At 70.5% G+C, this 49,348-nt stretch carries 54 protein-coding genes and 3 tRNA genes (1 of these 57 running past the window's edge); 31 read left to right on the top strand and 26 right to left on the bottom strand.

The genetic code is table 11. From position 1 onward, the window contains the following. Window positions 1-105 precede the first annotated feature (105 nt). The 3 genes from DZA62_RS28575 to DZA62_RS28565 are packed head-to-tail and all read right to left on the bottom strand — an operon-like array spanning window position 106 to window position 3,160. Window positions 106-936: a carbohydrate ABC transporter permease gene (locus tag DZA62_RS28575; protein WP_116952348.1), complete on the bottom strand. Its 831-nt coding sequence runs from the start codon at window positions 934-936 to the stop codon at window positions 106-108. Continuing rightward, entirely contained in the window at window positions 933-1,865 is a 933-nt protein-coding gene (locus DZA62_RS28570; RefSeq protein WP_116952347.1) for a carbohydrate ABC transporter permease, read from the bottom strand. Before DZA62_RS28570 ends, DZA62_RS28575 begins: the two co-directional genes overlap by 4 nt. Continuing rightward, a complete protein-coding gene (locus DZA62_RS28565; protein ID WP_116952346.1) occupies window positions 1,862-3,160 on the bottom strand; it encodes an ABC transporter substrate-binding protein in 1,299 nt (432 codons plus the stop codon). The genes DZA62_RS28570 and DZA62_RS28565 overlap by 4 nt, the downstream gene beginning before the upstream one ends. A 560-nt stretch (window positions 3,161-3,720) precedes the next feature. Between DZA62_RS28565 and DZA62_RS28560 the strand changes: the two genes are divergently transcribed. Then, window positions 3,721-4,416 carry a class I SAM-dependent methyltransferase gene (locus DZA62_RS28560; protein WP_116952345.1) on the top strand — a complete coding sequence of 232 codons (696 nt, stop codon included), beginning with the start codon at window positions 3,721-3,723 and terminating at the stop codon, window positions 4,414-4,416. 225 nt (window positions 4,417-4,641) lie between these two features. Here DZA62_RS28560 and DZA62_RS28555 read toward each other — a convergent pair whose 3' ends face one another. Both DZA62_RS28555 and DZA62_RS28550 read right to left on the bottom strand, forming a co-directional pair. After that, complete coding sequence (locus tag DZA62_RS28555) at window positions 4,642-5,196, bottom strand: DUF1697 domain-containing protein (protein ID WP_157987967.1); 555 nt, start codon at window positions 5,194-5,196, stop codon at window positions 4,642-4,644. A 302-nt stretch (window positions 5,197-5,498) separates the two neighbouring features. Next, window positions 5,499-6,374, bottom strand: a complete 876-nt coding sequence (locus DZA62_RS28550) for a polysaccharide deacetylase family protein (protein ID WP_116952343.1) — start codon at window positions 6,372-6,374, stop codon at window positions 5,499-5,501. On the opposite strand from DZA62_RS28550, the gene DZA62_RS28545 reads away from it, so the two are divergent. From DZA62_RS28545 to DZA62_RS28510, 8 genes are all read left to right on the top strand, one after another. Beyond that, window positions 6,373-7,353, top strand: coding sequence for a helix-turn-helix transcriptional regulator (locus DZA62_RS28545; protein ID WP_116952364.1), 981 nt, complete (start codon window positions 6,373-6,375; stop codon window positions 7,351-7,353). The two genes, DZA62_RS28550 and DZA62_RS28545, sit on opposite strands and share 2 nt — an antisense overlap. A gap of 246 nt (window positions 7,354-7,599) precedes the next feature. Continuing rightward, a complete protein-coding gene (locus tag DZA62_RS28540; RefSeq protein ID WP_198664296.1) occupies window positions 7,600-8,619 on the top strand; it encodes a LacI family DNA-binding transcriptional regulator in 1,020 nt (339 codons plus the stop codon). A gap of 148 nt (window positions 8,620-8,767) precedes the next feature. After that, window positions 8,768-10,084: a polysaccharide pyruvyl transferase family protein gene (locus tag DZA62_RS28535; protein WP_116952341.1), complete on the top strand. Its 1,317-nt coding sequence runs from the start codon at window positions 8,768-8,770 to the stop codon at window positions 10,082-10,084. Window positions 10,085-10,103: 19 nt separating this feature from the next. Further along, on the top strand, window positions 10,104-11,063 hold the full coding sequence (locus tag DZA62_RS28530; RefSeq protein WP_198664295.1) for an ABC transporter permease: 960 nt from the start codon (window positions 10,104-10,106) through the stop codon (window positions 11,061-11,063). A gap of 77 nt (window positions 11,064-11,140) precedes the next feature. Continuing rightward, window positions 11,141-12,010, top strand: coding sequence for a carbohydrate ABC transporter permease (locus DZA62_RS28525; RefSeq protein WP_116952339.1), 870 nt, complete (start codon window positions 11,141-11,143; stop codon window positions 12,008-12,010). A 293-nt stretch (window positions 12,011-12,303) separates the two neighbouring features. Further along, the gene (locus DZA62_RS28520) at window positions 12,304-13,695 is read left to right on the top strand and encodes an extracellular solute-binding protein (RefSeq protein WP_198664293.1); all 1,392 of its coding nucleotides are present in this window, start codon (window positions 12,304-12,306) and stop codon (window positions 13,693-13,695) included. A 228-nt stretch (window positions 13,696-13,923) separates the two neighbouring features. After that, window positions 13,924-17,262 (top strand): alginate lyase family protein, encoded by a 3,339-nt coding sequence (locus DZA62_RS28515; protein WP_198664292.1) that lies wholly within the window; start codon window positions 13,924-13,926, stop codon window positions 17,260-17,262. Window positions 17,263-17,403: 141 nt separating this feature from the next. Continuing rightward, the gene (locus DZA62_RS28510) at window positions 17,404-19,386 is read left to right on the top strand and encodes a DUF4962 domain-containing protein (protein ID WP_116952336.1); all 1,983 of its coding nucleotides are present in this window, start codon (window positions 17,404-17,406) and stop codon (window positions 19,384-19,386) included. A gap of 102 nt (window positions 19,387-19,488) precedes the next feature. Here DZA62_RS28510 and DZA62_RS28505 read toward each other — a convergent pair whose 3' ends face one another. After that, on the bottom strand, window positions 19,489-19,950 hold the full coding sequence (locus DZA62_RS28505) for a VOC family protein (protein WP_116952335.1): 462 nt from the start codon (window positions 19,948-19,950) through the stop codon (window positions 19,489-19,491). A 95-nt stretch (window positions 19,951-20,045) separates the two neighbouring features. Here DZA62_RS28505 and DZA62_RS28500 point away from each other — a divergent pair, with 95 nt between their 5' ends. Then, entirely contained in the window at window positions 20,046-21,026 is a 981-nt protein-coding gene (locus DZA62_RS28500; protein WP_116952334.1) for a helix-turn-helix transcriptional regulator, read from the top strand. Between the two features lie 146 nt (window positions 21,027-21,172). On the opposite strand, the gene DZA62_RS28495 is transcribed toward DZA62_RS28500, so the two are convergent. The 7 genes from DZA62_RS28495 to DZA62_RS28465 all read right to left on the bottom strand — a co-directional run bounded on the left by DZA62_RS28495 (window position 21,173) and on the right by DZA62_RS28465 (window position 25,714). Continuing rightward, window positions 21,173-21,664, bottom strand: coding sequence for a hypothetical protein (locus tag DZA62_RS28495; protein WP_116952333.1), 492 nt, complete (start codon window positions 21,662-21,664; stop codon window positions 21,173-21,175). Between the two features lie 65 nt (window positions 21,665-21,729). Continuing rightward, window positions 21,730-22,218 (bottom strand): DUF1269 domain-containing protein, encoded by a 489-nt coding sequence (locus tag DZA62_RS28490; protein WP_116952332.1) that lies wholly within the window; start codon window positions 22,216-22,218, stop codon window positions 21,730-21,732. Window positions 22,219-22,295: 77 nt separating this feature from the next. Then, on the bottom strand, window positions 22,296-22,649 hold the full coding sequence (locus DZA62_RS28485; protein ID WP_157987965.1) for a SpoIIAA family protein: 354 nt from the start codon (window positions 22,647-22,649) through the stop codon (window positions 22,296-22,298). 518 nt (window positions 22,650-23,167) lie between these two features. After that, window positions 23,168-23,602, bottom strand: coding sequence for an SRPBCC family protein (locus DZA62_RS28480; protein WP_116952330.1), 435 nt, complete (start codon window positions 23,600-23,602; stop codon window positions 23,168-23,170). 72 nt (window positions 23,603-23,674) lie between these two features. Then, window positions 23,675-23,989 (bottom strand): ArsR/SmtB family transcription factor, encoded by a 315-nt coding sequence (locus DZA62_RS28475; RefSeq protein ID WP_116952329.1) that lies wholly within the window; start codon window positions 23,987-23,989, stop codon window positions 23,675-23,677. Beyond that, a complete protein-coding gene (locus DZA62_RS28470) occupies window positions 23,986-24,459 on the bottom strand; it encodes an SRPBCC family protein (RefSeq protein WP_116952328.1) in 474 nt (157 codons plus the stop codon). The genes DZA62_RS28475 and DZA62_RS28470 overlap by 4 nt, the downstream gene beginning before the upstream one ends. A gap of 37 nt (window positions 24,460-24,496) precedes the next feature. Next, window positions 24,497-25,714, bottom strand: a complete 1,218-nt coding sequence (locus tag DZA62_RS28465) for an MFS transporter (RefSeq protein ID WP_116952363.1) — start codon at window positions 25,712-25,714, stop codon at window positions 24,497-24,499. Between the two features lie 437 nt (window positions 25,715-26,151). On the opposite strand from DZA62_RS28465, the gene DZA62_RS28460 reads away from it, so the two are divergent. Then, window positions 26,152-26,760, top strand: a complete 609-nt coding sequence (locus DZA62_RS28460) for a hypothetical protein (protein WP_157987964.1) — start codon at window positions 26,152-26,154, stop codon at window positions 26,758-26,760. Between the two features lie 481 nt (window positions 26,761-27,241). After that, window positions 27,242-27,430: a hypothetical protein gene (locus DZA62_RS28455; RefSeq protein WP_198664291.1), complete on the top strand. Its 189-nt coding sequence runs from the start codon at window positions 27,242-27,244 to the stop codon at window positions 27,428-27,430. Window positions 27,431-27,644: 214 nt separating this feature from the next. On the opposite strand, the gene DZA62_RS28450 is transcribed toward DZA62_RS28455, so the two are convergent. Beyond that, window positions 27,645-27,717: transfer RNA gene (locus DZA62_RS28450), tRNA-Lys, on the bottom strand. 52 nt (window positions 27,718-27,769) lie between these two features. On the opposite strand from DZA62_RS28450, the gene DZA62_RS28445 reads away from it, so the two are divergent. The 7 genes from DZA62_RS28445 to DZA62_RS28415 are packed head-to-tail and all read left to right on the top strand — an operon-like array spanning window position 27,770 to window position 32,570. After that, entirely contained in the window at window positions 27,770-28,345 is a 576-nt protein-coding gene (locus tag DZA62_RS28445; RefSeq protein WP_116952326.1) for an RNA polymerase sigma factor, read from the top strand. Beyond that, window positions 28,342-29,133 (top strand): zf-HC2 domain-containing protein, encoded by a 792-nt coding sequence (locus DZA62_RS28440; RefSeq protein WP_116952325.1) that lies wholly within the window; start codon window positions 28,342-28,344, stop codon window positions 29,131-29,133. The genes DZA62_RS28445 and DZA62_RS28440 overlap by 4 nt, the downstream gene beginning before the upstream one ends. 1 nt (window position 29,134) lies before the next feature. Then, complete coding sequence (locus tag DZA62_RS28435; RefSeq protein WP_116952324.1) at window positions 29,135-29,893, top strand: ABC transporter ATP-binding protein; 759 nt, start codon at window positions 29,135-29,137, stop codon at window positions 29,891-29,893. Beyond that, the gene (locus DZA62_RS28430) at window positions 29,893-31,236 is read left to right on the top strand and encodes a hypothetical protein (RefSeq protein ID WP_116952323.1); all 1,344 of its coding nucleotides are present in this window, start codon (window positions 29,893-29,895) and stop codon (window positions 31,234-31,236) included. Before DZA62_RS28435 ends, DZA62_RS28430 begins: the two co-directional genes overlap by 1 nt. After that, window positions 31,233-31,841, top strand: a complete 609-nt coding sequence (locus tag DZA62_RS28425; protein WP_116952322.1) for a hypothetical protein — start codon at window positions 31,233-31,235, stop codon at window positions 31,839-31,841. The genes DZA62_RS28430 and DZA62_RS28425 overlap by 4 nt, the downstream gene beginning before the upstream one ends. A gap of 33 nt (window positions 31,842-31,874) precedes the next feature. Continuing rightward, entirely contained in the window at window positions 31,875-32,189 is a 315-nt protein-coding gene (locus tag DZA62_RS28420; RefSeq protein ID WP_116952321.1) for a DUF3467 domain-containing protein, read from the top strand. 3 nt (window positions 32,190-32,192) lie between these two features. Continuing rightward, the gene (locus DZA62_RS28415) at window positions 32,193-32,570 is read left to right on the top strand and encodes a DUF3592 domain-containing protein (protein WP_116952320.1); all 378 of its coding nucleotides are present in this window, start codon (window positions 32,193-32,195) and stop codon (window positions 32,568-32,570) included. A gap of 56 nt (window positions 32,571-32,626) precedes the next feature. On the opposite strand, the gene DZA62_RS28410 is transcribed toward DZA62_RS28415, so the two are convergent. After that, the gene (locus tag DZA62_RS28410) at window positions 32,627-32,800 is read right to left on the bottom strand and encodes a CsbD family protein (RefSeq protein ID WP_116952319.1); all 174 of its coding nucleotides are present in this window, start codon (window positions 32,798-32,800) and stop codon (window positions 32,627-32,629) included. A gap of 53 nt (window positions 32,801-32,853) precedes the next feature. After that, on the bottom strand, window positions 32,854-33,330 hold the full coding sequence (locus DZA62_RS28405; RefSeq protein ID WP_116952318.1) for a MarR family winged helix-turn-helix transcriptional regulator: 477 nt from the start codon (window positions 33,328-33,330) through the stop codon (window positions 32,854-32,856). A gap of 102 nt (window positions 33,331-33,432) precedes the next feature. On the opposite strand from DZA62_RS28405, the gene DZA62_RS28400 reads away from it, so the two are divergent. Both DZA62_RS28400 and DZA62_RS28395 read left to right on the top strand, forming a co-directional pair. Further along, complete coding sequence (locus DZA62_RS28400; RefSeq protein ID WP_116952317.1) at window positions 33,433-33,990, top strand: YceI family protein; 558 nt, start codon at window positions 33,433-33,435, stop codon at window positions 33,988-33,990. 172 nt (window positions 33,991-34,162) lie between these two features. Continuing rightward, window positions 34,163-35,755: a sialidase family protein gene (locus tag DZA62_RS28395; protein ID WP_157987963.1), complete on the top strand. Its 1,593-nt coding sequence runs from the start codon at window positions 34,163-34,165 to the stop codon at window positions 35,753-35,755. Window positions 35,756-35,849: 94 nt separating this feature from the next. Here the strand turns inward: DZA62_RS28395 and DZA62_RS28390 are convergent, their stop codons facing one another. The 4 genes from DZA62_RS28390 to DZA62_RS28375 form a co-directional block, all read right to left on the bottom strand. After that, window positions 35,850-36,479 (bottom strand): hypothetical protein, encoded by a 630-nt coding sequence (locus tag DZA62_RS28390; protein ID WP_116952315.1) that lies wholly within the window; start codon window positions 36,477-36,479, stop codon window positions 35,850-35,852. A 93-nt stretch (window positions 36,480-36,572) separates the two neighbouring features. After that, window positions 36,573-36,648 (bottom strand) — tRNA-His (locus tag DZA62_RS28385). A 66-nt stretch (window positions 36,649-36,714) separates the two neighbouring features. Then, window positions 36,715-37,335, bottom strand: a complete 621-nt coding sequence (gene orn / locus DZA62_RS28380; protein ID WP_116952314.1) for an oligoribonuclease — start codon at window positions 37,333-37,335, stop codon at window positions 36,715-36,717. Window positions 37,336-37,375: 40 nt separating this feature from the next. Then, window positions 37,376-38,665, bottom strand: coding sequence for a hypothetical protein (locus DZA62_RS28375; protein ID WP_116952313.1), 1,290 nt, complete (start codon window positions 38,663-38,665; stop codon window positions 37,376-37,378). A gap of 121 nt (window positions 38,666-38,786) precedes the next feature. Between DZA62_RS28375 and aztD the strand changes: the two genes are divergently transcribed. From aztD to DZA62_RS28360, 3 genes are all read left to right on the top strand, one after another. After that, complete coding sequence (gene aztD / locus DZA62_RS28370) at window positions 38,787-40,019, top strand: zinc metallochaperone AztD (RefSeq protein ID WP_198664290.1); 1,233 nt, start codon at window positions 38,787-38,789, stop codon at window positions 40,017-40,019. Between the two features lie 12 nt (window positions 40,020-40,031). Continuing rightward, entirely contained in the window at window positions 40,032-40,712 is a 681-nt protein-coding gene (locus tag DZA62_RS28365; protein WP_157987962.1) for an FxLYD domain-containing protein, read from the top strand. 75 nt (window positions 40,713-40,787) lie between these two features. Next, a complete protein-coding gene (locus DZA62_RS28360) occupies window positions 40,788-41,633 on the top strand; it encodes a phosphatidylinositol-specific phospholipase C/glycerophosphodiester phosphodiesterase family protein (protein WP_116952310.1) in 846 nt (281 codons plus the stop codon). Here the strand turns inward: DZA62_RS28360 and DZA62_RS28355 are convergent. Beyond that, on the bottom strand, window positions 41,630-42,163 hold the full coding sequence (locus DZA62_RS28355; RefSeq protein WP_116952309.1) for a class I SAM-dependent methyltransferase: 534 nt from the start codon (window positions 42,161-42,163) through the stop codon (window positions 41,630-41,632). The genes DZA62_RS28360 and DZA62_RS28355 overlap by 4 nt on opposite strands. Window positions 42,164-42,334: 171 nt before the next feature. On the opposite strand from DZA62_RS28355, the gene DZA62_RS28350 reads away from it, so the two are divergent. The 3 genes from DZA62_RS28350 (at window position 42,335) to DZA62_RS28340 (ending at window position 44,459) form a co-directional block, all read left to right on the top strand. Continuing rightward, window positions 42,335-42,874: a hypothetical protein gene (locus DZA62_RS28350; protein WP_116952308.1), complete on the top strand. Its 540-nt coding sequence runs from the start codon at window positions 42,335-42,337 to the stop codon at window positions 42,872-42,874. Window positions 42,875-43,065: 191 nt separating this feature from the next. After that, window positions 43,066-43,638 carry a hypothetical protein gene (locus tag DZA62_RS28345; protein ID WP_116952307.1) on the top strand — a complete coding sequence of 191 codons (573 nt, stop codon included), beginning with the start codon at window positions 43,066-43,068 and terminating at the stop codon, window positions 43,636-43,638. Then, entirely contained in the window at window positions 43,635-44,459 is an 825-nt protein-coding gene (locus DZA62_RS28340) for an SDR family oxidoreductase (protein WP_116952306.1), read from the top strand. The genes DZA62_RS28345 and DZA62_RS28340 overlap by 4 nt, the downstream gene beginning before the upstream one ends. A gap of 208 nt (window positions 44,460-44,667) precedes the next feature. Here DZA62_RS28340 and DZA62_RS28335 read toward each other — a convergent pair whose 3' ends face one another. Continuing rightward, the gene (locus tag DZA62_RS28335; protein WP_116952305.1) at window positions 44,668-45,057 is read right to left on the bottom strand and encodes a VOC family protein; all 390 of its coding nucleotides are present in this window, start codon (window positions 45,055-45,057) and stop codon (window positions 44,668-44,670) included. A gap of 124 nt (window positions 45,058-45,181) precedes the next feature. On the opposite strand from DZA62_RS28335, the gene DZA62_RS28330 reads away from it, so the two are divergent. Together DZA62_RS28330 and DZA62_RS36000 are read left to right on the top strand one after the other, a co-directional pair. Then, window positions 45,182-45,763, top strand: coding sequence for a DinB family protein (locus DZA62_RS28330; protein WP_116952304.1), 582 nt, complete (start codon window positions 45,182-45,184; stop codon window positions 45,761-45,763). A 63-nt stretch (window positions 45,764-45,826) separates the two neighbouring features. After that, window positions 45,827-45,970, top strand: a complete 144-nt coding sequence (locus DZA62_RS36000) for a hypothetical protein (protein ID WP_157987961.1) — start codon at window positions 45,827-45,829, stop codon at window positions 45,968-45,970. Between the two features lie 66 nt (window positions 45,971-46,036). Here DZA62_RS36000 and DZA62_RS28325 read toward each other — a convergent pair. Beyond that, a tRNA-Arg gene (locus DZA62_RS28325) sits at window positions 46,037-46,110 on the bottom strand. A gap of 31 nt (window positions 46,111-46,141) precedes the next feature. Continuing rightward, window positions 46,142-46,687 (bottom strand): YbaK/EbsC family protein, encoded by a 546-nt coding sequence (locus DZA62_RS28320; protein ID WP_198664300.1) that lies wholly within the window; start codon window positions 46,685-46,687, stop codon window positions 46,142-46,144. A gap of 37 nt (window positions 46,688-46,724) precedes the next feature. On the opposite strand from DZA62_RS28320, the gene DZA62_RS28315 reads away from it, so the two are divergent. Further along, window positions 46,725-47,444: an NUDIX hydrolase gene (locus DZA62_RS28315; RefSeq protein ID WP_198664289.1), complete on the top strand. Its 720-nt coding sequence runs from the start codon at window positions 46,725-46,727 to the stop codon at window positions 47,442-47,444. Here DZA62_RS28315 and DZA62_RS28310 read toward each other — a convergent pair. Beyond that, window positions 47,429-48,343 carry a class I SAM-dependent methyltransferase gene (locus tag DZA62_RS28310; protein ID WP_116952302.1) on the bottom strand — a complete coding sequence of 305 codons (915 nt, stop codon included), beginning with the start codon at window positions 48,341-48,343 and terminating at the stop codon, window positions 47,429-47,431. The two genes, DZA62_RS28315 and DZA62_RS28310, sit on opposite strands and share 16 nt — an antisense overlap. A 7-nt stretch (window positions 48,344-48,350) precedes the next feature. Next, window positions 48,351-48,872: a YbhB/YbcL family Raf kinase inhibitor-like protein gene (locus tag DZA62_RS28305; RefSeq protein WP_116952361.1), complete on the bottom strand. Its 522-nt coding sequence runs from the start codon at window positions 48,870-48,872 to the stop codon at window positions 48,351-48,353. A gap of 153 nt (window positions 48,873-49,025) precedes the next feature. Here DZA62_RS28305 and DZA62_RS28300 point away from each other — a divergent pair, with 153 nt between their 5' ends. After that, window positions 49,026-49,348: the beginning of a GTPase domain-containing protein gene (locus tag DZA62_RS28300; protein ID WP_198664288.1), read on the top strand. It continues 1,363 nt past the right edge of the window; only the first 323 of its 1,686 coding nucleotides appear in the window; it begins with the start codon at window positions 49,026-49,028; its stop codon lies beyond the right edge, outside the window.

Here is a 49,348-nt window from a genome sequence, read left to right as displayed (position 1 = left end):
CCTCTATCGGAGCTCGGAACCAGAGCTGCAGTCCACCTACGACGCCGTGCAGACCCATCGCCTCGACACGGGCCGGTCGCGGACCACCCGGTGATAGCGTCGCCCTCATTTCACGCTGCCCGTCGTGATGCCCTTGACCAGCGGTCGCTGCAGGGCCAGGACGAAGAGCACGATCGGGGCGAAGATGAGTACCGCGGTCGCGCACAGCGGCCCCCAGTTGATCTCCTGGTACGTGATGAACTGCGACGCGTAGACCGTCAGCGTCTGCGCCTCGGACTGGCCGAGCACGAGCGGGACGAGGAACGCGTTCCACACCTCGATCGCGGTGAAGATCGCCGCGGTCGCCATCCCCGGCGCCACGATGGGGATCAGCACCTGCCGGAACAGCTGGAACCGGCTCGCGCCGTCGATGGCGGCGGCCTCCTCGATCTCCACGGGTGACGACCGGAAGAACGCCAGCATCAGCCAGGTCGCGAACGGGATGTTCAGGCCGGTCATGATGAGGACGAGTGGCAGAGAACGGTCGTAGAGACCGACCTCGCTCACGATCCGGAACAGCGGGATGACCAGCACGATGATCGGGATCACCTGCACGATCACCATCAGCGACGCCAGCGTCCGCCGTCCGGGCAGCCGCAATCGGGCGAAGGCGTACCCGCCGAGCGTCGCGATCACCACGACCAGCGCGGTGGCGGCGACGGTGACGATGAACGAGGTGAGTGCCGCCGACAGGAACGCCGGGTTGTCGAAGAGGCCCGAGTAGTTGCTCCACGTCGGGGTGAAGTCGAACGCCCGGTCGGCGCTCGCGATCGCGTCCCGGTTGTTCTTGAGCGAGGTGAGCACGACCCACAGCAGGGGAAAGATCGCGTAGGCCGCCGCGATGCCGAGGACCAGATAGGTCAGGCCGTGTCTGAGGGTTCTCGACCGCCGGTTCATATCTTCGTCAGCCGTACGTAGAGGAAGTAGACGGGGAACATGATCAAGGCCAGGGCCAGCGCGATCGCCGCTCCGTGCCCGAACTGGAAGAACTGGAACGTCGAGTTGTACGCCTCGAGGGTGACGCTCTGGGTCGCGGTCCCGGGTCCGCCCTGCGTCGTCGTGAAGATGTGGTCGAAGATCCGTGCGATGTCCACGCAGCGCACGAGCAACGTGATGACGAGCACGGGACGCAGCATCGGCAGCACGACGTAGCGGGTGGTCTTCCACCAGCCCGCGCCGTCGATCGCCGCCGCCTCGATCGGCTCCTCCGGGAGGCTCGTCATGCCCGCGGCGACCAGGAGCATGACGAACGGGACGTTCATCCAGGAGTCCACCATCACGACCAGCAGCCGGGCGAGGGTGGGATCGGCCAGCCAGTTCGCGTGGATCCCGAACACGCCCTGGATGGCCTGCACCACGCCGAGATCGGGGTTGAACATGAAGTTCCACGTCAGCCCCACCACGGCCGGCGTCAGCAGCATCGGGATCAGCAGGATCGTGCGGGCGATCCTGAATCCGCGCAGCTGCTGGTGCAGGCACACCGCCAGGAGATAGCCCACGACGAACTGCGTGATCAGGCCGGCCAGGACGAAGATCAGCGTGACGCCGAGGGCTCCGGCGAACTGCGCTGTGAACACGGCCTGGACGTAGTTGTCCAGGCCGACGAACGCCGGGTACGGGGCGGTGAGGGTCTGTTCGGTCAGCGACATCCAGACCGCGTAGCCGGTCGGGACGATGCCGACCGCGAGCACGAAGACCCAGATCGGACTGACGTAGCCGAGCGCGCGCAGCGACGCGACCAGCCGCGGCCTCCTGGCGGGAGGGGTCGTGTCCGCCCGGCCCGGCCGGTGGACGTCGACGGCCCCGGCGGGTGGGGCGGCGCTCATCCGCCGTACCGTCCGGCCTGCACGAGGATGTTGGTGAGATCGTCCTGGATCTTCGCCATGCCCTCGTCGAGCGAGAGCTGACCGGTGGCCATGCTGTTGATCGTCTGGCTGATCACCGAGATGATCTGCGCGGTCTCGGGGATCCGCTCGATGGGCGCTCCGGTCTCGGCCGCCGTCCCGACCGCCGTCAGGTACGGCAGCTGGGTGGTGTAGTCGTCGTTCGTGGTGGTCGACGTCCGCGCCGGCGGCGGCGCGCCCGCGTCGATGAAGGCCTTCACGTTGTCCTTGCCCAGCGCCCAGGCGGCGAAGTCCCAGGCCGCCTGCTGGTGCGGCGACGACGGGGAGATCCCCAGCAGCCAGCCGTTGAGGACGTTGATCGAGTCGTACGGTCCGCCCGACTCCATCGGCAGGTCGGCGACGCCGAAGGTCTCCGCGACCGCCGACTGGCTCGGGTCCGCCACGGTGCTGTACCAGCCCGACGCCGCGGTGAGCTGGCCGACCTGCAGTTGCGAGAAGGCGTTGATCATGTCGGCCGACGCGCCGGTGCGTGAGCTCTCCGGCGTGTACTCGACGAGCGACAGGAACCGCTCCATGACCTGCCGGTTGATGTCGGTGTCGAACTGCGGCTCGTAGCTCTCGGGATCGAGCAGGCGGCCGCCGGAGCTGTAGAGCATCTGGTTGTAGTAGTGGGCCGAGACCGCCGGACCGTACGCCGAGGCCCAGCCGTAGTGGCCAGCGGCGCTCAGCGCGTCGGCGTTGCCCACGACCTCGTCCCAGGTGGTGGCCGGCTGCAGGCCGAGCTGCTGGTAGAGGTCGGTCCGGTAGAGCTGCACGACCGGTTCGGTCGACAGCGGCAGCCCGTACGTCGTGCCGTCCTGCTTGGCGTACTCCTGCAGGCCCTCGGGGAAATCGGCGTAGTCGTACTCGTCGTCCTCGCCGAGGAAGTCGTCGAGCGGGAGCAACGCGCTCGCGGCTGCGATCTGGGGCATGGTGAACCCGTCGAACTGCGCGAGGTCGAACGTCTGCTGGCCGGACTGCACGGCCAAGATGATCTTCGTCGGGAGCTGGGCGGTCGGCACCTCGACGAACTCGATCGTGACGCCGGTCTCCGCGGTGTACTCGGTCGCCAGCTCGCGCAGGCCGGTCGCGCTCGGGCTGGCGGAGACGAGCACCGTCAGCTCGTCGGCCGGCTCGTCATCCTGAGGCGTGTCGTCCTGCGCGCCCGGGCTGCCGCAGGCGACGAGAACCGTTGTCGTCAGCGCGGCTGCCGCGGCGAGTAGAAGCCTGACCCTCATCGTCCGTGCCGCCTCTCGTGTCGTCGGTGCGCCACCTGATGTCGGTCCGGCGTGGCGCACATCACGAGAGTGTCAAAAGTTTTCCGAACACGCAAGCACCTCGAAAATAATTTACACCTCGGCAACTCCGGCCGGCGGCGGTCGGGCAGGGCGCGCACCACCGGTCGGCCCGCTGCCCAGAATCGCCCTGCTCGTTCCTGCGTTCCCGGGTCCCGCCTACGCGCCGCTGCAAAGCGACAGGCATCACGGCATCAGCGTGGCGTCGCGTTCCGGATCGGGTCCCGGCTGACAGGTCATGCCACAGGACGTCGACCGGCCTCCTCGCACCGATCGTCCTGGGCGCCTCCAACATCCAGGACGACCCCGACGTCGTCGGAAGCAACCACGACCAGGTCTCAACGCCGGGAGGTCAACGGCACGGCTCTTCGCGCGGATCCGTTGGCGTAGCGGGAGGATTCGACGGAGTCGAATGCGTCGTTGCCGGTAGTGGCCCCGGCCGGGCGGTCCTTCGCGAACTACGCGTTCTGAACCCGGTGGTCTCGTCGTGTGAGGATGGCCGGGTGAGAGCGGAGACCGCGTACCACGATGCCCTGGGCGAGCACTTCGCCGCTCGCGCGACAGGCGGCACCTATAACGCCTATACCGATCGACCGGCCATGCTCGAGCTCGCCGGCGACGTGCGCGGCCTCGACGTTCTAGATCTTGGATGTGGAGCGGGCCATTACGCCGCTGAACTGGTGAAACTGGGTGCCGTGCGAGTCGTGGGCGTCGACGGAAGCGAGACCCTCTTGCGCGCCGCGCAACAGCGGCTCGGCGGCCGAGCCGCCCTGCATCACCACAACCTGGAGGAACCACTGGCCTTCTTGGCGGACCAGTCGTTCGACCTGGCCGTGATGGCCCTGGTCTACCACCACATCGACGCACGAGCACAGCTGCTTGACGAGCTTCGCCGCGTTCTGCGACCTGACGGCACACTGCTGGTCTCCACCACCCACCCCACCAGTGACTGGACCTACTTCGGCGGTTCCTACTTCGCCGACGACCGAGTCGAGTTCCCTGTCGGTGACGGCCTCACCATCAACTACTGGCGGATGACACTTCAGAAGTTCCTCGGCGAGTTCCTCGGCGCCGGCTTCGTGCTGGAAGAGTTGGTTGAACCTCGGGCGACGGAGGAAGCTCGGCTGGTGGATCCTCGTCGATACGACAGGACCCATACCGCACCGACCTTCCTCGCCCTCAGGCTCCGCCGCCCGTGACCGAGCAAGCATCCACGAACTGACCCGTACCAGGAACATCGACGTGGGCCACATCCGGGCCACGCGACCCAGGCGCGCCCCACATCCAAGACACTCTGAACCGCCGCGGGGTTCCGGACACCCCCGGTCGGTTCAGGGCGTTGCGCCACGCTCGGGACTACCCAAATACGTCTGGACGCCCTGAGCCGGCCAGGCGTTTGGCGGACCAGACGCGACCGCGTCGTCTCATGTTGTATCGGGGGTATCCAGCATCCCGGCGATGGCCAGCGTCGTTCGCCAGTTCCGGACCGTCAGCGACTCGTAGACGGGAGTCCCGAGGAGATGTCTGGCGAGACGGCTTCGCGTGGCATGAGCGGTCAATCGGCGGTGGTAGAGGGCCGATTCTCCGGCGTGGACGTCGTCCACGCCGGGGTTGAGGGACACGTGGGGTTCGACGTCGCGTCGCGTAGTTCCCAGGTAGAACCAGACGTCGTATCGGTACGTGTCCGGCTGGTCCCCGAATCTCGGTGGGGCATCCGCGAGTATCGTCCGAAACGCCGCAGCATCACACACCAGGACCCGGATGAGCTCGGCATCCACGGTGAATGCCTGGGGCAGTTCGCGTTCGATGTGTGCGGCAACGTCTTTCGCGCTCGCTTCGGTGTCGAGCACGATGTTGCCCGTCTGGATGTAGGTCCGGACATTCGCGAAGGACGCGGCGAGGTGAACTCGCAAGTCGGCCATCGATACCGTGTTGCGGCCGCCGACGTTGATGCCGCGGAGCAGGACGACATAGCGCATTGGGTCTACCTCCAGTCTGGTTCGCGCCTTCGACGCAGCGTGCCGGAATCCAGGCGTCAGCGTTCGTCCACTTGACGACATCGATGATCTCGGCGCCGGCGGGCCGTGAGGCAGATGGCCAGGTTGGCGAGCGCTCGGCGGGTCTGCTCGGCGACACATGGGCCGACCACCCGGCCGTCGGGTCCCACACCGTTTCTACCCCCCGGATGTAGGTCAGGTCTGCGCCGGCGGGCACCCGGACCGCGCACGTCAATCCCGGACTCGAGTGACGGGACTGCGGATTCATGTGCGTCGGTGGCGGTTCATGACGTGCCGTCCTGCGGGCAGGTGGCGGCGAAGTGTGCGGCGATCTCGTCGCTGGTGGTGAGCCAAATTCCGCTTCGCCCGGCGATATGGGCCAACGCTCGGTCGAGGTATTTCGCTCGGAACGGATGGCCGATGACGAAAGGGTGCAGCGCCAAGGCCATCACGCGGCCGGTCGCGGTCTCCTCGAGCATCTGGTCGACCTGGTCGCGGACCATCACCTCGAAGTCGGGGCCGCTGAGGCCTTTCATCGTGAAGATGCCCAGATCGTTGAGTTCGACCGAGTAGGGCACGCTCATGACTGGAACGTCGGTGAACCAGTAGGGCTGCTCGTCGTTGGTCCAGTCGAGGGAGTAGGTCAGGCCGTGGTGGGCCAGGAGCCGTGGAGTTGCAGACGTCTCCGTCAGCGCTGGGCCCAGCCACCCGCGGGGCCGGGCACCGGTCGCGGTTTCCATCGTGTCGAGGATCGCGGCCAGCTCGGCCTGTTCGGAGTCGACGTCCATGCCGGTGTGGAGTACGGAGTTGGTGCGGCCGTGTGCGACCAAGGCCCAGTCACGAGACAGGCTGGCCTCGATGACCTGCGGATAGTGGTGGACCGCCTCGGAGTTGAGCAAGGCGGTGGCACGCAGCCCGTACGTGTCCAGGAGTTCTGCGACCCGCCAGAACCCCACCCGGAGGCCGTAGTCTCGCCAGCCATAGTTGAGCGGATCTGGGACAAGCTGGGCGGTGGCGTCGTTCAATGCCGTGGACGGCTTGTCGACGTGGAAGTGCTCGATGTTGAGACCGACGTAGAACGCGAGCTTGCTGCGGCCGGGCCACATGACCGGCGGACGGTCGACGATCGGGCTGTATTCGAACAGGTCAAACGTGCTCATGGCTGGATTCTTCAGCCTTCCACGCAATGAAGGGGAGCGATGGTTGGTGCCGCACTCATGGTTCCCCCAAGGCTCGGCAGCGACCGTATGCTGGACGCCGCACGGCGACAGTAGGGAGCGACCGGTGAGTGAGGATCGCGAGACCCTTGCAGACTTCCTGAGGACCCGACGAGCGAAGGTTTCTCCGGCCGATGTCGGCCTTCCGCCCGGGCTGCGGCGTCGCACGCCTGGCCTTCGACGCGACGAGGTCGCTGTCCTCGCCGGGATCAGCGTCACCTGGTACCGGTACCTGGAGCAGGGTCGCAGCGTCCAACCCTCCGACCAAGTCCTCGACGCGCTCGCCCGGGTGCTGCTGTTGTCCGAGGACGAGCGCCGTTATCTGCACCTACTGGCTTCGCGGACGCCCGACCGTCAACGGCCGCTGACGGCCGAGATCTCCGGCGCGGACATCATCCGGCAACTGGTCGTTCTCAACGAGGACAACCCCTACCCGGTCTACGCAGCCGACATCAGCTGCGACCTGCTCGCCTGGAACCCGTCCGCGGACCGCTACTACGACGGCTTCGGTGCGACCGCGTCCGCGGCCCCCAACATGCTGCGCTGGTTGTTGTTCGACGACGAGGCCCGGCGGCGGCTTCCTCAGTGGTCCGCCGACGCATGCGACGTGGTGCACCGCTGGCGGCCACTGGTGGCGGCTCATGGCGACGATCCGCGGGTGCGGGCGAGAATGGAGGAGTTCCGGAACTCGGGAGAGTTCCGCGAATGGTGGGATCAACACGACGTGCAGCTCCACCGCAGCCGGACCAGATTCTTCGAACTTCCCGGACGCCCTACGGAGGCCTTGCGACTTGTCGTCGTGCAAGCGCCGGAGTTCGTCCCCTCTTTCGTGGTGTTCCACGTCCCGACCGACCCGACGCGCAAGGAGCAGCACCACGACACCCGCCGCATGGTGGGCGACGTCGCTGCCGGCCAGCTGTGAGTCTCGGGGTCGGGGCTCGGTCTCCACACCGCCAGTTCGTCGCCGCCAGCGGCCTCTCCGCGCGGAGGCGTCGAGGTCGGTGCAGGAGGTGGCCGAGGCGCTGACCGACTCGAACTGCATTCCAGGAGCCGGGCGGGCTCGCCGCTCAGGTCGAGCGGAGCCCGGGGGTCGCTCCGGCGTCGCGCTGACGTCTGCGTGATCGAGGGTCCGCGCCGGACGTGACGTTACGTCGATACCATGACGCGTATGGGTACCCAGAAGGAGATCGCACGCCGCGCCGGGGTCTCGGTCTCCGTCGTGTCCGCCGTCATCAACGGCACCACGCACACCCGGATGAGCGACGAGACGCGTGCCCGCGTCGAGGCCGTCATCGAGGAACTGGGGTACGTCCCGAACGACGCCGCACGGGCCCTGCGCCGGCAACGCTCGGGGACGATCGCCGTCGTCGTCGAGAAGATCGAGAACCCGATCTACCGCGACATGTTCCACGGTATCTACGACGCCGCGGAGGCGCGCGGGTGGGCGGTCGTGCTGGGCGACGCGCGCTGGATGCGCTCCGGCAGCCACTTCCTCGCGCGCCTGCTGGGGCAGGGTTCGATCGACGGCATCATCCTGCGGAGCGAGGGCCTCATCGACGACGAGGTGCTCGCCCACCTGCGCGCCCGCCCCGCCCCGGTGATCGTCGTCGAGGGGCGTCACGCCCCGGACGGCCGCTGGCTGGCGATCGACGACGCCGCGGCCGGCCGCGTGGCGACGCAGCACCTGCTCGACCTCGGCCACCGGGATATCGAGTTCGTGGGCGGCGAGCGGTGGGTCCCGACGATGGAACGGCACCGGGGTTACGCCGGCGCGATGCTCGACGCCGGCCTCGAGGCGCGTGATGCGATCCCGACCGGCCACGGGTCCGAGGCAGGCGCCGCGGCCCTCCAGGAGGTCATCGACTCCGGCCGCCGGCCGACGGCGCTCGTAGTCAACAACGTGCTCGCGGGCATCGGCATCTACGCGGCGGCTCACGATGCCGGCATCTCCATCCCGGACGACCTCTCCGTGATCGCGATCCACGACGCGGACGTCGCCGGTGACGTCCGCCCCGCGCTCGCGACCGTGCGCATGCCGATGGCCGAGCTCGGGGCACGCGCCGTCGACGCGATCGCGGCGATCCTGGAGGACTCGCCGACGCGGTTCGGCCTGGTCGACGAGCCCGCACCCGTGCTGATCCCGCGCGCTAGCACCGCGCCGCCTCCGGTGTTGCCGCGCCTCTGGTGAGTGGCTGACGCATCGTCGCGTCACGAATTGAGTCACAGCCTTGACGTGACGATGTGTCCTCGGTTACGTTGACGCGACGATACGTCAGCGTCCTCCGTCAAGGGGCGACGCCGGACCGTACGCGGACGCCGCACTCGGAAGGACACTGTTGACCTCCACCACCGCCACGCCCCGCTCCGTGCTCCTGCGCTCGTCGTGGGCGAACGTGAACATCGGCGACGTCGCACACTCGCCCGGCCTCATCGCCGCCCTGCTCGACGCCGAGCCCGATGCCCGCATCACGCTGTGGCCGATGCGCCTCGGCGAGCGCGAGGAGGCGATGCTCCGCCGGGTGATCCCGACCGTCACGATCGTGCGGGGCGACCTCGACGAGGCCGGGGTGCCGACGACGCCGGAGCTCGCCGAGGCGTGGGACTCCGCGGACCTCTTCGTGCACGGCTCGGCGGCGAGCGCCTCGCTGGTGCCGGAGCTGGCCGTGTGGCGTGAGCGGTCCGACCGCCCGTACGGCTATGGCGGCGTGACGGTCGACCCGTTCTCCCCGCCTGCCTGGGGCTCGCTCGAGCGGTTGCGCGTCATGACGCAGGACCTGCCGGCGACGTTCCTCGAGGACGACGCCCGCGCGATCATCGACGGCGCCGAGTTCCTGTTCGCGCGGGACTCGATCAGCCTCGAGTACCTGCGCTCCCAGGGGGCTCGACCCGGGGTGCTCGAGTTCGGACCGGACGGCACGTTCGCCTATCGCTACCGCGACGACGCTGCCGCTGACGCCTTCCTGGCCGCGCTGGGTCTCACGGCCGGGGAGTTCGGGTGCTTCGTGCCCCGGCTGCGCTACACGCCGTACCCGGACATCTACGGAACGGAGCGCACCCGGGAGTTCGACCGCCGGTACGCGATCAACGCCGGCACCGTCGGCCTCGACCTCGACACTCTCGCCGCCGCGATCGCCACCTGGGTCCGTTCCACGGGCCAGCGGGCCGTCGTCGTGCCCGAGATGAGCTACGCGGTGGAGTTGGCACAGGACGAGCTGTTGCCACGCGTCCCGGACGACGTCGTCGACCAGGTCACCGTCCTCGACCGGTACTGGCCGCTCGAGGAGGCGAGCGCCGTCTACGCCCGCGCCCGCGCCGTCGTCAGCATGGAGTGCCACTCGCCGATCCTCGCGTCCGTCCATGGCACGCCTACGCTCTACGTGCGTCAGCCCACCGACACCGTCAAGGGTGAGATGTTCGCCGACCTCGGCGGGACGGACGTCGTCGTCGAGATCGAGCCGGACGGCCCGGAGGGCGCGGCCGCGGCCGTCGAGGCGCTCCTCGAGGACGAGGCGGCATCCCGGGCGACGTCGTCGGCCATGAACGCCGCGGCCGTCGGTCGCCTGCGGGAGGTCGCCCGCACCATCCTGTTCGGCGAGGGGGCAACCGAGTTCACCCGAGGGGACCGGGAGGCAGACCTTGTCCCAACTCGCTGAACGACCGCCTCGGAAGTCCGTGCGGAAGGGCTCGTCGCCGGCGGCGACCACCCGCCCGGCGCGACGCCCCGGCCAGACCCTCGCCCGCTGGCGGCGGGACCGGCTTCTCCTGCTGCTGGCCACCCCGGGCGTGCTGGTGGTGCTGTTGTTCCACTACCTCCCCTTGCTGGGGAACGTGATCGCGTTCAAGGGGTATCTGCCGTTCTTGACGATCTCGGAGAGTCCCTGGGTCGGCTGGGACAACTTCGAGGTGATCTTCTCGGGTGACCCACTGTTCCTGAACGCGTTGACGAACACGTTGATCATCACGCTGATCCAGGTTCTGTTCGTGTTCCCGCTGCCGCTCGCGCTCGCGCTTCTTCTCAACGAAGTCATCTCCGAGCGGCTCAAGCGGATCGTGCAGTCCGTCCTCTACATGCCGCACTTCCTGTCCTGGGTGATCGTCGTCGCGTTGTTCCAGCAGATCCTCGGGAACGCGGGCATGGTGAACACGCTCCTGCGAGAGCACGACATGACGACGTTCTCCATCATCGGCGTGCCGGAGCTGTTCGAGGTCCTGATCACCAGCCAGGTGATCTGGAAGGACACCGGGTGGGGCACGATCATCTTCCTGGCTGCCATCTCGCGGGTCGACACCTCGCTATACGAGGCGGCGGCGATGGACGGCGCCGGCGCGCTGCGGCGCATGTGGCATGTCACGCTGCCGGCGATCCGGTCGGTGTTCATCCTGCTGCTGATCCTGCGGCTCGGGGACGCCCTCACGGTCGGCTTCGAGCAGATCATCCTGCAGCAGGGCGCGGTCGGCGCGACGGCGAGCGAGGTCCTCGACACCTACGTCTACAACCACGGAATCGTCGGCGGCAACTGGGGCCAGGCGGCCGCCGTCGGCCTCACGAAGGGTGTCATCTCAGTGCTCTTGGTGCTGGGTGCGAACAAGCTCGCGCACAAGTTCGGTGAGCGGGGGGTGTACCACAAGTGACCACGACCTCTCCCCTGGGGCTCGGGACCAAGCCACGAAAGGCGAGGCCGTCGACGTCCACCGGGCGCCCGGTCTGGATGGGGCCTCCGAACCGGGTGCTGACAGCCATGCGCGGCCTCATCCTGACGATCGGTTGTGCCGCCGTCATCCTCCCTTTCCTCGCCGTGGTCTCGACCTCGCTCGCCACGCAGGCGGAGGTGACCGAGAACGGCGGTTTCGTGCTGCTCGTCCGTGAACCGAGCCTCGCCTCCTACCAGGCGATCCTGTCCGGCGGCGTGGTCACCCGGGCACTGGTCATCAGCATCCTCGTGACCGTCGTCGGCACGCTGCTGTCGTTGGCATGCACGATTGGGCTCGCCTACGCGCTGTCACGGCCCGGATCCCTCGGCTCACGCCCGATCTTGCTGGCAGTGCTCTTCACGATGCTGTTCAGCCCCGGCATGATCCCGATGTATCTCGTGGTCAAACAGCTCGGCCTGCTCGACAACCTGTTCGCGTTGATCCTTCCGGTGCTCATCAACGCCTTCAACGTCATCGTCATGAGGGAGTTCTTCCTCGACATCCCGGACGAGCTCATGGAGAGCGCCCGCATCGACGGTGCGAACGACCTCACGATCCTCGCGCGCATCGTGTTGCCGCTGTCCAAGGCCGTGATCTCCGTCATCGGGCTGTTCTACGCCGTCGGCTACTGGAACGCGTTCTTCAACGCCCTGCTGTACATCAGCTCGCCCGAGAAGTGGCCCCTGCAGCTGGTCCTGCGGACCTACGTCGTCAACGAGACCCCGATGGGTGTCGACCAGGTCTCCGCCGGCTCCGACAGCCTGCCCCCGCAGCTGTCCATCCAGATGGCGATCCTCGTCATCTCCGTCGTCCCCATCCTCCTCGTCTACCCGTTCCTCCAGAAGCACTTCACCAAGGGGCTCATGATCGGCGCCGTCAAGGGCTGACCACCTGTTCTTCATCCCGTCCTCGATGTAGCGGAAGGAATCCCATGTCCGGCACTATCTCTCGTCGTAGGTTCCTGGGCGCCACCGGCGCTTTCGCGGCGATCGGCCTGTTGGGGGCCTGCTCAGGCTCGCCGAGTAGTCAGTCGCCGAATGGAGGATCCACCGGTGGCGGTGGTGCCGGCGACGGACTGCTGCCGACGTTCCGGCCATTCGACAAGTTCCCGCCCGACCTTGCCTCGAGCAACCCGGATGTGTCCCCCGGCTACTTCTCGTACCCGGCTCCACCCACGGCGGTGACCAGTGGGGTTCCGGCATCCGGTGATCCGATTCGGGCGCTGACCTTCACCTATGATCCGGTCGCTCCGGAGCTTTCCCACAACGCGCTGTGGCAGAGCCTCAACGAGGCGCTCGGCACCGAACTGGACCTGGAGTACACCCCCGCGGCGGAGTACAACGCCCGGTTCGCGACCACGATCGCCGGCAACGACCTGCCCGACCTCATGGCGATCAAGGGTCAGCAGCAGCAGATGCCGGCCATGCTGGCCGCGAAGTTCACCGACCTCACCGAGTACCTCTCCGGTGACGCCGTGCTGGATTACCCGAACCTCGCGGCGCTGCCGACGCCGGCCTGGCTGAGCACCGTCTACGACGGCAAGCTCTGGGGCGTGCCGGTGCCGCGCTCGCTGATCGGCAACGTGCTGTACACACGTGCGGACATGCTCGAGCGGGCGGGCCTGTCCTTGCAGCCGGAGTCGCTCGAGGAGTTCACCGAGATGGCGCAGGCTCTCACCAACGATCGGGAGGGCCGCTGGGCCTTCGGACAGACGCCCCTGACGGTGCTGCTCGAGACGAACGGCATCGCGAATCTCTGGTCGGTCGACGGCAGCGGCGCCTTCACCTTCAACGCCACGCTGCCGGGGTACGAGCAGGCCCTGGCCGACGCGGTCGCCCTCAACGACCTGGGGGTCGTGCACCCGGACGGCAATGCCGTTCAGAACACCCAGCGCAACGAATGGATGATCGCGGGCACGACCGCGTTCCAGATCGGTCTTTACGCAGGATGGCCCAAGTTCTACGTGCAGGGAGCCGACATCGAGGGATTCCGCCTCACGGGCATGCTCTCACCCGCACGCGAGGCCGGCGGGGAGATGGTGCGCACGGCCGGCCCCTCGATCTCGCACTTCTCGGCGGTCGCCAAGCAGGACGACCCGGAGCGCCTCGCCGAGATCCTGCGGGTGCTCGACTGGCTCGCCGCGCCTTTCGGCAGCACCGAGTACATCACCCGGCGGTTCGGCAAGGAGGGTGAGACCTTCACCTTCGACGGTCCGGATCCGGTGCTCACCTCGCAGGGCATCAACCAGGCGACGCTGCCGGTGCGGTACATCACGGAGAACTCGCCGGTCATCTTCGAGTCGCGCAACGAGCAAGCCGTCCGGGATCAGTTCGACCACCAGGAAGCGGGTCTGCAGTACACCGTGCCCAACCCGACGGAGGGGCTCTACTCCGAGACCGCCGTCAGCGAGGGTGCCAGCGCGCAGCAGGCGCTGACCGCCACCGAGGTCGAGATCGTCCTGGGAAACCGGCCGGTCTCCGATTGGGGCGCCGCGGTCGAGAGCTACATGTCCGCCGTCGGCAACACGATCAAGTCCGAGTACGAGGAGGCGTGGGCTCAGCTCAACGGCTGACGCCACGGATGGTCCGGCGGCGAGTGCGTGCTGGTCGGCCACATGTGGTGGCCGACCAGCGCGCCGTCAGGTGTGACCGCCGCCGGTTGCTCGGTCGCGCGGGGTGCTGGTGAAGCACCGGGTGGACACCTTCACAGCAAAGGAGTCACGGAGATGCAACGAAGCACTTCTCGGCGGAGGCGCGGTCGTGTCCATGCGATCGCCGGCGCGACAGTCACGCTGGCCGTGGTGGCGACGGGACTGTCGTCGGTGCCGGCCGCTGCGTCCGACATGTCGGATCTCGGCGAGCTGCTCGACCTGACCCGTCCGGAACTCGCCGGCGTCGCGGCAGAGCTCGCGGCCGGCGATGAGGCGGGCGCCGCCGACGAGCTCAAGGCGTATTACGCGGGCCGCACGGGCATCGGGTACCCGACACCGGGAGCGGCGGGAGTCGGCGACGCGACTGCCGACGAGCTCGCAGCTGGGATCTTCCGGTTCGGCACCGAGACCCGCGACTTCTACGACGACGCCGAGCAGAGGATCGACGTCGACTGGCAGGACACCTGGGGCGGGACGGAGACCGCCCCCGGCAGCGCACAGGTCCTGATGAGCGACTTCGCATTCATGCCCACACTGGCGAGCGCCTACGTGAAAGAGGACGACCCGGAGAAGCGCGCGGCGTATGCGAAGGCGTGGATAGAGATCTCACTGGACTTCTTCGCGGACAACCCGAGCTGGCCGCAGGCCCGCAATCTGTCGGCCGGCAAGCGGATGAGCCAGCTCATCAGCGCGTTCTCCGTATTCCGGACGGAGCCGACCACCGACGCGGGCGACCTGGTGACGTATCTGTCCGGCGTGCACGAGACGACCGACATCCTCACGCAGGTTCTGCAGCGACATGTCGGAAACAACTGGTACATGTCGATGGCCCGCTCGATCTACTCCGCGGGGGTGTACCTGCCCGAGTTCACGGCATCCCTCGGCTGGGAGTCGTTCGCGGTGCGCTCCGTCGAGCGGTTTCTGCGCGCGTACATGCAGAGCGACGGCGTGTATCGCGAGCCGACGTTCAACTATCAGGCCTACGTGGCAGACCTGATCAACACCATGATCGTCGTCGCGGATGCCAATGGGCGGACACTTCCCGACGCGATCATCCAGGCGGCGGACTGGATCGCGGACGTGCTGTTCGCGACCCGGAAGCCGGATCTCGAGGCCGCGCTGATCGGCGACACACCGAACACCGACGCGGGCAGGAGCGCCATTCGGGCGACCGGTGCACGCAACTCGTGGTCCGATTTCACCTGGGTCGCCTCCGGTCGAACCGCGGGGACGACCCCGACACTGGGGTCCACGCTGTATCCGATCAGCTACGCCGTTCAGCGCTCGGGGTGGGACGCCGATGCGCAGTACATGCTGATCAACAACCACAACTCCAGTTACACCGCCTCGCACCGGCATCCGGACGACCTCAGCCTGGAGATGTCGGCGTACGGACGTGCGCTGATCGTCGACTCCGGAGTGGGCGACTACAGCGCGACCCCGACGAACGACTGGATGCGCAGAACGACTGAGGCGCACAACACGATCGAGGTCGACGGAAAGCCGCAGGCCGCCGGCGTCGCCCGCACGATGTCGCTCTGGCGATCGAGCGCGGGTCTCGACGTCTACCGCGGTCAGGCGATGGGCTACCAGCCGATCGCGCACGATCGGGTCGTCTACTTCGTCAAGCCCGGCTTCTGGGTCGTCTCCGACGACCTCACCGGTGACACCGCCGCGCACGACTATCGGCAGCTCTGGCACTTCCCTGGTGACCCGGTCACCGTCGACTCGGCCACGAACGTCGCCACGGTCGGGTTCGACACCGTGCCCGGCACCACACCGGGTGCCGGGGTGCAACTCGTTCCCGTGGCCCCGGCCGGCGTCGAGGTCGCGCCGAGAGTCCACGAGGACGGTGCCGTGCGCGTGGGCGAGGACGTGCTCACGGACGTCGACTACCTGTCCTACGACTGGTCCGCCACCGGCGCCACCGGACTGGACACCATCGTGTTTCCCGGCAAGGCCGGCACGGCGCCCTCCGTGACGGCGGCCCGCATCGAGCTGCCTGGGGTGGATCACTCCGTGGCGACCGCGATGGAGATCGACCTGCCGCACTCGACCGGCCGCTTCTACCTCTCGCGCGAGGCGACGCCCTCGTCGCGGGAGTTCGGGACCGCCGCGACCGACGCCGAGACCGCGTATCTCGAACGTGCCGGGCACGACAGGCTCACGCGGTACGCGCTGACCCGAGGCTCGTCGCTGGTCGACGGCGGGGACACCGTGATCGATGCGTCGGGAGTGGTGTCCGACGTGAGTGTGGAGCTGCGGGGCGCGACCGCCCAGGCCTCGCTCGGGGACCCGTTCACCGGCACACTCACGATCAACGCGCCGCAGGCGAGAGTGGTGAAGGTGAACGGCACCCCGACCGCGTTCACTCGGGCCGGTGACCTCGTCACCGTGACGGTCGGGCCGGCCTTCGCACCGACGCCGGTGCTCGACGAGGAGTTCGAGGACGCGAGCCTGGACCGCACCGTCTACGCCTTCGACAGCGGATTCGAGGGCTGGACGCCGGTGCAGGGCACCTGGGAGCTGGGCGGCGATCCGTCGAACACCACGCTGGCACAGACCTCGAGCGCGGACATGCAGGCGTTCGCGATGCTGCAGGACGTGCCGGATGACGTGATCGTGTCCGCGGACATCGTTCCCGGGACCCGCACCCAGACGACCGCCCGGACCGGCCTGGCGTTCCGCTACCAGGATTCACGCAACTACTACCGAGCCAACGTTCTCAAGACGTCGACCGGCGCGACGCTGCAGCTCGTGAAGGTCTACGACGGGACGTCCACGCTCCTTGCGGAGACCGACGTGGACCTGAACGCCGACGCCGCGCACACGCTGACCGTCTCCGCGGCCGGGCGTCATCTGGTCGCCACCGTCGGCGAGACGTCGATCTCCGCAACCGACGGCCAACTGCCGACCGGCGGGGCCGCGGCCTACACGCATCGGCGGGCCGCGACCTTCGACGACATCACGATCACCGAGGCACTCGATCAGGCGAACTGGCGTGGAATCGGGGGCCAGGTGTCCGTCGGCTCTGGTCAGCTGACCCTTACGCCAGCCGATGGCCGAGCGCACGTGCTCGCCGAATCGACGCTTCCGGAGCGGTTCTCCCAACAGTGCGACTATGTCGCGGAGACCACGGTCACGATCAACGGCGTCGGCACTGCCGGCATCTCGCTGCGCGACACCTCGGACTCCTACGGCTACCGGATCCACATCGGCAGGACGAGCAGCGGTAGCCGATACGCGAGCATCATCCGCGAGGCCCACAGGTCAGGCCCGGTCACGGTGGACACGGTCTCCCTCAGTGACCCGCTCAACGGTCCGGTTCGGCTCGGCGCCGCCGTTCAGGGCGACCGCATCACCGCGACGTTGAACGGCGTACAGATCCTGGAGGGTCGCGACACCGTGGTGCGAAGCGGTGGCGTCGGGCTCTACGCAACCACGCAGAGCACGTTCGACGACCTCACCGTCGCCCAGTCCTGCGAGTAAGCGCGCGCCCATCCACGAGGTCCGGCAGACGACGCTGCACGTGGGTGGTTCGGCGGCAAGACCTGCCGCCGAACCACCCTGCTGTGCCCTCACGACCCAGACGCCCATCGATCCAGAACCGTCAACTCAACCGGAGGACGGATGATCTCGCGTGACCGTGATGGTTCCCGTGCCCATCACACCCGCAGTCGCAACGCCCCGCTCGCCGGTGCCCCCGACACCCGCGCCACCGCCGTCGACCTGCCCGTTCCGACACCGCCCGCGGACATCGCGGCGCTCATCACGCCGGGCCACCCGCGCCTGATGGTCGACGACGCGGCGCTCGCCGGGATCGCTGAGCGCATCGCGCGCGACGACCTCACCGCGCAGTTGTACGACGAGCTGATCGCGCAGGCGGACGCGCTGCTCACCACGCCGGCATCCGAGTATGAGTTCCCCGACGGGCGCACGCTGCTCATCGTCACCCGCGAGGTCCAGTGCCGCCTCTACGCACTGGCGATGGCGTACCGGCTCACGCAGGCCGAGCGGTACGCGGCGCGTGCCTACGAGGAGATGGCGGCCGTCGCCGCGTTCCCGGACTGGAATCCGGAGAGTTTCCTGTCCGTCGCGGAACTCATGAACGCGTTCGCGGTGGGCTACGACTGGCTGTACGGGTACCTCGACCAGGCGCAGCGCCAGGTCGTGCGCGACGCGATCGTCACCTTGGGGCTGAAGCCCGCGATCGCACAGCACGAGTCCGGGGCGACGTGGACCACGAGGACGAACAACTGGAACATCGTGTGCAACGGCGGGACGATCATGGCCGCGCTCGCCATCGGCGTCGAGGTGCCGGAGCTCGCGAACGAGGCGATGCACCTCGCGTTCGACTCGCTGCCGGTGGCGCTCGCGCAGTACGGGCCGGACGGCGGGTACCCCGAGGGCGCCACGTACTGGGGCTACGCCACGCGGTTCCTCGTGCCGGTCATGGCGTCGCTCGAGACGGCGGTCGGTGACGACTTCGGTATCACGGAGATCGCGGGGCTCGACCGCACGGTCGACTTCGGGATCCACATGACCGGTCCGGCGGGCCAGCCGTTCAACTACTACGACGCACCCAGCAACGGCCGCCCCGGGCGGACTGCCGCACACTGGCTCGCCGCGCACTACGGCGAGCCCGCCTACGCGTGGTGGGCCGAGCAAGGTGCCGCGCGGCCCACCACGCGTCCGCTCCCCCCGCTGCACCTGATGTGGCAGGGCCTGATCGATGCCGTGCCGCCGGACGAGGCCGGCCTGCCGCTGGACCGCGAGTTCGAGGCCGTCTCCACCTTCCTCTCGCGCAGCGCGTGGAACAGCACCGCGAACTTCTTCGGGTTCAAGGCGGGGAACAACGCGACCAGCCACGCCGACCTCGATCTGGGCACGTTCGTGCTCGACGCGCTCGGTACACGGTGGGCCACGGAGCTCGGGCCGGAGACCTACGCCCTGCCCGGGTACTGGTCGGCCGGTCCCGAGGGCCGACGCTGGACCTACTACCGCAAGCGTCCCGAGGGACAGAACACGCTCGTCATCAACCCCGACGCGACGCCCGGTCAGGCCGTCGACGCGAGGGGGACGATCGTGGCGACCGGCTCGAGCCCGGACGCGAGCTTCGCCGTCGCCGACCTGTCGGAGGCGTACACGGCACAAGGCGTGACGAGCTGGCAACGCGGCATGGCGCTGATCGACGGCCGGACCCGCTTCGTCGTGCAGGACGAGGTCACGGCGTCCTCCCCGGTCGAGGCGTGGTGGTTCATGCACACGTCCGCCGGCATCGACATCGCGGCTGACGGCCGGTCCGCCGCGCTCACCCTCGACGGCCGGCAGCTGCGAGCCGTCCTGCTCGATGCGCCCGACGGCGCCCGGTTCTCGGTCATGGACGCCGTGCCGCTGCCGACGTCGCCGAACCCGGACGGCCAGACGCCGAACCCCGGCATCCGCAAGCTCGTCATCACGGGGCCGGAGGCGGCGCAGTTCCGCCTCAGCGTGCTCCTCGAGCCGCTGCCCACGGGCGTGCACGGGCCGGAGCCCGCCGTGACGGACCTCGCGGACTGGGCGGTGGCACCCGCCCCCGATGTCGCCCCGGCGGACCCGCGCTCCCGGCCATGACCGCGGACGGGGCCGACGGCGCGCGTCACGGTCGAGCAGGCCACTGCGTGGAGAGATCGCGGTCGTGGAGCGCGAGCAGCGCGAGCGGTCCGGATCAGCTCCTCAGTCGAGGCAGAACTCGTTGCCCTCCGGATCGGTCATGACGATGAAGCCGACGCTCTGCCACGCGTCGGGTTCGAAGCGCCGGACCCGCGTGGCGCCGAGGGCGACGAGCCGCTCGCACTCGGCCTCGAGCGCCGCCATCCGCTCGTCTCCCTTCAGGCCGGGTGCGGCACGGACGTCGAGGTGGACGCGGTTCTTGGCGACCTTGTCCTCGGGCACCTGCTGGAAGAACAGCCGCGGGCCGTCGCCGTCGGGGTCCTCGACGGCGGAGCTGCTGTTGCGCTGGCTCTCCGGCACCTTCATCTGCTCGAGGAAGTCGTCCCAGGCGGCGAGCGGGTCGGCGCCGTCGGGGAGGTCGACACCGGGCGGGGAGGGGTGGACGTAGCCGAGCACGTCACGCCAGAAGATCGACAGCGCGCGTGGGTCTTGCGCGTCGAAGGTGACCTGGATCTGCCGGCTCATGGGCCGCTCCGTTCCGTCGTCGGGATGCGTACGGCGTCAGCCTGACACGGAAAGCGGACAGGATCGGTCCGCTGAGTCGGTCTACTGTGGGTCGCATGTCCGGCGACGACGACCTCGGCACGACGGAGCGGGTGCTGACCCTGCTCGGGCTGCTGCAGCAGCGTCAGATGTGGACGGGGCCGGAGCTGGCCGAGCGGCTCGGGGTCACGCCGCGCACGGTCCGGCGCGACGTCGAGCGGCTGCGTGCGCTCGGCTACCCGGTGCGTGCCGCCAAGGGTCTCGGCGGCGGCTATCAGCTCGGCCCGGGACAGGACCTGCCGCCGCTGCTCCTCGACGACGAGGAGGCGATCGCGACCGCCGTGTCGCTGCTCGCCGGGGCGGGTGGCGCGGTCGCGGGCGCCGGTCCCGCCGCGCTGCGGGCGCTGACCAAGCTCGACCAGGTCCTGCCGGTGCGGCTGCGGCACGAGGTGCGGGCGCTCACCGGCGCCATCGAGGCCTTCGGCGGCGGCCGGACGCCGGTCGACCCCGACGTGCTCATGGCCCTGGCCCGAGCCTGCCGCGACGAGGTCGAGGCCGGCTTCGGCTACCCGTCCGGCGACGAGGTGCGGCAGCGGCGGGTCGAGCCGTACCGGCTGGTCGCCTCGGACCGACGCTGGTATCTGTTCGCCTACGACCTCGACCGTGACGACTGGCGCACGTTCCGCGTCGACCGGATGACCGACGTGTCCGCCCGGGCCTGGCGGTTCCGGCCTCGTCCGGCGCCCGACGCGGCCACGTACGTGCAGGAGAGCGTGGCGAGCCGGGTGTACCCACACCAGGCACGCTTCCTCGTCCACGCCCCGGCCGACACGGTGCGGGCGCAGGTCCCGGCGTCGGCGGCGGTCGTGCGGCCGCGGGGGAGCGGGCGCAGCGAGGTGCTCAGCGGCGCCGCCGACCTCGACCGCGTGCTGATGCACGTCGTCCTGCTGGGCCACGAGTTCGAGGTCATCGACCCGCCCGAGCTCGAGCAGCGGTGCCGGGTGCTCGCCGAGCGACTGCGGGCAGCCGCAGGTGCCGGACCCGGCGGCAACGGCTAGATGTGCGCGGACGTGTGGATGTTGTCCGAAACGGTCCGGAGGCACATCAGTTGCACCCAGCCTGGGCCGATGGTTGGCGACGCCGGGCATCGCCAACCATCGACGGTCGCGACCGAACACGTGCCGGGCTCGACGGGCGTCGAGGTTCAGTCGTCCGGGCCTTCGAGGTCACCGGCGCGCGGGTTGGGTCCCTGCGGGTTCGGCCCGGGTCCTGATGCCGGCAGGCCGAGCGATGTCTTGACGTGGCGGTTGTCGACGGGGCGAAGGCCGCGGCGGTCGTACACCCAGGCATCGAAGTAGTTGACGGGTGCGACCAGCGGGACGCCGAAGTCGTCGAGGACGGACATCAGCTTCGGCACCTCGTCCTCCTTGACCGCGTCGTGGAGGCCTCCGAAGAGGTCGAACCCACCGCGGGCGCCGAGGTGATGGGGCATGCGGTATCGCGGACCGACGGTGGGAATGACGACGCGCGCCTGAGTGACGACCCGTGACTCTGGTTGCCACACGTCGAACGTGCGCAGGTCCGCGGCCTCCATCGCGTGCCCGAGGTTGCTGAGTGGCGCGCCGCGGTTCTCCTCGTCGACGATGTGTTCCTTGGTGAGCTCCGGCCTGCCTGCGCCGCTGTCGGACAGGAACATCGTCAGGACCTGGCCCGCTGCGTCGATCTTGAGCCGGAAGCCGAAAGGCTCGATGCCAGGTGACTTCAGCGACCGCCGAACGTCTCCAGCAGAATCGCCCGCTCGGCCTCGGTGAGGTTGGTGCTGATCAGGGTGGCGTCCCGTCCGTGGAACCGCTCGCCCAGCCGGTCGACGTCCGCGTCCTCGGTCACCATGAACAGCGCCGAGGTGCCGGGAACGACCTCGGTACGGATGCGTTCGAGGTCGCCCTGGGTGATGCCGGTCCCGTCGGTGGCCTTCGCGAGCGCGCCGATGCCGGCTCCGATGATGGCTCCGGCGACGGGGATCAAGAAGAGAGCGCCGCCGAGGATTCCCCAGAGCGCACCCCAGCCGGCACCCCGCTTCGTGCTGTCGTGCGTGTGCTCGAGCGCGGGCTTCTCCGCACCTTGCCGCCAGCTCAGCACCGCGTGGTCGACGATCTTCACGACCCCATCGGCCTCGGCGGCCTTCAGCGACGCTGCCGCCCGGGCCGCGCCTTCCGGATCCTCGAACTTCCAGACCGTGAACGTGGTCATGGTTTCCTCCTTGGGAACCAGTTGGCTCGCTGTGACGTCGGGCGTGTCGATTGGTCCAGGTCATCCGATGTGGGCGGTCATTCGTCTTCGTCGTCGAGGTCGACCAACCACTGCTTCGCCTCGAAGATCTCGTCGGGTTCGAAGACCTTGATGTCGCCGGGCATCATCCATCCGAACGCCTTGATGCTGTTCTCCAACCAGTCGGCGTCGGAGACGACCGCGACCTTCCTCCAGCCCTTGAGGTGCCGCGCCCACAGCTTGGTATCGGCCCACATCGCTCCGGCCGAGTAGGAGAAGCCGCTGTCCAGCACGTACAGCAGACGCACGTCCTTGCGCTCGAGCGCGCTGCTGACCGCCGGGACGAGCACATTGCGGTAGTCCTCCTCGGTGACCTCCCCGACCGCCTGGACGCCGATGGTTCCCGGTGGCATGTCATCAATCACCCTGATCATGACAATCTCCTCGGAACGCGCTGCTCGATGCTCGGGAAGGCCAGCCCAGCTCGCGCGGTGCTGAGGGACTCGCCCGGCGGACCCGTCGGGCTGAGATCGCACCCGAATGTCTTGACATCGAACCACCGGCCACGATCGTGAGGAATCACCCAGCTCGGGTGAATGAGATCAAGCTGGGCGTACCTGAAGCGCCGAGCCAGAGGAGGGATATGAGAAGTCCCGACCATGGCTCACATCGCCACTACCAGCGACTCTGGCATCGGCCTCGCTCGCCGTGGCACCGCTGAGCAACACTATCCACACCATTTCATGCCACGGCGGGGAACCGGAGCCGGGCTCACGAGGCCTGCCGCAGGTCGTCGTGGTCGAGTTCGACCTCGCTGTGGACCAGCGCGGTCAGTTGCTTGCTGAGTCCCGGCACTGCGCAGACAGTAGCCATGGAGTCACGTCCGTGCTCGCTGCCGTCGAGGTCGAGCACACGTGCTGTCGGCCTGGTCTCATGACCAGTTGTCGATGTGCGGGTCGTGGGGGCCTGGCGTCCCGGTGCCGGTCTCGAGCAGCTGCTTGAGGCTGATCAGGAACACGGCCCACTTGGTGCTGCAGTGGTGCATGAACTCCACCGGCTCGGCCCAGCCCCGGTGCTTGAAGAGCAGGATCGTGTAGTCGCGGTCCTGGGTGATGTCGAAGGTGATGTGGGTGCCGAGCCATTCCTCCGGGCCTCGGGTGACTTCCCAGTTGACGTGCTCGTGGGGTCGGAGCTCGACGAGCTTGACCTGCATGCCGGTGCCGATGTCGAGGAGGCCGCCCTCGGTGGCGTCGCCCCGGGTGTCACTGATCCACCAGGATGCGACTCCGTCGCGGGTGGCGATCGCCTCGTAGGTCGCCTCGGTGGTGCCGTCCTTGATGCCGATGCGGTGCAGGATGTCGACCATCGTCGTCGTTCCCTTCGTGGGTGGTGGTGCGGGTGGTCTGTCTTGGTCTCGACGGCCCTGGGCGGGCCGTGGCTACATGTCTTCGGCGATCTCCTTGATCGCGGCAAGTCGTCGATCCCAGGCGGCGCCGACGGCCTCCAGGCGTCGTGCGGTGGCGCTGAGCTCCGAGCCCAGCACGCGGTAGCGCAGCTCGCGCCCGGCGCGCACCGGCTCGACCAGTCCGACCCGCTCGAGGATGGCGAGGTGCTTGGCGATGGCCTGCCGACTCACCGGGAGCCGGGTGGCGAGGGCCGATGCGGAGGCGTCACCCTCGCCGAGGGCGGTCAGGATGCTCCAGCGGGTCTGGTCGCCCAGCGCGGCGCACACGTCGACCAGCGCGTCGGTCATCGGGGGGCCTCGAGCAGGGCGACCAGCTTGTCGAGCTCGTCGTCCCAGCCCTCGCGATGGCTCTCCAGCGCCCCGGCGGGATCGGTCAGGGCCTCGAACCCGGACTCGACCACGGTGAGCTGGGTGCCCTCGTCCACCGGCTCGAGGGTGAAGGTGAACACGGTGGAGGGTCGGACGTCGAGGTCGTCGGTGACGGCGGCGTCGGTCTCGTCGTTGCCCCATCGGTAGGAGACCATCCGAGGTGGGTCGATCTTCTCGACCCGGATCGGGACGGTGACTCCGTCGGGCCAGGTGATGGTCCCCTGGGCGCCCGCGGCGCCACCGGGCAGCACCGTTTGCCCGAACCACTGAGAGATGCGCTCGGGCTCGGTCACGGCACGCCACACTTTGTCCACGGAGGCGGCGATGTGGATGGTGCGGCGCACGGTGAGGGCGTCGTGGTCGACAACGGATGTCGGGTTGGTGGTCATGTCGGCAGTTCCTCTCTTCGGGGGTTCAGGGTTCGGCTCAGGCGTCGATCGTGTCGGGCGACGGAGATTCACTCTTCTCGGTGACCTGGGGTGGCCGGAGGTGGCGCGTGGCCACGGACACCCCCACGGCGGCGGCAGCGATCACCGCTCCGGTGAGAACCGCGGCAGCGAGCCCCGAGCGAGCGATGGCCACACCACCGAGGAGGGCGCCGACGGCGTCGCCGGCGCTGGCAGCGGAGGCGGGCAGTGCGGCGGCCAGTGCGGCGCCGGGCCCTGCCAATCCCATCACCCGGGTCTGCATGGCCGGCGCCAGCCCCATCGCGAAGAGGCCGACGCCGACCACGGCGAGGAAGGCCACCGGCGCGTGCGCACCGAAGACGTACATGAACAGCAGGGCGACGGTCAGTCCGACGGTTCCCACCACCAGCGCGCGCACAGCGTGGACGTCTGCGAAGCGTCCACCGGCAGCCGAACCCAAGGTGGTCGCGATCCCGAAGGCGAGCAGGAAGAACGCAACCGCCGGGCCGGAGACCCCCGCGGTGTCGCCGAGGTAGGGCACCAGGTAGGTCAGGGCCGACTGGACGCCGGCGAAGACGAGGCAACACAAGGCCAGCACCGCGAGCACCCGCGGCGCCAGGGCGTGGCGGAGCTGCTCGCCGGCCCCGCGCGTTCCTGCGGCCGGGATCGACGGAAGGCTGAGGCGCGCGGCCAGCAGGACCACGACGCCGACACCCACGATCGCAAGGAGCGACGCCTGCCATCCGAGGTGCTGCCCCACGAGGGCTCCCATCGGCAGGCCGAGCGCGCTGGCCGCGGCGAATCCCGAGATCACCGTTCCCATCGCGCGACCGGCACGATCGGGGGGCACGACGCTCGTCGCCGCGGTCAGCGCCGCCGCGATGAACAACCCCTGAACCGCGCCGACGCAGACGCGGGTGGCTACGAAGAGCCGGTAGTCGGGCGCCACTACGGGCGCCAGGTTGAGCAGCACGAACAGCGCCGCGGCCCCGAGCAGGACGCTGCGACGGTCAAGCGGCGCGGTGAGGAAGGCCAGGACTGGGCCACCGAGGGCGACCCCGAGCGCATAGGCGGTGACCAATACGCCGGCCGCCGGGACCGTGATCGCCAGGTCGGCGGCGATCAGGTCGATGATGCCCATCACCAGCATCTCCGCGCACCCCATCGCGAACGCTCCCGTGAACAGCACCACCAGCACCGCGCCCGCACCACCGCGGGCCCTGACCTTCGGATCCATGGAGTCCAACCTTCCGTCGAGTGCAATCATATGGTTGCACATGGCGCCCACGAAATGCAATCGGCCGGTTGCAAAAAGCCGGGAGCGGCCCCTTGTTCAGCGGTGCATGGGGAAATAACGCCTGCTCCGGGCCATCAACCGCGTGCTCGACAACGGGTCCGCCGATCTCGGACCTCTGGTGGCCGCGGCCGGTCGAGGCCGGGCTGGACTACACCGCGGCCTCGGCCACTGCCGCATCTGCACAACGAAGCCGTTCAGCCTCACCGAACCGGACGGCATCACCTCAGGCGCAGGCTGCATCGATGTGGACCCGCGCAACCGAATCCTCGCCGGCCGGTGCTGCGTGTTTCGCCACGCTCACGCACCCGCCGGGAGTGAGCGCGACGCAGAGCCGTCGGGGCTGTCATAGTCGCGTCATGACGCGAAGGATGACTATCGTGGCCGCCGTGCTGGCCGCGCTGTGCACTTTGTCCGCATGTGGTGACGACGTGGGCGGCGAGGACGGGGCGAACCCATCGGCCGGGACCGAGGGCCAGGCTGGTGCGTCCGAGGATGGCTCGGACGGCGACGGGTCGAGCCCGTCGGCCGGGGCCGAGGACCAGGCCGGTGGCGCCGAGGACGGTTCCGGCGACGCCATCGAGTTGACGGGGGCCACGGTGGTCCCGGCTGATCAGAGCGACATCACTGCCGAGCAGGTCTGCGGGGCGATCCCCGTCGCCGAACTGCCGGTCCCGGTCGACGAACTCAAACCCTTCGACGACCCCTCGCTGGTCGAATGCATGATCGACCGCGCCGACAACGAGGACATCACCACCTCGGTGAAGTTCTCGGCCGACACCGAGGTCGGTGGTGACGGAATCACCATCGACGGTCGTGATGCCAGTGTCCTAGAGGCGCCTGGTGTTGGCTGCCTGGTGGAGTTCAGCCGAGGCGACGACTCGGTCAGCGTGGAACTGGCGACGGTCGAGTCCGCCGGCGCCGAGGGCATGTGTGACACCGCTCAGGCGATCGCCGAGGCTGTCGCGCCGTACTTCCCGGAGGACTGAGCCCGACCGCCAGCCGCTGAGCCCGTCGGGCGCGACCCGGCGGCCGCCTGACTTGGGTCACGCGGTCGGGTTTCGCCAGACTGTAGGGGCTGTGGCCTGGGGAAGCGGGTTCGGGTTGGTGCGTTTCACGCACTGGGCGGTGTCGGTTCAGGGTGCCGGGATGGTGTTCGTCCGGCGGGTCCGCACGGCGTCGGGCGCGACGGTGGTGCAGATCGCGGAGTACGCCGGCCGATCCGTCACAGGGTCTGCTGCCGCTGGGGATCGAGCCGACGCCGACGGTGGCAGGACTGGTGCCCGAGGCCGGCGAGCGGGTCCTGTTCGACGTTCCGGGGCAGCGCTCGCGTGGTGAGCAGGGCCGTGATGACCGCGCTGGTCGGGGTGGTCGTGACCGGCCTGGCCGGCTGGTGACGACGGGGGCCACGGCTGTTGTACGACGCTCTCACGGCGGTCTACGACGGGTTGGGTTTCGACGTGCTGGGCGATGAGACGTTCCAGAACCTGGTGGTGGCAGGTCGCCGCCAACTGTTTCGCCCACGCCACCTCGGCCGGAGACGTCTCACTGTGCCTGTACGACGTGACGACGCTCTACTTCGAGGCCGAGAACGACGACGCGCTGCGCAAGGTGGGCTATTCCGATCCACCAGCCCCGGCCACACCGACCTGCCGGTAACGGCCCAACCAGACTGGCGATGTGGGGTCGTCACGCGAGCCGTGGTCTTCCGTGGCGGTGCTGCCTCCAGGGTCGCGACCGCGCTGGTCCCGGTCAGACCACTCGTGCGGACCCGCCGCCACGATGCGGTGAGCAATCCAGGAGGAGGTGGGGGATCCGGCTCCGGGACGACGAAGCGGCGGGCCCGCTTCGGGCTCCGCCGCTGGTCAGGGAGTGCGCCATCAGGGACTCGAACCCCGAACCCGCTGATTAAGAGTCAGCTGCTCTGCCAATTGAGCTAATGGCGCAACGACGCTGAAGATTACCATCCCCACGCCGCGAAGCTGAAATCGTGAACCGATGCGGGCCCGGCGTGCGTCTCCACCTGATGTGACGGCAGGAGAGGGCTCCGACGACGAGCTGCTGCGCCGCATCGGGAGCGGCGACCGGGCGGCGTTCGAGGCGTTCTACGACCGCAACGCGGCGTGGCTCGCCGTCCGCATCCGGCGGCGGTGCGGCGACGCCGATCTGACCGCCGACGTCCTGCAGGAGACGTTCCTCGCGGTGTGGCGGGCGGCCGGATCGTACGCGGGCGCCGGGCAGTCGGGCGGCTGGCTGTGGTCGATCGCGACCCGCCGGCTCATCGACGCGCACCGGCGGCGGGCGGTGCGGGCGGTGGTCGTGGGCGAGCTGGACGACGACCGCGGCCACGCCGCCGCGCCGTCGGCCGAGGACGAGGTGCTGGCAGGTACGTACGACGCGGAGCTGGCGACGGCGCTGGACCGGCTCTCGCCGGAGCTGCGGGCCGTCCTGCAGGCCACCGTCCTCGACGGACTCACCGTGCGCGAGACGGCGCTGCTGCTCGACGTACCGGAGGGAACCGTGAAGTCGCGCGCCGTGCGGGCGCGCCGTCAGTTGAGGGAGGCGCTCTCATGAGCTGGCACGTGCCCGAGGCCACCCTGCGGGCCTACTCGGACGGACGTGCCGGCGACGCCGACGCGTGGTCGGTCGAGGCGCACCTGGTCGAGTGCGAACGCTGCCGGCACGCGGTCGGCGGCCCGAGCACGGACGCGATCGTCAGCGCCGCGCGCCCGGCCGCGCTGCCGCCGCAGGGCCGGGTCCGGCGGGCCGGGCGGTGGCGCGGCGCGGTGCTGCTGACGGCGTCCGGTCCGGCCGCGCGGACGGCCTGGCTGGTCGCCGCCGTGGTCGTGCTCGCGCTGGCGGTGGCGATGGACACGACCTGGGAGTCGCGCGGGTTCGCCTGGCTGACGCTGGTCGCACCGCTGCTCCCGGTCGCCGGGGTCGCGACGGCGTACGGCTCGGGCCTGGACGAGCCGGGGGAGATCGTCGCCTCGACGCCGGCCGGCGGGCTGCGTCTGCTGTTGTGGCGCACGCTGGCCGTGCTCGCCGTGTCGGTGCCGGCCGCCCTGCTCGCCGGGGTGTGGGCCGGGTCGCCCGCCGTCTGGCTGTTGCCGGCGCTGGGGCTGACGGCGGTGACGCTGGCGGTCGGCTCGGTGACGGGGCTCGGACCGGCCGCGGTCGCCGTCGGGCTCGGCTGGGCGGCGGCCGTCGCCGGTCCGTCCGTCGGCGAGCACGCGTCCGGCCCGCTGCTCGCTCCGGACGCCGTGACCGTCTGGATCCCGCTGACCCTGGCGGCGGCCGCCACCGTGGTCCTGAACCAGCACCGCTTCGCCCATCTCCGCCGTCCGAGCCGGGAGGCCTGACATGACCATCACGTCCACCCACGTCGACGTGCGCGACCTCGTCGTCCGGTATCGCCGGCGCACCGCGCTAAACGGGCTGGACCTGCGGCTCGGCGCCGGCGTGCACGGGCTGCTCGGCCCGAACGGCGCGGGGAAGACGACGCTGATGCGAGTGCTCGCGACGGTGGTGCGGCCGGCGTCGGGCGGCGTCACGGTCCTCGACGGCGACGTCACCGGCGACGCGCGGCTGCGCCAGGTCCGCCGCCGGCTCGGCTACCTGCCGCAGCAGTTCGGCTACTACCCGCGCTTCACCGTCCGCGAGTTCGTCGAGTACTTCGCCTGGCTCAAGGAGGTGCCGCGGGACCGGATCCCGGCGGCGGTCGACCGCGCCATCGAACGGGCCGGCCTGCTGGACCGCGCCGACGAGCGGCTCAAGCGGCTGTCCGGCGGCATGCTGCGGCGGGCCGGCATCGCGCAGGCGATCGTCAACGATCCCGACGTGCTGCTCCTCGACGAGCCGACCGCCGGGCTCGACCCCGAGCAGCGGGTCGACTTCCGCGAGCTCCTCCGCGTTCTCGGCGTCGACGCGTGCGTGCTGGTCAGCACCCACCTGGTCGAGGACGTCGCGGCGGCCTGCGCCGACGTGACGCTGCTGCACGAGGGCCGCGCAGTGTTCAGGGGGACGCCGGCCGAGCTGGCCGCGCGCGGGGCCGGCGGCGACGGCGACAGCCCGATCGAGCGCGGCTACACCGCCGTCCTCCGCGCGGCGCGGAGCGCCTGATGGGCCGAGTCGTACGCATCGACGTCCGCCGTGGCATCGCCCCGCTGGCGGCGCTGATCGTCCTCGGCGTCACTTTCGCGGTGTTGGTCACCGAGACCGAGATGTGGGCCGGTCGCTGGTCCGCGCTGGCCGGCTACCTGCGGATCCTGATGATCGTGCTGGTCCCGCTGGCGCTGGCCGCGGGCGCGTGGCAGGGCGGACGCGAGCGGCGGCGGCGCCTCGGTGAACTGCTCGCGACCACCTCGCTGCCGCCGTGGCGCCGCCTCACCGCGGCCTGGGCCCCGGTCGCGACCGGGGTCGTCGGCGGCTTCCTGCTGGCGGGCGGCGTCGTGGCGGTCCCGGTGGCGCTGGTCGCGACGTACTCCGGCGGCGGCTGGTGGTGGCTGGTCGTCGTCGGGGTGATCGCCCTCGGCGCGGCCGTCGCCGCCGGGTTGGCGATCGGGACGGTGCTGCCGTGGCGGCTGACGGCGCCGGTCCTCGGGCTGGCCGGCTACGTCGTCATGGGCGCGGTCACCTACGCCAGGGACAGCCGGGTCTGGCTCAGCCCGGCGCTGGACGACGCCGCCGAGGCGTCCGTGCTGCCCCTCGGCGACCACGTCGCGCAGGCGGCCTGGTTCGCCGCGATCGGCGCGACGGCGCTGGCGGTCGTGGCCAGCCGGCGGCGGTGGCCGGCGCTCGTGCCCGCCGCGGTCGCCGTCGTCGCCGGAGCCGTGCTCGTGTCCGGCCCGGCCGACCGCTGGCGGGACGACGCGGCGGCGCGCGAGCCGGTCTGCGCCGGCACCGAGCCGCGGGTGTGCGCGGGCCGGGAGGTCGCGTTCGTGCTCGACGACTTCCAGGCCTACGCGGGCCGGACGCTCACCGTCTACGCCGGCATCGAGGGCATCCCGGACACCGTCGGCGCGGTGACGGCCTACCGGCCCGCGCTCGGCGACGATGCCGCCGTCGTCTCGGTGCGGCCCTACCTCACCTGGCGCGGCACGCTCGCGCCGACCGGCGAGTACGAGGCGGACCTCGAGACCGACCTGCGCTACGGCGTGCTGCCCAACCGGTGGTGCTACGACGGCGAGGACCCGCGCGAGGCGGACGCCGTCTGGACCGCCGCCGACGTCGCCGTGCGCTGGAACGGTACCGACCTGGTCGGCGAGGTCGCGAACGTCATGGACGACGACGGCAGCATCTTCTGGTTCGGCGGGGTGGGCGCCGATCCCGCCGTCGCGGCGCTGGCCGAGCGCCTGCGGGCGCTGCCGGACGCGGCCCGGTACGACTGGATGGAGCGCTACCTCGTCGCCGGCGAGGCCTGTGACCCGGCGGCGCTGGACGCCCTGCTGGACGAACTGCGGTGATCCGGCCGCACCTGCGGGCGCGGTACGTGCCGGGCGTCGCCGCCGGGCTCGTCGTGGTCGCCGCCCTCGCGTGGGCGGCGGCCGAGTGGCTGTCCAGCCGGCCGTACCTCGACGGCGCGGAGGCGCGGCCGCCGGTCGCGGCGCTGGCGCCGGTGCTGGCCGCCGTGCTGGTGTCGGTCACGCTGGCCGGCGCCGACGAGGAGCTGGAGCGGTCGACGGCGCGGCCGTGGCGGGCGATCCGGCTGGCGCACGTCCTCGTCGGGACGACGGTGTCCGCGGCGGCGCTGGCGCTGACCGGGCTCTGGGAGCCGGCCCGCTACGGCGCGTACGAGCTGGCCCGCAACACCGTCGCGGCCATGGGCATGGTGACGGTGGCGACGGCGCTCGCCGGGGCCGCGCGGGCCTGGGCGCCGGTGATCGCGTACACCGGCGCGGCGTACCTCGCCGCACCGAAGCCGGTGATCGCCGGGACGGCCTGGTGGACGTGGCCGGTGCAGCCCGCGTCGGCGCCGGGCGCCTGGTGGGCGGCGGCCGCCTGGTTCGCCGCCGGGCTCGTTCTCTATGCGCGCAACGGCGCGCGCCCGACGGCCGACCGGGACGCCTGATCGGCGGGCGCGCGCTGTGGCAGGGTAGAACGTATGGCCAACCCGCCCGAACGCCGTGAGTACGACATCGACATCCCGGCCGAGGTGGAGCCCGGCACCTATGCCGACTTCGCCTCCATCTGGCACACCGCCGACTCCTTCGTCCTCGACTTCGCCGTCCTGAAGCGTCCGCCGAAACCGTCCGTCGGCGAGGACGGGACCCGGGTGCTGAAGGTGCCGACCCGGGTGGTCACTCGCGTGCGGGTGCCACCGAGCCAGGTCTTCGAGATCATGAAGGGCCTGGAGAAGCAGCTGTCCATGTGGGAGCGCAGCCACGGCGTCAAGCGCCGGGCACCGGAAGACTCCTAGCGCGTGGACAACGTCCTGCGCATCGTCATCGGCCTGGCCGGGCTGACCGGGGCGGCCTGGTCAGCGGCGCGCACGCAGCGGCTCCGCCGCCACGGGCGGCCGGCCGACGCCGTCGTCCGGGAGTCGACGCTGCACCATCGCACGGGCGGGCAGGGGGAGCGCAGCAGCCGCTGGGTGTCGACGGTGTCGTTCCGGGACGAGGACGGCGCGGAACGAACGTCGACCCTGCCCGGACGGCTCACCGTCGGTGACACGGTCCCGATCCTGTACCCGCCGGACGGATCGGGCCGGGTCGTGCGGGCGGGTCGAGGCTCGTTCGCCGAGACGTTCGCGATCCTCGGCGCGACGGCCGCGGGCATCGCGCTCACGCTGCTGATCTGAGCGGACACACGCCCGCTCCCGCTGGGCGTGTCGAGGCGGGTCGGGAATGCAGGGCGTCAGCGCTTGAAGGCGTCCTTGACCTTCTCGCCGGCCTGCTTCAGATCGGACCTGGACTGGTCGGCCTTGCCCTCGGCCTCGGTCCGCTCGTCGTCGGTCACCTTGCCGAGCGCCTCCTTGGCCTTGCCGGTGGCCTTCTCGGCGGCGTTCCTCATCTTGTCGTCCGCACCCATCGGTGTCCCCTCCTCGTGTGTCGTGCTCGGCCCGTACCCCTGGGCCGCGCCGACTATTCGGAGGGACAGGTGTCGGTTGCCTCGACGCGGGCGGTGACACGCTCCGAGATCGAACGGAGCGCCTTGACGTCGTCGCTGGTGAGGACGTCGAAGAAGTATCGGCGGACGGCGTCGACGTGCGACGGCGCGGCGGCCTCGATGGCGGCCCGGCCCTCGGGTGTCAGCACGATGAACGCGCCGCGGCCGTCGGACGAACACTCCTCGCGGCCGATCAGGCCGCGCTTCTCCATGCGGCTGAGGTGGTGCGACAGACGGCTCTTCTCCCAGCGCATCGCCCTGGCCAACTCGGACACCCGCAACCGGGCGTTCTCGACGTCGGTCAGGTGTACGAGGACCTCGAAGTCCTGCATCGACAGCATCGACTCGGTCTGCATCTGGCGGGCGAGGGCGGCGCCGACGACGGTGTTCATGTGCAGGTAGCCTCGCCAAGCCTGCTGCTCGTCGTCGTCGAGCCACCGTGTCTCTGCCATACCTGGAAGTGTACGGAATAGTTGACACGTCATCCAAGTTCGATAATCTGTGACGCGTCAACAAAGTGAGTTGACCACAGACCCCCCGGCAAGGAGCAGAACATGACCACGACGACCGATCTGACCCAGCTCACGGGCGACTACGCGCTGGACGTGGCCCACACGCGGCTCGGTTTCGTCGCCCGGCACGCCATGGTGACCAAGGTGCGCGGCGCCTTCAACGAGTTCGACGGCACGGCCCACATCGACGGCGCCGACCCGAGCCAGTCCTCGGTGAACATCGTCATCAAGACGGCCAGCGTCGACACCCGCAACGAGCAGCGCGACGGCCACCTGCGCAACAACGACTTCTTCGAGATCGACACCTACCCGGAGATCACCTTCGCGTCGACGGCGATCAGCCAGTCCGACGAGACGACCTTCCGGGTCACGGGCGACCTCACCATCAAGGACGTCACCAAGTCCGTCACCTTCGACCTCGAGTTCACCGGTGCGGCGACCGACCCGTTCGGCAACCAGCGCGTCGGGTTCGACGGCTCCCTGGCGATCAACCGCAAGGACTGGAACGTCACGTGGAACGCCCCGCTCGAGGCCGGCGGCGTCCTCGTCAGCGAGAAGGTCACGCTGGAGTTCGAGATTTCGGCGATCAAGCAGGCCTGAGGCCACCCTCGACGGTTCCTCCGACGCCGCGCCCGGCTGGTCCGGGCGCGGCGTCGTCGCGTATCGGGGAGCGGTCCGTTCCGTTGACATGGAACGGTGTGCCGTATTGCATGATCGGCACCCCCGCCCTCGACCGCCGGCACTCGCGCCCGCGATCCGGCCTGGAGGAACCATGAGAACCGTTCCGATCGTGTTGGCCGGCGTCGTTGCGCTCGGCCTCCTGAGCACCCCGGCGAGCGCCGTGGACGGCGACGTCGCGTCCGGCGGCCCGAGCTGGTCGCCCGGCACTCCCGACGTCGTGATCGCGCAGGCCGCACAGGGCAAGAAGCTGCACTTCCCGAACGCCGAGCGGCTGGCCGACGGGTCCGTGGTCGCGGTCGCCCGCGAAGGCGCCGGGCACACCGGACAGGACGGCCGTCTGCTGATGCTGACCAGCGACGACGGCGGCAGTACCTGGTCGGCGCCCGAGGTCGTCCACGACAGCCCGTTCGACGACCGCGACCCGATGATCACCCAGCTCTCCTCCGGCCGGCTGCTGCTCAGCTGGTTCCAGAACGACTACTCCGTCACGCCGCCGGAGCCGATGGGCACGTTCGTGGCGCACAGCGACGACGGCGGCGAGACATGGTCGGCGCCGGTCGCGGTGCAGTCGATGCTCAGCGGCGAGTCCGACATCGTCGACACCTACGAGCTGGGCTGGAACGCCAGCCACGGCCAGATCAAGGAACTGCCCGGCGGCGACCTCATCGTCCCGCTCTACGGCACGGTCCCCGACGACAAGTGGCAGAAGGCGACCGTCGTCCGCAGCACCGACGGCGGCGAGACCTGGTCGGCGGCGACGGAGTCGGTGATCGCGTCCGCGACCGGCACGCACTACCAGGAGCCGGTGCTGACGGTGCTGCCCGGCGGCGTCGTGCACGCGCTGCTGCGCATCGGCACGGCCGCGTCGACGATGGGCGCGGTGCACTCGCAGGAGTCCTGGTCACGCGACGGCGGCCTGACGTGGTCGGCGCCCGCGGAGATCGACCTGGTGACGTCGTCGGCGCACACCGAGGTGCTGCGGGACGGTTCGGTGTTCCTCGCGTACGGCGACCTGTCCGGGCACTTCACCGACCGGCGGGGGACGGTGGGCGCGGTGATCCGTTCGCCCAAGGCGCCGTGGAACGGCGCGGCGACCGAGCTGGTATGGGACTCCGGGACCGGCGACCAGGCCAACCCCGCCGTCGTCGAGGTGCGACCCGGCCGGGTGCTCGTCATCGGCTTCGACTCCGCCACGAGCCGGCTCGTCGGCACGTTCGTCGACGTGTCGGAGATCCGTCCGGACCGGCCCGACCCGCGGCGGGTCGACCTGCTCTCGCTGGTGTCGTCCGGCGCCGCGACCGTGTCGACCGACCTGACGCACGTGCAGGCGGGCCGGCCGGGCGTGGGCGTGCTGGGCGCGATCGACGGCGTCGTCGGCTACTGGGACGCCGCGTGGGCGCCGCGGGCCGCGCCGGCGTCGTACACGCTCGAGTTCGCGCAGCCCCGCCGGCTGGCGTCGGTCGGGGTGGCGCTCAAGCCCGGCTACGCGTCGGCGGCGGTGGTGTCGGTGCGTTCGGGCGGCGAGTGGCGCGACGTCGGCACGCTCGACTCCGTCGTCCGCTGGGGTGACGACCTCACCTGGTTCCGCTCGGCCGGCTTGGTCGACGCCGTCCGCGTCACCATCACCTCCTCGAACGGCTGGGCCGTGCTCGCCGAACTCGGCGTCCGCGCGCCCGGCGCCTGAGCGGGGCGTGGGGACGTAGGTGCCGGTCGGGGTGGCGTGCCGCGGCGTGGTCCGTGCGCTGCGGCACGCCTCCGCGGCACTCCACCGCGCACGGTCACCGCCTGGTGGCGGGCGTTCTCGGCTCGACGACGATCGACGACCGGCGGCCCGGGTGTTGCGGGTCGTAGCGGACCGTGTGGCGATCGACCGTGCGCGGCAGGACCCGCGGCCCCATGGGTATCGATGTGCGGTGCCACCGAGTCCGCCCCCGCGAGTCCTCGTACCTGAGCGTCACCCGCCAGCGGCGGACGTTGGCGACCTTCTCGGTGCTCACCGCGGTGACCACGGCCGCCGCGGGCGTACCGTGCATGCGGCTCCAGCTCTGCCGCCGTGCGCGGATCCCGGCCCGCCGTTCAACGGCCGGCCGGGCCGTCAGCGCGAGTGCGCCGAGAACGCACAGCGCGATGGGCCACCGCGGCGCGACGCCATGACTGACCACGGCGATGGCGCCACCGGCGCCGAGCCCGAGCAGAGAGGTCCCGAACGCATGGGCGACGGACCATCCGGGGCCGCGGCTGTACCGGGAGCGGTAGTACATGTCGATGGCGAACGCGAGTGCGACCGGCCAGATGAACGCGATGGTGGTGACCTCGGCGAGCCGCCGCACCGGCTCGGCGACGCCGTCGACGCCGACGAGCCACTCCGCGCCCGCCCAGCTCTGCCACCGGCCGCCGTCGAGCGCCACGACGCGGTGGCGGCGGCCGCCGAACGGAAGAAGGCCGAGGTTCCGACCCGGACCGAGAGCACTACCTCGGCCCGGGCCTGAACCTCGGCCACCTGGGGTGAGTGACGGGACTTGAACCCGCGACTTCCTGGACCACAACCAGGTGCTCTACCAGCTGAGCTACACCCACCATGCGTCCCCCTGGGGGGCACGGCTGAACAAGTATACGGTGCCGGAGGGAGTGGTCGAGAACGGGCTACGCCGAGGGCTTCTCGGGGGCCTTCTCGCCCCGCGCCTCGTTCATGACGGAGACCGCGGCGGCGCGCGAGGTGACGCTGTCGGGGCCGGGCATCGGGACGAACACCGTGCGCCGGTAGTACCGCAGCTCGTCGATGGAGTCCTTGATATCGCCGAGGGCGCGGTGGTTGCCGGTCTTCGCCGGGCTGGCGAAGTAGACGCGCGGATACCAGCGGCGCACCAGCTCCTTGATCGACGACACGTCGATGTTGCGGTAGTGCAGCCAGCCCTCGACCTCGGGCAGGTCGCGGGCCAGGAACAGGCGGTCCATGTGGACGGTGTTGCCGGCCAGCTGGGCCTTCGACGGCTCCGGCACGTGCGCCTTGATGTACTGCATGACCAGGGCGTTCGCCTCGTCCATGGTGACGCCGCCGGCCAGCTCGGTGAGCAGGCCGCTGGTGGTGTGCATCTGGCGCACGACGTCGTTCATCTGTTCCAGCGCGTCGTCGGGTGGGCGGATGACCACGTCGACGCCGTCGCCGAGGACGTTGAGCTCGGCGTCGGTCACGAGGACGGCCACCTCGATGAGCGCGTCGCGCTGCAGGTCGAGGCCGGTCATCTCGCAGTCGATCCACACCATTCGATCGTTCGTCACGCGGACCACCCTATTGGCTCATCGTCTAATGCCGCCTGCGCCGACGCCCGCCCGAGCCGTCCGGTGCCGATTCGCCGGGGTCGTCGCCGGTCTGTTCGGGGCGCGATCGGGACGCGACGAACACCAGCAGGAGGAGCACCGCGGCGGCCGCCACGACGACCGCGGCGGCCTGCCAGTACGGCCGTCCGTTCACGATCATCACGACGGCGGCGACGGCGGTCGCGAGCGATCCGTAGACGGCCAGCTCGGCGACCGACGGGATGACGATCGGCAGCTGGCGGCGGGGTGCGGGGGCCGGTTCCGGAGCCGGCGCGGCGGCGGGGATGTGCCGAGTGTCGGCGCTCGACGGCGACGCTCCGGGGGTCGTCGGGGTCGTCGGGGCCGACTGCGGGGATGACGGCGTGGACCGTGGCGTCGACGGCGGCCGGGCGGCGCGGCGCGGCTGCGGCGCGGGGTCCGGGAACGCCGTCCACGGCTCCGCGCCGGGGCGCAGCGGCGCGTCTCCGGGTCTCGGCGTGTCGCCGCGCCCGGGCGTGTCGCCGGGCCGGGCGGTGAGACCGGACGGGTCGGCTCGGCCGGGTGCGATCGGCTGGGTGAAGGACGCCGTGTGGTCGGGCGCGGCGGTCTCGGCCGCTGGTCCCGGAGGACGCGCCGCCCGCCGCCCGGCCGCGAACCGCTCGGCCGCCCGGCCCGCGGCTGCCGCCCGCGCGGCCGCCGAGTCGGGGACCTGCGCGGGCGCATCGCCCGCCGCCCCGCTGCCGCTGCCGCTGCCGCTGCCGTCGCCGGTCGGTTCGCCGCGACTGGCAGCGCGGCGGCCGGCTCGTCCCGCGGCGGCTGCCGGGTCGGTGAGTCGCCCGGTCGTGTCGGCGCCGCTCGCTGTACCGCCGCTCGTGTCGTCGCCGAGCAGCCCGCCGCCTGCCGGCCCGCCGCCTGTGGGCCGTTGGCCTACTCGCCCCGCGGCCGAGTCGTCGCGCGCCGCATCGCCGCGGCGGCCCGTGGAGCGCCGGCCCGACCGGCCACCGACCGGATCGCCGCCGTCTCCGCCGTCTTCGCCGCCGCCATCTCCGGGTCGCCGGGCACCACGACCCCCGGACGGCTGGGCGACGTCGTCGCCGAGCGGGCCTCCGCCGGCCGGCCCGGTGACGCGATCCGCGGTGCGTCCCGCCGCGCGCCCGCCCCGCCTGCCCGTGCGACCGCCGTCGACCGGCGCTTCAGTCTCGGGCTCCTCGCCCGCACCCTCGTCGGGCAGTGGGCCGGGCGGGTCGCTCTCGGATCGGCTCGCCGCCCGCCGGCCTGCCTGACGGCGCTTCGCCACCGGTACTCCTCGCAGCGTGGAACGGACGATCGTGTGTGCCGCAGAGCCTAGTCCGGAACGATCGCCGAACCCACCCGAGCCGACTTGAGTTTGAGAACCGTTCTCGAATATGGTCCGAGTCATGACCCCACCACGCATCGCCGCCACCGCCACGCTCGCCCTGTCCGCGCTCCTCCTCACCGCCTGCGGCGACGACGGTTCCCCGGTCCGAAGTGAGAGCACCTCGTCGCCGCGGGACGACGGCGCGCAGGAGGTCCAGGAGGCCGAGACGCGGCTGGTCGCGACGTACGACGGCGGCCTGATGGTCATCGACGGCGAGTCGCTGGAGGTCGTCGAGACGTTCGAGCTGGACGGCTTCACGCGGGTCAACCCGGCGGGCGACGGCCGGCACGTCATGGTCTCCGCGGGCGACGCGTTCCGCGTCCTCGACGCCGGCGCGTGGAGCAGCGCGCACGGCGACCACGAGCACCACTACGTCGGCGACCCCGAGTTCGCCGACGTCGAGTTCGAGGCCGACCACCCCGGCCACGTCGTCCGTCACGCCGGCACGACGGTGCTGTTCAGCGACGGTTCCGGGCGCATCGAGTTGTTCCAGGCCGACGAGCTCGCCGACGGCGCGCCGGAGACCGAGGTGGTCATGGCGGACGAGGCGCACCACGGGGTCGCCGTGCAGCTGGCGAACGACGAGTTGCTGGTCACGCTCGGCGACGAGACGACCCGCACCGGCGCCAAGGTGCTGGACGCGGACCGCGCCGAGATCGCCCGCAGCGAGGACTGTCCAGGCGTGCACGGCGAAGCGGTCGCCGACGACGAGACCATCGTCGTCGGGTGCGAGAACGGCGTCCTCATCTACCGCGACGGCGCGTTCACGAAGATCGCCAGCCCCGACGCGTACGGCCGCATCGGCAACCAGGCCGGTTCCGACGAGTCCGCCGTCGTCCTCGGCGACTACAAGGTCGACCCCGAAGCCGAGCTGGAACGGCCCGAGCGGGTGTCGCTGATCGACACCGCGACGAACACGCTCCGACTCGTCGACCTCGGTGTCAGCTACACGTTCCGCTCGCTCGCCCGCGGCCCGCAGGGCGAGGCGCTGGTGCTCGGAACCGACGGCGCCATCCACGTCATCGACCCGGTGACGGCGCAGGTCACCGGCACGATCCCGGTGATCGGCGCCTGGACCGAGCCGCTGGACTGGCAGCAGCCGCGGCCGGCCATCGTCGTCGACGGCGACATCGCCTACGTCACCGACCCCGCGGCGAGCGAGTTGCACGCCGTCGATCTCGCGGCCGGAGCCGTCGTCTCGTCGGCACCATTGCCGCAGGTCCCCAACGAAATGACCGGTGCGAAGGAGTAACATTCTGCGCCGATGAGCTTCCAGCCCCTGCCGCCGGCTCCGCCGCCGCCTCCACCGCCGCCGGCCGCGCCCCGTCGCCGATGGGTGTGGCCGGTGGTGGCCGTGCTCGCGCTGCTCGCGGGCGGCGGCGCCGGGGTCGCCGTGGGCATGAACCTCGACGACGACGAGTCCGGCCCCGTCGCGCAGGAGACCTCGGAGCCACGGGAGACCGGCGACGACGAGAACAGCGACGACGAGAACAGCGACGACCTGGAGCAGTTGCGCGACCGCCTCGAAGCGGTCGAGCAGCAGCGCGACGACCTCAAGCGGCGGCTCGACGAAGCCCGCGCCGAGCTGGACTCCCGCGAGACGGAGCCGCCGGACGAGGAGCCGCAGGCGGAGTCCGAGCCGACGCCGTTCGCGGGCGAGTTCACCGACGGCGCCTTCACGTTCACCGACGTGCAGGTGCTCCGCGACTTCGCCGGCGACTTCGAGGTCCGGGCCACGGTGACGAACACCGGCGACGACGCCGTCGACTACGTCTCCTGGACGGCGACCGTCCTCTACCAGGGCGAAGAGGTCTCGACGCTGACGACGTCCGCGACCGAGCTGGCAGCCGGCGACTCCGTCGACGCCCAGTTCATCGGCTTCGACGACTACGGCGACTGGGACGCCGTCGAGTTCTCCGTCGACTCCGACACCAACCGGACGTAACCGTTCGCGCAGTGGTCGTCCGGCGGTCGCGAACCGGACATTGACTCGTTGTCAATCGCCCCGACGGTAAGGGTCATGAGCGATCGGACCCGTTTCCGTCGAATCGTCCGCGCCGTCGTGGCGGTCCCGCTGGCAGCTGCCCTCGGCGTCGCCGTCACGGCCGCCGCGCACGGCCTCAGCGGTCCCCACGACGCCGCCCACGCCCACAACGACTACGAGCACGAGCGACCGCTCCTCGACGCGCTGGACCATGGTTTCACCAGCGTCGAGGCCGACGTCTGGCTTGTCGACGGCGAGCTGCTGGTCGCGCACGACGTCTGGGAGGTCGAGCCCGGCCGGACCCTGCAGTCGCTGTACCTGGACCCGCTGCGCGACATCGTCCACGCCAACGGCGGTTCGGTGTATCCGGGGTGGGACGGCTCGCTGCAGCTGCTCATCGACATCAAGAACACCGGCGAGGCGACGTACGCGGAGATCGACGCCGTGCTGCGCCGCTACCAGGACATCATGACGCGTCACACCGGCGGCCGGGCGCGCGAGGGCGCGGTCACCGCGGTGATCAGCGGCGACCGCCCGCGCGAGACGATGCTCGCGCAGCGGCTGCGGTTCGCCGGGTACGACGGCCGGCTCGGTGACCTCACCAGCGGGCTGCCGGCCGGCTTCATGCCGCTGGTGAGCGACAACTGGGGCAACCACTTCACCTGGCGCGGCGTCGGGCCGATCCCGGAGGCCGAGCGGGCCGAACTGCGGCAGATCGTCGCGACCGCGCACGCCGCCGGCTACCGCGTCCGCTTCTGGGCGACGCCGGACACACCCGGCCCGGCCCGCGACGCGATCTGGGCCGAGCTGCTCGCCGCCGGAGTCGACCACCTCAACACCGACGACCTCGCCGGCCTGGACGAGTTCCTGTCCGCGCCCTAGCCCTTCTGTGCGGCGCTGACCTGCAGGGTCGGTCCTGCGTCGTCGACGGTGACGGTGGTCAGCGCCGCGCAGTCGTGGAGCGTCGCGGCGACGAGCGACCCGGTGTCGCGACCGCTGCCGGCGCCGTCGCCCGGCCCGTAGCCGTAGAACAGGCGCAGCCGGCCGCCCGGCGCCAGCAGCGCGGCGAGAACGTCGACGTTGGCCTTGCGCGGATGCGTCCAGAACACGTTGACGTTCGACGCGAAGATCAGGTCGAACCGGCCGGGCGGTTCCGGTGCGAGCGTCGTCAGGTCCTGCTCCACGACGCTCACCCGCCCGGCGTCGACCAGGGCCCGGTTGCGCTCGCGGATCCGCCGCACGCCGACGGCGGACCGGTCCAGCGCCGTGAGGTGCCCGTCACCCGTGAGCTGCGGGCCGATGGCCGCGACCGCGACGCCAGGGGCGGCGCCCAGTTCCAAGATCCGCTCCGTCCCGGTCAGCTCGAGCCGGGGAATCAGCCGGGCGATGTGCGGAGGCGGCTGTTCGCTCATGGCGGAGAGTGTGGCACCCGATCATGACAAGGTGCGTCAACTACCGCGATTCGCGATACGGTGCGCGCGAGTAGTTCCCGGTTGCCTCTGTCGTCCCTGACTCCGGCACAGCGGGACCGTCGGGGGACGGGGACCTCCCGGCAGGTTGCCCGCGCGCCCCCGGGAGGGATCGTGTCCGCAGCGCGTTCTGGCCCGTTCGAGTGGTCGCCCTTCGGCGGCGGCTACCTCGTCGCCTGCTCCGACGACGCCGGCCGGCCGGTCGTCGACCTCGTCCTGCCCTCACCCCCGGACGGCTCGCTGCGCTGGGTCGCCGCGTTCACGCCGGCGGAGGCGGAGCTGCTGGCCGAGCTGTCGTCGTCCTCCTCGTCGCCGGCGGCGACGGCCGGTCTGCGCGACGGTGTCATCGCGCTGGAGGCGGCGTTGCGCGGTCTCGCGGACGGTGGTTCCGGCGGCGGCGCGGCCGCGGACGCCGCCCTCGTCACCGTCGACGACCTGGTGCGGCGGCTCTCCCAGCTGCGCGGCGAGCTGTCCCTCGTCGCCGGCCCGGCCGCGCTCGCGTCGTCCCCCGCCTCTCGCCCGGCGACCGGCCCGGCCCGCTCCCATGCCGCCGACCGCCGCCTCACGACGATCGGCGGGCTGACCTTGGCACTCGGTATCGTGGCGATCTTCTGGGTCGCCCTGGGGGTGCTGCTCTGGCTGCTGCTGAGGTGACGTCGCGGCGTCTGGGCTCGGTCCATGACTACCACTGTCCCCACGACCCGAGCAGCTCGTGCGCCGTCGCCACCAGCACCGAGCGAGAAGCGCCGGCAACGCGGAAGTGTCCCTCCCGGCGAGTAGCGTCCAGGCGGAGATGATCTTGCCGTGGTCCGGCAGGCGGGCATCGGGCGGTTGGAGGGCTGCTCATGGGCGAGCTGCTGCTGTTGCTGATCGGGCCGGCCGTCACCGCCGCGGTGACGGCCGCCAGCGTCTGGGTGCGCGACACGCACCAACGCCGGGATCGTGAGCATCGGCGTCGACGGGCGATCGAGCAGGCCAACCAGGAGCTGACGCTGATCGACGCGTGGCTGACCGCACACGAGCGACTGCGGGCGCTCCAGTTGCACGCCACGCTGTCACAGCGGGTCTCGCACGATCTCGAGAAGGCCTATGCCGTCCTCGCCGATCCGGTGGTCGCCGAACCGATCGCGACCGAGCCGGTCCGATCGGGCTGGAACATCTCCTCGTTCCTGCTAAGGGACATCCGGACCGGCTGGGCCAGATTCGCGCGGTTCTTCTACTACCTGTTCGTCCTCGTGGCCACGGTGTGGTCGATCGCCAGCTTCGCGGTTCTGAGCGAGCAGGGGGTCACGGTCGGCAACGTCTTGATCTCGCTGTTCACGGCGATGTTCGGCGTGCTTCCGGCGCTCGGCTCCTACAAGCTCGCTCGCCGGGCCGACCGGGCCGACTCGGATGAGGGCTATCCTGTCCGGCCGTGAAGGTCTTGGTCGTCGGTGGCAGCGGGTTCCTGGGCGGTGAGCTCGTCCGCCAGTCATTGGCCGCGGGTAACGAGGTCGTCGCGACCTACCTGACCCGGCCGGGCGACGTCGATGGCGTCGCGTGGCGGCGGCTGGACGTTCTCGACCGGGCCGAGGCCGCGGCCGTCGCCGGCGCCGTCCGTCCGGACGTGGTGCTCAACGCCGCGTACCGGCAGGCCGACTGGGCGATCACCGCCGACGGTGCCGCCCACGTGGCGCTCGCCGCCGCCGCGACCGGTGCCCGCCTCGTCCACGTGTCCAGCGACGCGGTCTTCTCCGGCGCCGCCGTCCACTATGACGAGACGTGCGATCCGGATCCGGTCAACGCGTACGGCGGGGCGAAGGCGGCGGCGGAGACGGCGGTCAAGGCGATCGTCCCGCAGGCCGTCATCGCCCGGACGTCGCTGATCATCGGCGACGGCGGCTCGCCCCAGGAGGTGTTCGTCCACGACCTCGCCGCGGGCCGGCGCGACGGCGTCCTCTTCACTGACGACGTCCGCTGCCCCGTGCACGTCGCCGACCTCGCGGCCGCGTTGCTGGAGCTCAGTGCCTCGGACCGCTCGGGCGTCCACCACGTCGCCGGCCCGGACGCCGTCAGCCGGCATGAGCTGGGGCTCCTCATCGCCCGGCGGGACGGTCTCGACGGGGCCGCGCTGCCGACCGGCACCCGGGCCGCCTCCGGCCCGCCCGGCCCCCTCGACGTCCGCCTCGACTGCCGGGCGACCCGAGGGCACCTCCGCACCGCCCCCCGCGGCGCGCGGGAGTTCCTCGCACCTCGCTGACGGCTGAGCGCTCTCGACAACGGACTGAATCTGTCATTGGCTGTTGCCGTGCGGCAGGGGTTCCCGTCATGGTTGCTGACGCTGTGCTGACTCGTCGGTCGTAGCGGCGGACCGCTCGGGTTCAGCTCTCCCTGGGGGATCGCTCCGCACGTTCCTGCGGCCGGTGCGTTTCAAAGACCGCGCAGGTCCGGCAGAACTCGACTGTTGATCAGTTGGACGCGCGGGGCACCCAGCACAAGCAGAACGGGTGGCCAGCGGGGTCGGCGTACACCTGGACACCACGAGCGGCTGTGCGATCGTCGGCCGCCTTCAACAGTCGACCACCCAGGCTGATCACTTGCTCATGGGCAGCGTCATGGGCGTCGATGCCCTCGAAGTAGAAGTCGAGATGCATCTGCTGAGGAGCACCATCAGGCCAATCTGGCGGCACGTGGTTCGGAGCTGACTGGACACCGAGCGCCCAGGTTCCCTCGACCCAGATGGCGCGCCACCGGTCGCCCCACTTCTCGACGGTGCCACCTAGGAAGGCTGCCCAGAATGCACTCTCCGCCTCGATGTCCGCGGCGTCGAAGACGATCATGCGATGTTTGATGTCCATGACGCGCCAGCGTGCCAGCACACAGGGGCATCGCGACAGAGCTGCGATGAGGGGGCGCTGGGTTCGGCGGTGGGGAAGGTGGCACTGGAGGGGTCCGTGAGGGATCTTGCCCTAGCATCGCGGTGTGCCAAGTACGCCGATTCATCTGGACGATCGCGGGTACTTGCTTGAGGCCCGTCATCAGGTTCTTCGCGCGTTGGACGGATTGACCGAGTACCAAGTCCGTCACCCGATGACCCCGACTGGCACGAATCTGCTGGGAGTCGTGAAGCATCTCGTCGGCATCGAGGCCGGCTATCTGGGAGTCTGCCTCGCTCACCCGTTCACGGAACCGCTGCCTTGGATCGATGACGAGCGGGCCGATGCGCCGAACCGCGACATGTGGGCCACGGCTGCCGAGTCCCGGGACTACATCACGGGTCTCTACCAGCGTGCGTGTGATCACTCAGACCGGGTGCTGGACACGATAGGGCCAGACGCGGCCGCAACCGTGCCGTGGTGGCCCGAAGCATCGAGGGAGACCTCGGCCGGCGCGCTGCTGGCGCGGGTGCTGATGGACACCGCCATGCATGCAGGACAACTCCAGGTGCTGAGGGAGCTGGTCGACGGTCAGGCGGGATCTGACCGCGACTCGATCGGCGACGATCGAAGGTGGGACGACTACAGGTCGATGCTGGAGAAGGTGGCTCGTCAGTTTCGCCTGTAGGCCCTGGCCTCAGTTCGCGCGGCGCGCCTTGCCATCGACGCCGGAGCCTCCGTCGTCGCCCGGATGCTGGGCCACGAGGACGCCGCGACGACGCTGCGCCACTACGCGAGCCTGTTCCCCGATGACCTGAGCGATGTCGCCAGGCGGATGAACGCGAAGGCGCGCACCGCCCGCGACGGCCGGTCGCAACGACCGAAAGCCGCCTAGTTACCGACCAATTGCCGACCAGCCGCCGGCCGGAAGGGAGGCGCTCATGATCGGCTGTGAGCTGGGTGCGCCTGGAGGGACTCGAACCCCCGACCAAGAGCTTAGAAGGCTCCTGCTCTATCCAGCTGAGCTACAGGCGCAATCGCAGACAGGGACATTGTGACCGAAAGATCAGCCTTGCTGCACGGGCCGGCCGAGGCCTTCGACCACCTGGGCGCCGGGCCACGCCGCCAACACGGGCCCGGGGAGCGCCAGCTTGGAGCCGCGCACACCGCTGCCGACCACCGCGAAGGGTAGCGCGGCGACGGCAGGGTCGACCAGGATCGGCCAGTCGGCGGGCAGCCCGATGGGGGTGATGCCGCCGTACTCCATGCCGGTCGACTCGACGGCGGACGCCATCGGCAGGAACGACGCCTTCCGCACGCCGAGCAGCTTGCGGACGACGCCGTTGACGTCGGCGCGCGTCGTCGCGAGGACCATGCAGGCGGCCACCCGTTCCACGCCTTCACGCTTGCCGGCGACGACGACGCAGTTCGCCGACTCCTCGGGCGCCACGTCGTACGCCGCGCAGAACTCGGCTGTGTCGGCCAGCTCCGGGTCGATCGGCGCGACGTACACGGACGGCGCCGCCGGGGATCCTTCCAACGCGGACTTGACCGGGCCGCCGAGCAGGTCGGGACGGGACAGCGCCGGCTCTGCCGCCAGCCGGCCGATCATCGGAGTTGTCACCCCTCGATGCTACGGTCCCGTCCTCGTGGCCCTCTTCCAGCGTCTGCGTGTCTCCGCCTACGTCATCTGCGAGGACGACGACGGCCGCATCCTGTTCTCGCGCTGGATCGGCTACGAGGACGGCCCGCAGTGGTCGCTGGCCGGCGGCGGGCTGGATCCGGTCGAGGACCCTCAGCAGGGCGCGCTGCGCGAGCTGTTCGAGGAGACCGGTTACGTGTGCGAACTCGACGCACTGATCGGGATCGACGTCGAGCGCTTCGTCGGGCGACATCACGTGCCTGAGGGCTTCGACGGGCTCGACTTCCATGCCGTGCGCATCGTCTACCGCGGGCGCGTCATCGGCGGCGAGCTGACGCACGAGGTCGGCGGCACCAGCGACCTCGCCGCCTGGCTGTCGCGTGACGAACTCGCCGCGGCCCCCAGGGTCTCGCTGGTCAAGGCCGGGCTCGCGATGTACGACGACGGCGACGGCGTGCCGGTGACGCCCCGCGCGCCGCACCCACCCGCGCCCGACGGCGTCCGCGTCGAGCAGCGCGTCGCGGCCTACGGACGCCGGCCCGGCGGCGACATCGCCGGCGGACTCCTCGACCACGGCGCCGACCCGGCCGAGACGATCCGCGCCGCGTTCCGCGAACAGGGGGCCGACGTCACCGTCGGCCGGCCACTGGCCGCCACGAGCAGCGTCGAACCCCTCGGCGACAACGCCGTCCGCTGGATCGTCCGCCTCGACTACGACGTCAGCTGAAACCGCCACACGATCGCCATGGGGCTGCCCTCGTAGGCGGCGTTCGCGGCGTCGGGGATCAGCGGGTGCAGCGACCAGATGTTCGGCGGCGTACCCGACGGCCGGAGCGGCGGAGTCGCGCCCGGGGCGCTCGGCGGCACGCCGTCCGGGCCGACGAACGGCGACGGCCGCAGCGGTTCCACGCAGTGCCGGACCTCGAAGCCGAGAGGCAGCGCGGCGGCGAGGTACTCGCCGGCCGGCCGGCTGCGGTTCGGCAGGTACCCCATGCGGCCGTCCGGCCCGGGCACGACGATCGGCAGGCCGACGTCGCCGAGGCGGCCGCGCGCGTCCGAGACGACCAGCTGGCCGCCCGGCCGCAGCACGCGGGCGAACTCGGCGAACACCGGCGCGAGATCGGCGACGTGCGACAGCGCCAGCGCGCACACGACCAGGTCGACGCCGTCGTCAGGCACCGGCAGCGACGCGAGGTCGCCGGACTCGAACCGGCCCGACGGGACCTTCGCCCGCGCGACCGCCAGCATCTCCGGGGAGCTGTCCACCCCGACGACGCTGTGCCCGAGCCCGGCCAGGTACTCCGCGTGCCGGCCGGTACCGCAGGCTGCGTCCAGCGCGACGCCGGCCGGGAGCTCGTCGAGCAGCGACCGGACGATCGGGCCCTCGATGTCGATCAGCTGGTTGCCGGGCTCGTCATACCCGCCGGCCCACCATCCGTACGCCTCGGCCGACGTCAGCTCCGTCGCGGACCCGCCCGCGCCCAGCTCGTCGGCGCGGTCCAGCAGCGACCGGATCTCGGCCAGCCGGGCGGCCACGAACTCCTCGTCGTGCCGGCCGGCGAACGCGCGCAGCAACACGACCCCCTCGAGGCCGACGAGGTAGGCGAGCGGGTGCTGGTGGATCACGGGGGGATCAGTGCGAGTAGACCGGAGCCACGATGCCGCGTGCGAGCGTGTGGAACGCGAGGTTGAACGAGACGACGGCCGGTGAGGCGGTGTCGTCGACCCCGAGCATCTCGATGTCGACGGCGTGGACGACGAAGAAGTACCGGTGCGGGACGTCGCCCGGAGGCGGGGCGGAGCCGAAGTACTCGGCCGTGCCGGCGTCGTTCTTGACCGCGAACGCCGGATAGGGCAGCCCGGCGCCGCGCGCGATGGACGTCCTCGTCGCGGGAAGGTCGACGACGACCCAGTGCCAGAAGCCGCTCGGTGTCGGCGCGTCCGGGTCGAAGCACGTGAGCGCGTAACTGCGGGTGCCGTCGGGCGCTCCGGACCACGACAACTGCGGCGAGAGATTCGCCCCGCCGGCCGCCTTGGCGATGTAGTCGCCGGCGAGCTGCTCGCCGTCGCGGACGTCGTCGCTGGTCAGCGTCATGGACGGGACGGCCGGGAGCAGGGTGTACGGGTCGGGCGGGGTGGGTCGTGCGAGCGACATGCGGTCCTCCGTCGAAGGCATTCCGGCCCGGCTGACGTTAGCCGATCGACTCGTAGCCGTGACTCGCCATGTGAACGATTGGCATCAATGGGGCCATGGCTCTTGGCCAGGAGCGGTGCGAGAGTGCAAGATTCGCCAGTGGATACCGCAGAGGTGAGCGTTCACGACGCTCTCGCCGCACTTCGCGGCCGGCTCTCGGGGGTGCAGTATCCGCTGGAGGTCAGAGACGCGGACGACGTCCGCACGACGCGGCGCGACATGCTCGCTCAGCTCGACGACTACATCCTCCCGCGCCTCGACCAGCTGGACGCGCCGCTGCTCGCCGTCGTCGGCGGATCGACCGGTGCCGGAAAGTCGACATTGGTGAACTCGCTGGTCCGTCGGAAGGTCAGCGACGCCGGTGTGTTGCGGCCGACGACGCGCTCGCCGGTCCTGGTGCACCATCCCGACGACGTCGGCTGGTTCGACGAGCTGCG

The sequence above is a fragment of the Jiangella endophytica genome (genome assembly GCF_003427025.1).
Taxonomy (GTDB): domain Bacteria; phylum Actinomycetota; class Actinomycetes; order Jiangellales; family Jiangellaceae; genus Jiangella; species Jiangella endophytica.
The sequence above is the reverse complement of the archived record's forward strand: the minus strand, read 5'-3'. Positions and strand labels throughout refer to the sequence as shown.

Excerpts from the sequence above, each read along its gene's own strand:
- DZA62_RS28480 (WP_116952330.1), bottom strand. The coding sequence starts at position 23,602 with ATGGTCGACATCCTGCACCGCATCGGCATCAAGGACGGCACCACCGAG.
- DZA62_RS28440 (WP_116952325.1), top strand. The coding sequence starts at position 28,342 with ATGAGCTGGCACGTGCCCGAGGCCACCCTGCGGGCCTACTCGGACGGA.
- DZA62_RS28555 (WP_157987967.1), bottom strand. The coding sequence starts at position 5,196 with ATGCGCTATGTCGTCCTGCTCCGCGGCATCAACGTCGGCGGCCGCAAC.
- aztD (WP_198664290.1), top strand. The coding sequence starts at position 38,787 with ATGACCCCACCACGCATCGCCGCCACCGCCACGCTCGCCCTGTCCGCG.
- DZA62_RS28430 (WP_116952323.1), top strand. The coding sequence starts at position 29,893 with ATGGGCCGAGTCGTACGCATCGACGTCCGCCGTGGCATCGCCCCGCTG.
- DZA62_RS28550 (WP_116952343.1), bottom strand. The coding sequence starts at position 6,374 with ATGAGCACGTTTGACCTGTTCGAATACAGCCCGATCGTCGACCGTCCG.
- DZA62_RS28545 (WP_116952364.1), top strand. The coding sequence starts at position 6,373 with ATGGCTGGATTCTTCAGCCTTCCACGCAATGAAGGGGAGCGATGGTTG.
- orn (WP_116952314.1), bottom strand. The coding sequence starts at position 37,335 with ATGGTGTGGATCGACTGCGAGATGACCGGCCTCGACCTGCAGCGCGAC.
- DZA62_RS28570 (WP_116952347.1), bottom strand. The coding sequence starts at position 1,865 with ATGAGCGCCGCCCCACCCGCCGGGGCCGTCGACGTCCACCGGCCGGGC.
- DZA62_RS28400 (WP_116952317.1), top strand. The coding sequence starts at position 33,433 with ATGACCACGACGACCGATCTGACCCAGCTCACGGGCGACTACGCGCTG.
- DZA62_RS28500 (WP_116952334.1), top strand. The coding sequence starts at position 20,046 with ATGTCCGGCGACGACGACCTCGGCACGACGGAGCGGGTGCTGACCCTG.
- DZA62_RS28395 (WP_157987963.1), top strand. The coding sequence starts at position 34,163 with ATGAGAACCGTTCCGATCGTGTTGGCCGGCGTCGTTGCGCTCGGCCTC.
- DZA62_RS28540 (WP_198664296.1), top strand. The coding sequence starts at position 7,600 with ATGGGTACCCAGAAGGAGATCGCACGCCGCGCCGGGGTCTCGGTCTCC.
- DZA62_RS28495 (WP_116952333.1), bottom strand. The coding sequence starts at position 21,664 with ATGTTCCTGTCCGACAGCGGCGCAGGCAGGCCGGAGCTCACCAAGGAA.
- DZA62_RS28445 (WP_116952326.1), top strand. The coding sequence starts at position 27,770 with ATGCGGGCCCGGCGTGCGTCTCCACCTGATGTGACGGCAGGAGAGGGC.
- DZA62_RS28365 (WP_157987962.1), top strand. The coding sequence starts at position 40,032 with ATGAGCTTCCAGCCCCTGCCGCCGGCTCCGCCGCCGCCTCCACCGCCG.
- DZA62_RS28565 (WP_116952346.1), bottom strand. The coding sequence starts at position 3,160 with ATGAGGGTCAGGCTTCTACTCGCCGCGGCAGCCGCGCTGACGACAACG.
- DZA62_RS28525 (WP_116952339.1), top strand. The coding sequence starts at position 11,141 with ATGGGGCCTCCGAACCGGGTGCTGACAGCCATGCGCGGCCTCATCCTG.
- DZA62_RS28355 (WP_116952309.1), bottom strand. The coding sequence starts at position 42,163 with ATGAGCGAACAGCCGCCTCCGCACATCGCCCGGCTGATTCCCCGGCTC.
- DZA62_RS28465 (WP_116952363.1), bottom strand. The coding sequence starts at position 25,714 with ATGGATCCGAAGGTCAGGGCCCGCGGTGGTGCGGGCGCGGTGCTGGTG.
- DZA62_RS28335 (WP_116952305.1), bottom strand. The coding sequence starts at position 45,057 with ATGGACATCAAACATCGCATGATCGTCTTCGACGCCGCGGACATCGAG.
- DZA62_RS28305 (WP_116952361.1), bottom strand. The coding sequence starts at position 48,872 with ATGTCGCTCGCACGACCCACCCCGCCCGACCCGTACACCCTGCTCCCG.
- DZA62_RS28345 (WP_116952307.1), top strand. The coding sequence starts at position 43,066 with ATGGGCGAGCTGCTGCTGTTGCTGATCGGGCCGGCCGTCACCGCCGCG.
- DZA62_RS28320 (WP_198664300.1), bottom strand. The coding sequence starts at position 46,687 with ATGATCGGCCGGCTGGCGGCAGAGCCGGCGCTGTCCCGTCCCGACCTG.
- DZA62_RS28490 (WP_116952332.1), bottom strand. The coding sequence starts at position 22,218 with ATGACCACGTTCACGGTCTGGAAGTTCGAGGATCCGGAAGGCGCGGCC.
- DZA62_RS28510 (WP_116952336.1), top strand. The coding sequence starts at position 17,404 with ATGATCTCGCGTGACCGTGATGGTTCCCGTGCCCATCACACCCGCAGT.
- DZA62_RS28455 (WP_198664291.1), top strand. The coding sequence starts at position 27,242 with ATGAGACGTTCCAGAACCTGGTGGTGGCAGGTCGCCGCCAACTGTTTC.
- DZA62_RS36000 (WP_157987961.1), top strand. The coding sequence starts at position 45,827 with ATGCTGGGCCACGAGGACGCCGCGACGACGCTGCGCCACTACGCGAGC.
- DZA62_RS28360 (WP_116952310.1), top strand. The coding sequence starts at position 40,788 with ATGAGCGATCGGACCCGTTTCCGTCGAATCGTCCGCGCCGTCGTGGCG.
- DZA62_RS28505 (WP_116952335.1), bottom strand. The coding sequence starts at position 19,950 with ATGAGCCGGCAGATCCAGGTCACCTTCGACGCGCAAGACCCACGCGCG.
- DZA62_RS28470 (WP_116952328.1), bottom strand. The coding sequence starts at position 24,459 with ATGACCACCAACCCGACATCCGTTGTCGACCACGACGCCCTCACCGTG.
- DZA62_RS28405 (WP_116952318.1), bottom strand. The coding sequence starts at position 33,330 with ATGGCAGAGACACGGTGGCTCGACGACGACGAGCAGCAGGCTTGGCGA.
- DZA62_RS28410 (WP_116952319.1), bottom strand. The coding sequence starts at position 32,800 with ATGGGTGCGGACGACAAGATGAGGAACGCCGCCGAGAAGGCCACCGGC.
- DZA62_RS28485 (WP_157987965.1), bottom strand. The coding sequence starts at position 22,649 with ATGCCACCGGGAACCATCGGCGTCCAGGCGGTCGGGGAGGTCACCGAG.
- DZA62_RS28575 (WP_116952348.1), bottom strand. The coding sequence starts at position 936 with ATGAACCGGCGGTCGAGAACCCTCAGACACGGCCTGACCTATCTGGTC.
- DZA62_RS28435 (WP_116952324.1), top strand. The coding sequence starts at position 29,135 with ATGACCATCACGTCCACCCACGTCGACGTGCGCGACCTCGTCGTCCGG.
- DZA62_RS28420 (WP_116952321.1), top strand. The coding sequence starts at position 31,875 with ATGGCCAACCCGCCCGAACGCCGTGAGTACGACATCGACATCCCGGCC.
- DZA62_RS28475 (WP_116952329.1), bottom strand. The coding sequence starts at position 23,989 with ATGACCGACGCGCTGGTCGACGTGTGCGCCGCGCTGGGCGACCAGACC.